The organism is Exiguobacterium artemiae 255-15, assembly GCF_000019905.1.
In the GTDB taxonomy this organism is placed as follows: domain Bacteria; phylum Bacillota; class Bacilli; order Exiguobacteriales; family Exiguobacteriaceae; genus Exiguobacterium_A; species Exiguobacterium_A artemiae.
The window spans coordinates 611,373-669,043 of the sequence record NC_010556.1 but is presented as its reverse complement, the minus strand read 5'-3'; the positions used below and the strand labels follow the sequence as shown (position 1 = coordinate 669,043).

The window sequence follows — 57,671 nt, the reverse complement described above, 5'->3', positions numbered from 1 at the left end:
TATGCAAGTGTTCCTGCATAATCCGTAATGTTGTGATCGGACATCCGTTGCTTTAGATTCAAGGCTAATCCTTTAGGATCACGTGTATGCGCCATCGTCATCTCTCCTTCATAAAAAAGAGGCAGTCTAGGACCACCTCATTGTCTTACTATACTTTTCCCTGTTTATTTCAACTAAAACCTCAATTATCCTTGAGCTCGATATTATAGAAACGATCCGTCATCTTAGTCAATTCCTGCACAAGCGATGTCGGACGAATCGGTAAATCGGTTAACGCTTCGCGTTTGATCCACAACGGTGTATACCCGGACGACTCATCTTCGAATTCTTCTCCGGTTCCCGTCCCGAATACACCACCCGTTATTTTTGCCCAGTAATACGGATTTTCCAAGCCGTTAAAGTGAACGTTCGCAGCAACACCTTCAAGTTCTACGTCCACACCAAGCTCTTCATGGGCTTCCCGAATCGCCGTTTCTTCCAGTGTCGCTCCGGCTTCCCGTCCACCGCCGGGGAATACATAATACGTCTCACCCGGTTTATCCCGACGAATCAAGGCAACTTCATCTGCTTCATTAATTAAAATAATCGCACTTCTTTGAATCGGCATTGATTCTCCTCCTCACAAGCTGAGGACTCAACGAAGGGTCTCAAGCATTTCCGGAATCAGTCCGTTTTCCGTCGATGCAATGACTTGTGCGGCAACTTTCATTCCAAGCTGTAGTGCCTCTTCTGCCCGCTTCGATTCCGTCAATTCGGAAAGAACAGCGGAAAAGAATGAATCTCCTGCACCTGTTGAGTCGACTACTTTCACTTTTTTTGTTCCGACATGACCGGAAGTCGCCGTCCGGCGATCGACATAAACAGCACCTAACTCACTCATCGTGACCACGGTGAAAGGGGCTCCTTTTTTCGCCAGTTCGTTCGCTACATGGATTGCGTCTTCTACCGTCACAATCGATAAATCCGATAAAATTTCAGCTTCTTCACGGCTGCAGATGAATCCTGTGAATCCTTGCAACAGATGACGGTTGCGTTCAATGACACTCAAATGTCCACAGACACCATAAAGCGGCAACTCCATTTTGCGGCAGATGTGAATCAATCGTTCAAGCACTGTAACCGATAAATCCAAATCGATTGCGACTGCGTCCACTCCGTCCAGCGCATAGACAGATTGGCGAAGAATGGCTTCTTCAAGGAGTTTGGCGTCCGGTTGTTTGGAAATCGACGTCTGCAAATCTCCTTCATTGTCCATCACTGCAAGCCACATTCCCATTCCATGATCTTCGAGCATCTCTACATGATCGACGTTGGCGCCGTAAGATTTTAACTCTTCAAGTACCCCGACACCAATTTGATCGTTCGTAACCGTCGAGATAAAACGAACATCATTTCCGAGAACAGCTAGATTTTGTGCTACGTTTCGTCCTGTACCACCGTTCGAGAAGGTGATATCCCCGACGTTTTTGGCATCCTTATGCAAAGGCGCAAACGAAGTTCCTTTTATGTCGACGAATACTTTTCCGATTACCGCAATTTTATTCATTCCTGTTCCACCTCTAAAAAAATTTCATGAACCCGAAGGATTTTATACGCGTTCTAGGCACATTGCTTCCATTATAGTAAAATTTCAAAACTGTTACAACCAATCAAACCATTGACTATACCAACAAAAAAATCCCGACGAAGACAGTTTTATCCGTCCATCATTCGGGATTCCGTTCATAAAAACAGTTTTCCGGTCACAAGTTGGCAATCGTCAAACTGATCGCAAGCAATAATCCGAAAATCGTATTGACCTTTCCGGTCTGAGCCATACCCGGCATCAATTCCTGCGGTGGCAGATCACGCCAGAATAATTTTACGGCTTTGATCATCAGCGGAATGCTCAAAAGAGCAAGCAATGCCCACCAGGTGACGTTAAAGGCCAGTACGGCAATCAAAAGTGAGATGATTGCAGCGGCAAAAAAGGCAATCAGGACATAAACGGCTTTTTGATGCCCGACTAAACAGGCGATTGTCTTTCGGCCGTTGACTTTATCATTGTCGAGATCCCGTATGTTATTTGCGAGCAAAATCGAGCCGATTAAAATCGATACCGGAATCGAAATGGCGATCGCTTCCGTCGGAACATACCCGATCTGCAAATAAGCTGAAATCGCGATGATGACATAGCCCATGAAGAAACCGGCGACGATTTCCCCGAATGGTGTGTAGGCGATCGGTAACGGTCCACCCGTATAGATGTAACCAACGAACATCGACACGATGCCGATTAGTAGTAACCACCATGTTGTTTCAAGGCACAAATAGATACCAAGCAAGGCCGAAATACCATACAACGAGAAGGCAAACGCCAAAATCGTTCCCGGTTTAAAACCGTCACGGACAATCGATCCGCCGATGCCCACCGAGTCTTCCGTATCAAGCCCGCGCTTGTAGTCGTAATATTCATTAAATAAGTTCGTCGCAATCTGAATCAGCATCGATGCGATCAACATGGCAAAAAACAGATCCATCCGTAACGATTCGATCCGCGGTGCCACAATGGCCGTTCCTACGACGACAGGTACAAAACTTGCCGTCAGCGTATGTGGTCGTGTCATTCGCCAGTATACAGCGATTGATTTATTCATATAATAAACCCCTTTCCTGTCTAAGTGTATCGGGTTTCGTTTTTTACTGTCAATGCTCAATCCAAGATAGCTTATTCCTTCTTTTTTTCACATAAAAAGTTTACACTGAGAATAAGTGAAACGTATCACAGTATCTTTAGACTAGGGGGCAATGAGCGGTATGGCCTACGCTCAACATGAGCTTAAACAATGTATTGAACGTGCTGTTGGTCATGCGAATGCATATCAACGGTCTATCCTCGCCGCGTATTCTTGGAATGTCGAGGCGCAGGATGTTAGCGCGCTGTCATTCGGGACGGAAGAACGCTTTTATTTTACGACACCTGATCGATCGATGCGCGCCATCGGTTTTGGTATTACGCAACAATTAAAAACAGCAGGACAGGACCGGTTTTTACAGATGCAGTCCATGTGGTCAAATTTGAATCGGGATCATGTCGGCACCGATTTATTTGCCTTTTGCGGCTTCTCTTTTTCGGAACTGAAACACACTGAATTTCGTTGGTCTTCTTTTGGGGAAGCTTCAATGACCATTCCGAAGTATCTTTATCTGGAACAAGATGGTCGTACGACGGTAACGGTTTTTGCGTTCGTTGAACCGCAATCTAACGCAGAAAAAATCCTCAATCAGTTGGCTGTCGAATATGCAGAACTGCATACTCCAAAATCCGACCGGTTCGTGACCCGGATTCGACTGACGCGTGACGGAAATGATGCTTTCGAAGCTTCTTTCCATCAAGCGACACAACTCTTAAAAACATCACTCAAAAAAATCGTCTTGGCCCGTGAAGTCGTCTACGAGCTTGATCAACCGATCGACTTGGCCGGACTTGTTCAGGAACTCGAATCATCGCAGCCAGGCAGCTATATCTTCTTCTTTCAACCGACGGCAGACGAAGCTTTCCTTGGTGCGACACCGGAACGATTGATTTTAAAATCCGGTCTTGAACTTAAGACAGCTGCCGTCGCCGGATCTGCTCCTCGACATGCCATCGAGACGACAGATACCGCACTCGGACAGTCGCTGTTACAGGACGACAAAAACCGTCATGAACATGCGATTGTCGTTGATTCAATCGAACAGACACTCCAAGGACTCTCGACGACGATCGACAAACCGGATGAACCGATGTTGCTGAAGAATCGTCACATCCAGCATCTGTACACTCCGATCAACGCTACGCTGTCACCTGAAGTCAGTCTCTTTCAGCTGATTGAAAAACTTCACCCTACACCTGCTCTCGGTGGAGAACCAAAAGAGGAAGCCGTCGCCGCCATCCGCGAAATTGAAACGTTCGAGCGTGGCTGGTACGGTTCTCCCGTCGGTTGGATGGACGGACAGGAAAACGGTGAGTTCATCGTCGCCATCCGCTCCGGTCTGTTTACCGATCGCTCGGCTGTTCTTTATGCCGGTTGTGGACTCGTCGAAGGATCCGTTCTTCACAGTGAACTCGAAGAAACCGAAACGAAACTATCACCGATGCTGCAGGCTCTGTCGCATCTCTGTACGATAGAAAAGGATGATATTTATGTTGAGTAAATGGACGCACGCATTAATCGATAATTTAGTGAAAAGCGGTGTCCGGGATTTCGTCATCAGTCCCGGATCCCGTTCGACACCACTTGCCATCGCTGCCTTTCTTCACCCTTTTAGCCGTACCCACGTCCTCATCGACGAACGGTCGGCTAGTTTTTTTGCCCTTGGTTTGACACGGACGGAGGATGTCTTGCGTCCGGTCGCCCTGATTTGTACGAGTGGAACAGCAGCTACGAATTATTATTCGGCCGTGACGGAAGCCAATATTTTCGAGCTGCCTTTGATCGTATTGACGGCGGATCGCCCCCACGAGTTGCGTGGTGTCGGCGCACCCCAAGCAATCGATCAAGTCGCTCTCTACGGAAAACAGGTCCGCCATGCCTTTGATTTGCCGTTACCGGAAGAGACTGCTCTTCCTTACGTCCAGCACGCGGCGGAACGAGCCGTTCTTCTCGCGCTTTCAGAGCCCGCCGGTCCGGTTCATATCAATATTCCGCTTCGGGAACCATTAATTCCCGAACTGGATCTCTTACAAACGGGTCAGCCTGTCGGACAACTGAATCAACCACAGGCGGAAAATCCTACCGAAAAACTCATTGAAATTTTATCAATCTCGCGTCTTTTGATTGTCATCGGACCTCAAATTTCTCTTGCCGATACACAAATCATTCTGGACTATGCAAACCGTGCACGAATTCCTGTTTTGGCCGATCCGTTGAGTCAAGGCCGCCGTTCTTCCAACGATACGGTTTTCGGCTATTACGATACGTGGTTAAAGGCAACAGCGATTCACGATAAAATCCACCCGGAACACATTTTACGATTCGGTGCGATGCCGATCTCAAAACCGTATCTGCTTTGGTCAAAAGGAATTCCGACGACAGTTCTCGGCCATCCCGGAAACTGGCGCGATCCCCAGTTGCAGGCTCATTTTTTAAGCGGTCATCCGAGCCAACTGAAAACCGCTCCTGTGACCGTGCATGAAACCTCTTATCTCGAGACCCTGCAACGGGCAGAGAACACCGTACAGACTGTTTTTTCTTCTCTGGATGCCAATCAGCTGACGGAATATAATGTCGTCCGGGCATTAAATGATTTAACAGACGGCAGTCTGTTTGTTTCGAACAGTATGCCGATTCGGGACTTGGATACCTTTTTACCGATGGGGACACCGCTTCGTATTCTTGCCAACCGGGGTGCCAATGGCATTGACGGCATTCTTTCAAGTGCTCTCGGCGCGACCTATGAAGCCGAAAACCGTTATCTGCTTGTCGGTGACCTGGCGTTCTTGCATGATATCAACGGATTGCTGATGGCGCAGACCGTTCCGATTACGATTCTGTTAGTGAATAACACGGGTGGCGGGATTTTCAGTTTTCTGCCGCAACAAAATCTCGATCCGGCGTTGTTCGAACCTTTATTCGGAACAGCACAAGACGTTGATTTCAGTCATCTTGCTGCCGGTTACGGTGTCGAGTATGAACGGATTTCCTCGATTACGCATCTTCATTCGACCCTGCAACAACAAGCGACTGCGACACGGGTCTTGGAAATCGTCACCGATCGTCCGGAGAATGTCCGCCTGCACCGTTTGATTTGGGAGCAGACAAACGAGGCACTGCAGGAGACGTTCCGATGAAACTGCGGCATCAGGAATACCATGTCGAGATCAGCGGAAGCGGTCCGCCGCTTTTGCTGTTGCACGGTTTCACCGGTAGCAGTGCCACATGGGATCTGTTCGGAAGCCGGTTGCAGTCAGACTATACCGTTTACCGGATTGATTTGCTCGGCCACGGCCGTACCGCATCCGCATCTTATCAACGTATGCGCTTGACGGAACAAGTAAAAGATTTAAAAAGTTTGCTTGCGACCCGTGAGGAAGACTGGTCCGTTCTCGGTTATTCGATGGGCGGACGAATCGCGCTTCTGCTTGCTGCGACATCGAAACAGGTAAAGCAGACGATTGCTGTCAGCACGACTCCTGGTCTCCGGTCGGCACATGAGCGACGATTACGCCGTCAAGCCGACCGTCGTCTCGCTGATCGTTTACTGACAGATGGTTTAGCCGATTTCATCGATTATTGGGAGTCGCTCCCGCTGTTTGCAAGCCAACGTCATCTGCCGGTTGAAGTACAAGAATCGATTCGCCGTGGACGCCTTGCCCAATCACCGGAGGGGCTGGCCGCTTCTTTGATCGCTCAAGGAACCGGCAATATGGCTCCGGTCTGGCATTTACTTGACACCTCCTCGATTGATTGGATTGTCGGAAACGACGATGATAAATTTAAAAAAATTGCCATCGAAGCCGCTCCATCGGAAAAAATTCATTTAATTGAAGGTGCATCACATGCCCCACATATCGACCAACCGGAAAAGTTTGTTACAATAGTAGAGAAACTACTCTTAATTAATCAAATGGGGGAATTGAAATGAGATACGTTCCAGAATGGGCAGCTGCCCGTAGCTACGAAGACATCAAGTATGAAAAATGGAATGGGATTGCTAAAATTACAATCAACCGTCCAGAAGTACGGAATGCTTTCCGTCCGAAGACGGTTCACGAATTGATCGATGCTTTTTCACGTGCACGTGACGATCAAAACGTCGGTGTCATCGTCTTAACCGGTGAAGGCGATCTTGCTTTCTGTTCAGGCGGCGACCAAAAAGTTCGCGGACATGGTGGTTATGTCGGTGAGGATGAAATCCCGCGTTTAAATGTCCTTGATTTACAACGTCTGATCCGTGTTATTCCGAAACCGGTCATCGCTATGGTAGCAGGCTATGCAATCGGTGGCGGACATGTTCTTCACCTCGTCTGTGATTTGACGATCGCAGCAGACAATGCCAAATTTGGACAAACTGGTCCTAAAGTTGGTTCGTTTGATGCTGGTTATGGTTCTGGTTACCTCGCTCGCGTCGTTGGTCATAAGAAAGCACGTGAGATCTGGTACCTTTGCCGTCAATACGATGCCCAACAAGCACTTGATATGGGTCTCGTCAATACGGTCGTTCCACTGGCTGATTTGGAGCAAGAAACAATCCAATGGTGTTCTGAAATCCTTCAGCATTCACCAACAGCACTTCGTTTCTTAAAAGCTGCGTTTAATGCCGATTCAGACGGCCTTGCAGGTATTCAACAACTTGCAGGTGACGCCACGTTACTGTATTACACGACAGAGGAAGCAAAAGAAGGCCGTGACGCGTTTAAAGAAAAACGTGATCCTGATTTCGGACAGTTCCCACGATTCCCATAATACAAAAAAGGTTCAATGTCGAAAGACGTTTGAACCTTTTTCTTATCATCATTCAGAAAGGAAGTGACAATCCGTGTATCCTTGGATTTACACGCGTGCCAAAGAACAGCCGGACGATCTTGCCCTCATCACGGACAACGAGCGTCTGACCTGGTCTGCCCTTTATACAAAAGCGCATGAACTCGCCAGTTCCTGGGCTCCCCTGCTGTCACGCGGTGACCGCATCGCTTTATACGGTCCTTCAAGCAGCAGCTACATCATTGCTGTCCATGCGGCTCAATTGCTTGAATTGACGATTGTTCCGATCAATATTCGTCTGAGCCAAGCGGAAGTCCATATGCAACTCCAACAAGCCGATATCCGATTCGTCATCTCAGATCGTCCGATCGATGCGCCGGTTAAACGGCTGCCGTTTCATGTCGTGAAGCCGGCACCTGATGTTCTCGTCCGGCATATGCCAAAACATTATATTCAGTCGATGTTATTTACAAGCGGTACGACCGGGCGGCCAAAAGCAGTCGAACAGACAATGCTCAATCATTTTTCAAGTGCCATGAATGCGGCCCGCCATACCGGTTCCTATCCGGATGACCGGTTCCTAGTCGTCACGCCGTTATTTCATATGAGCGGTCTCGCCGTCGTTTACCGCTCCGTCATCTATGGTGTTCCGCTTATTCTTGAGCCTCATTTTTCACCGAACAAGACCATTACATGGATCCAGACAGAACACATCACACATATTTCTCTCGTTTCCGTCATGTTGGATCGGTTGCTCGAAGCCGGATTACGACGGTTTGATTTACGCGTTGTTTTGACGGGCGGAGGGCCTGTCCCGTTACCGATTCTGACACGGGCGTTAGACCGCGGCATTCCCGTCATGCAAACATACGGTATGACCGAAACCGCTTCACAAGTGGCGACACTCCTGCCGGAAGAAGCGATCCGGAAAATCGGTTCTGCCGGTAAAGCCATCGCTCCGACGGAAATCCGGATCAATCGGTATCAGGAAATTGAAGTCAAGGGACCGACTGTCATGAACGGATATTTCGCTAATCCGGAAGCGACAGCCGCCGCTTTTACTGCTGACGGTTATTTGAAGACCGGTGATCTCGGACGGATCGATGCCGACGGTTACCTGTATGTATTAGATCGAAGAAGCGACTTGATCATTTCCGGTGGTGAAAATATTTATCCGGCAGAAGTCGAAGCCGCCTTATTATCAATCTCCGGGATCACGGAAGCCGGTGTCGTTGGACGGTTTGATCCGGTCTGGGGGCAGGTACCGGTTGCCTTCATCGTCAGTACACTGTCAGAAACTGATGTCCGGCAAGAAATGGAACGCTTACTGGCCAAATATAAATGTCCCGTCAGCTACTTTTACCGTGATACATTACCGCGCAATGCAAACGGTAAACTGATTCGGCGCCAGCTCAAGGAGTCGCTATGACGACCATTACCCTGCGCAGTGCGGAGCTGTTTGATGTCTATCTGACGTTTCGCCAGCCGATGCAGACCGCCATCTCTATCTTGTCGAAACGACGGACGACCATTTTACGGCTGACCGATCAGGAAGGACGCATCGGCTACGGGGAAGGCGTCGCTTTCGAGACACCTTGGTACACGGCGGAAACGCAGGATTCTCTTCGTGCCTTGTCCCCGCTCCTGTACCGTTTGCTTGCTGCAGCACCTTTATCCTCACCCGCTGCCGTTGCTGCACGCTTTCAGCCGATTAAAGGAAACCAGATGGCAAAAGCCATGTTCGACGGGGCTGTTCATGAATTATTTGCCCAAGCGGAGCAGACCTCTCTTGCCGCTTACCTCGGTGGTGACGAAAACCGGTCGATTCCGTGCGGAAAAGCACTCGGTCGCTCCTCAGCCGAGCAAACGGTGGAAGCAGTAGGTCAAGCATTAAACGATGGATTCGAACGGATTAAGTTGAAACTCGCTCCGACGGATACTGCGGTTTTGGAACAGGTTCGCAAATCTTTTCCGGGTGCTCCGTTAATGTTTGATGCCAACGGAAGTTTTCAGGTAGCTGATTTACCGCTCCTTCAAGAGTGGGATACATTTTCGATGCTGATGATGGAACAGCCGTTTCCCGCTGACGACTGGTTAAGTCATCAGCATGCCGCCTCCTTACTGAAGACACCGCTTTGTCTCGATGAATCCATCCAGACGACACAGGATGCTTTACTGATGCGAACATTGCAGGCGGGTCAAATCATCAATATCAAGCCGGCTCGTCTCGGCGGTCTGACAGCAGCGCTCGATGTGCGAAGCATTTCGCCATCGTACTGGTTAGGCGGCATGTTCGAGAGCGGGATTGGACGGCGCCAAACGTTGGCATTCGCCACCTTACCGGGACTTGCTTATCCGATTGATATGTCTGGAACCGATCAGTATTTCATTGAAGATTTACTCGAACAGGACTATATCGTCGAAAACGGGTCTATCCGATATGCTGAACATTCGGTTTCCCAGGAACGGCTCGAACGATTGGCCGTTTCAACAAAAAAACTTTAAAAATAGGAGTATCAAATGAACTGCTCCCCGTCAAGTAGACAGGATAAATAATAAAAATCTCTTAAACGGCTTGAGCTCTGTATTCTAATGGAGCCAAGCCGTTTAATCGTTGTTGGTACCGTTCTTCATTGTAGAAGTGAATATACTTCTGAATCGCAAGCTGGAGTTCGTCGAACTCCGCAAACTTATGTAGGTAATAACTTTCGCATTTCAAGGCGCCCCAAAATGATTCCATCGGACCGTTATCAATACATTTACCAACCCAAGACATACTTTGTGTAATGCCTGCCACGCGTGTCATGTGTCGAAACGCATGTGAAGTATATTGAAACCCTCGATCACTATGAAGCAAGGGACGACTTCCGGATGCGCCCTGCAGGGCGAGTTCGAATGTATCAAACACGAGCTGATTATTGTTAGAGTGCCCTAGAACGAAGGCACGGATGGAGCCGTCATATAGGTCCAAGATGGCGCTCAAATACGCCTTCTGAGAGGCACCGTACTTCAATTCCGTGACATCCGTCACCCATTTTTGATTCGGTCCTGCCGCGTTGAAATCACGGTTCAGAATGTTTTCGGCAATCTGTTGAGGACGATCACGAATGTACAAAGGACGTTTCCGGCGTATGACACAATGAATACTCGCGATGTGCATCAGGCGCCGGACACGCTTCGCATTAACGTTTCTTCCGAAACGACGTTTCAAGTTCAATTTCATTCGTCGATAGCCATATATTCCTTTCACCGAAAGGTGGATCTGGTTCATCTCTTCGATGATTTTCATGTTCTCAGCCTCATGTGTTTTCGGTATACCTATACGACGCAACCACTTGTAGTAGGCAGCACGCGAGACATCCGCTAGATGACATAGGGCGATGATCGGATAACCGAATTGCTCTACCGATGATTGAATGGCTTCATATTTATCTTGAAGACGAATTTGACTTAACGTGACCTCCTCTCGATCTCCTCTAACTTTTTTAGGAAATCGTTCTCCATGCGTAGTCGTTCATTTTCTTTCTCTAGTCGTTTCAGTTCCAACGCAAAACGCTCTGTATCCGTCAATTCTGCTACCGGCTTCTGACGTCCGCGACGATCCATCAGTGCGTCCATTCCGTCCTTCTCGAACTTCCTTACCCAGCTATAGATTTGTTGATAGGAGACCCGATGGGTCTTCATGATGTTTTGATAGTCTTTCCCATTTTGTATACAGTCCATAACTGCCTGGACACGCTCTTCAAACGTAGTGGTTCTACCTTTAATCATAATGGATCGCTCCTTCAATGGTTTCCCTTGAGTATTATGACTAGTATACTTCCGAATCCATCTTGCAAGTACGCTTAAACTCGAAATATTAAACTGTACTGTAGCGCTAGTGAGCGATTCCTCTTGAGTCAGAACTGCGCGTACAGCCTCCATTTTTAGTTCTTCTGGATAACCTGTCCATTCTGTTCGATCACGGAGTGACGAGGAGCCGTATGTACGATATTTTGCTCTCCATCTATTCAAGGTCGTGACTGAAAGCTCGAAGAGCGAGGCAATCGATTTTATCGAGTCCATTCTATCCTCACACATCCTAATGATCCGTAATTTTTTATCCGGCGAAAACTTAGATTTAGACATAGAAATAGCTCCCTTCAAAAAGTGGACAGTTTTTGTTATTTCAACTGTCTACTTTTTGGGGAGCATATCAAAAGGGACTTGATACTCCTGTTTATTTTCAGCAGTTCATAAATTTAGACTCAATCGACTTTCGTTAAAATCTCATATCCGTCTTTTAAGACGATGACGCTATGTTCAAATTGCGAAACGAGACTTTTATTTGGTGTATATAAGGTCCAGCCGTCTTTCTCGTCTTCCATACAGAATTCGTCGCCGGTCGAGATAAATGTTTCGACGGCAATGACTTGTCCTTCTTTCAACAAATCATTTTCCTCACGGCTGAAGTAGTTCGAAATCGATTCCGGCTCGCCGTGTAATGTCTTTCCGAGACCGTGTCCCGCCAAGTTCCGGATGACGGTAAAGCCGCTTTTCCGTGTCTCGGCATAAATCGCTTTCCCAATCTGATTGACCTTCGTTCCGGCCTTTACTTTCTCCAATCCTTTTTCAAGGGCAGACAACGAAACTTCGACCAACCGAACATCTTCCGGACGACGGGCTTGTCCTGCGATAACCGTTTTGCCGGTATCGGAGTAATAACCGTTCTTTACGGCTGAGACATCAACATTAACAATATCTCCCTCTTTGATGACGTACGCTCCCGGAATACCATGTGCCGCCACTTCATTTACACTGATACAAGTTGCTCCCGGAAAGTCATACATGACGATCGGTGCCGATTCCGCCTCGTGTTCTTTCAGAATCCGTGCCCCGATCTCATCTAATTCCTTCGTTGTAATCCCCGGTTTGACGGCATCTGCCATCTCATCGCGTGCAATGGCGACAATCCGGCCGATTTCACGTAATGCATCGTAATCATAATCCAACATCATTCATTTCCTCCTCATTCACTCAATCGTTCTTGATATAAATAGTCTGCTGAAATATCAGCAAATAAGAACATCCCATTATTCAGCGGCATACTGAAAGTCCGTGTCTGCTCCCCGGAACTGAAGTCGACGTACCGGTCCGATAAATAGCCGGTATGCCGTCGTTCCATCGCTACTGTCGTACGGATGAAATACGGTCGGAAACTCCAATTGTATCCTTGGTAAAACGAATAACGTTTCCATTCGCCGCTTTTTTTACTGATATTTGATGACTGCTGGAACCCGTTGGCATCCGTAATATAGAATCGAATGAATTCCGGCTCCATCTTTTTCGCTAACATTAACAACCAGCTGTCGAGGTCTTCCTCCGGCCTGACGGACTGGCAATATTCGTTGAATCGAACGGTCCAGTCCTGTTCGAGCTGAAACAGCCGGTTCATTTGTTCCCGGTCATATTTATAAAACATCGGAACCTCATGCAGCAAAATGTCCATTCCCGGGCAAGTCGTCACCCAGTCCGGCGTCGTTTCACCGAGCAGGTTCCCCATGTAATAACGTCCGCCGTGCTGCCAGGCATAACGCAACTGACCAAGGTGGCTGATATTTTTGTACAGCAGCGGAGCACCCAGCTGATCGCAGAGATGTTCCATCGTCTGCAATAAATGCGGGTAACTGGCCGAGACCGTTTTTTTCTCAATCATCGATGCCAAATCGACAATCAGCATGTCCGGTGACATCGAAAATACCCGTTCGAGACTCGTTGCTTCCGCCCGATCGAGCGCTACCTTCAAACCGGAATTTTGATAATAGGCGACAATCCGGCCGAGGCGGTCAAAATCATCGACCTGAACATCTGTTAATGTCACGTATAACCGGTCTTCCGGGAAATCAATCTGCGCATCACGCAGAATACTTAAAAAATCTTCGCCGCCGTTCTCAAATAACCAGGCCGGGCGACAGCGGACCAGAACAAACGAATGGGCATCCGTCGGTACTTTTTGAAAGGCATGTCGAATGACATGACTCATCACTTCGAGTTGGTATTCGATTGGTACATCATCTTCTTGAAAAAACGGTTTTAACGGTTCTCCCCGGAAATGGGATTGAATTTCATACCCTTCTACTTTAAAAGGCGCCGCTCCGACAATCGGCTGAAACCAAGCTTCAATTTGTTCGGGATGAACAATGACATCTAAGGCATCCATTCTTCTGCCCCCCTTTTCTCTTGTTCCATCTTATCAAAAAAAGAACCCCTCTGTAATCAGAGAGGTCCTGTCTTTAAAATAAGGTCGTATCTTTTCTGACTGCGATGTACAAATAGACACCAAATGTCGCCGTTAAATAGATGATACTCAGCACGCCGTATTGAATACCGGTTGCCCCACCTTTTCCAATCGCCAAGACAAGAAAGATAATCCCGCCAAACAGAAGGGTTGCTAAAGGAATATAACGGAAGTGCCCTTTCGTCGTCCGCTCACTGATCTGTTTTGTCGCGACGACTAGCACAATGAGACAAATAAATGCCAAAGCGTAGATAATATACACAAAATTCCGCCCTCTCTATATCGTTCATTGCTCATTTTAGCACGAGATTTCATAAAAAAGAACCGACTTGTCTGTGACAAATCGGTTCAAACTTCTTACTTTTCAAAACGTGGTTTACGTCCACCACGGTTGCGATCACTTTCACTGCGGTTACGGCCAGCGTATCCACCTTCACGGCGATCTGATGACGCTGATGAAGAACTACGGTTTCCTTCAGAAGGACGACCGCCTTCACGGCGCTCCCCACCACGTGGGTTGCTGCCACGGTATCCGCCACCACGGTTAGAAGAAGAACCAGAACCTGATCCACCTTTGTTGCCGTAAGGACGACGGTTACCACCGCCACCGTTGCTGCCAAAACGTTTAACACGGATTGGTTCGATTGACGAAATTTGAACTGGCGTTGCATCCGGCTCTTTCGTTAATCCTTTAAGCGCTGCTGCGATTAATTCAACCGCTTCATACTCTTCAAGAAGTTCTTGAGCGAGTGTTGTATACTCTTGTGAGTTTTTCGCTTCTACACGTTTGATCAACTCTTGTGCAGCAAGTTTCAAGTTGCCTTCCAAGATTTCGTCAAGCGTCGGTGCATGACGACGTGACATTTTTTTGTTTGTTACACGTTCGATTGTTTTGATTTGACCAAACTCACGTGGTGTAACGAATGTGATTGCTGATCCTGTTTTACCAGCACGACCTGTACGACCGATACGGTGAACATAGCTCTCCGGATCTTGCGGGACGTCGAAGTTGTAGACGTGTGTAACGCCTGAAATATCAAGTCCACGTGCCGCTACGTCAGTTGCAACAAGGATATCGATTGTTCCTTTTTTGAAGCGACGGATGACTTGGTCACGTTTTGCTTGTGTTAAGTCACCGTGTAAGCCGTCAGCTGTATAACCACGTTGGATTAGACCTTCTGTCATCTCATCGACACGTTTTTTCGTACGACCGAAGATGATCGAGAGTTCCGGAGAATCCGTATCAATCAAGCGGCAAAGGACGTCGAATTTTTGGCTTTCTTTTAATTCGATGAATGATTGGTCGATGTTTTCGACAGTCATTTCTTTTGCTTTTACTTTGATGTGAGTCGGAGTCGTCATGAAACGATCTGCGATTTTACGAATCTGCGGCGGCATTGTCGCAGAGAATAAAAGTGTTTGGCGAGTTGGCGGAAGTGTACCCAAGATTTTTTCGATATCTTCCACGAAGCCCATGTTCAACATTTCATCTGCCTCATCCAAGATAACTGTTTGGACGTGGTCAAGGTTTAATGTTTTACGGTTCATGTGGTCCATTAGACGACCAGGTGTAGCGACGACGATTTGTGGGTTCTTACGAAGCGCACGAATCTGACGGTCGATTTGCTGACCACCGTATACTGGCAATGCATGAACACGTTTTACTTCACCAATGCGGTTAAGTTCTTCTGCTACTTGAATCGCAAGCTCACGAGTCGGTGCAAGGATCAATGCTTGGATATAACGTGATTTTGCGTCAAGACGCTCAATCGTTGGAATACCGAATGCAGCTGTTTTCCCTGTTCCTGTTTGTGCTTGACCGATTAAGTCAACGCCGCTAAGACCGACTGGAATTGTTTCTGCTTGGATTGGAGTTGCTTCTTCAAAGCCCATTTTTAGGACACCTTTGATAAGTGCCTCACTAAGATTTAATTCACGAAATGTTGTCAATGCTAAATACTCTCCTTTGTCATATGAAAAGCGTCTGCCACTAAACAGACGCTACCGTAACGAATACAATCGACTACCTATTATAGCAGAACCTCTTCCTTAAAGATAGGGGCTATTTCTGCGTATAATAATGTTTAGGGAAGTCACCATCATAATCGTTGCCATAAGGGCGAGGGAAAGGCATGATGCCCGGACCGTACAACGCTTGAATTCGCGCCGTTTGCCCCCACTAGTGATGGGGTTTTATTTGGAAATGGTCGCCGGTAAGTACCAGCCGCAACCACCAAAATGATGAATTCCTAACTATTTATTCGAAACGTAGGCTTAAGTTGGTTAACTTATTTCGTTAACCGAATACCCGTTTCATGTTTTTCTATTTTTTTGTCTTTCAACAATCGACCTAAAGCACGTTTGAAGGCAGCCTTACTTAGGCCAAATACCTCATCAATCGTCTCAGGAGGTGTCTTATCACCATACGACATATGACCACCATGTTCAAGCAGGTGATTCATGATCAAATCCGCATCGATGTCGATTGCCTCGTGAGCACGTGGTCTTGCTGAAAGTAATACTGTACCATCTGGCTTCACATTTGTCACCCGTAATTTCATAACTTCTCCAAGTCGCGGCCACCGTTCCATCTCTTGTTCATGGAGAAAACCAATCGTCTGTTCATTGACCCAGACGTTGACGCCGGGATCCCGCTGAGCAAAGACAAGTCCTTCGACATCCATGTTATTCCACTCTTCCGGTGCCGGTTTTGCCCGTAAGTTAAAATACGCATAGGGAGCCGGATCTCCGAGTAAACGAAGTTTTTGGTCATGTTTGAGACGAATGTAGAGTTGATCTCCTTCTTCCGGCCAAAATGTCCGGCGTTGCGGCAAATCATCAAGAGATACTAACACGTCTTTTTGAATACCGATGTTTGCAAATACGCCTGTATTGTAACGCGTACCGTTAATCGTCGTTTTGACGTAGTCTTCAAACGATGCTTCCGGAATCGTCATCGAAGAAGCGAGACGCCCTTCGTTGTCCTGATAAAGAAAGACTTCCACTTCTTCGTCAAGTTCGAGCTTTTTTGTTTGTTCATTATTATGAAGTAAGATGTCCTCTTCCCCGTTGCTTAAGAAAACACCAAACTCTGCTTCTCGTTCTACTTTTAATGTGACAACCTGTCCTGCGCGTAATGCCATGAGTGGTCATCTCCCTTCTGTTGTTTCCATCTGTTCCTGCGTATCACCTATCATACTATACTCTTTTTCCTCCCCTCTCCGACATGAAGCAAAAGTGACCAAATATGACATTTTTGTGAACGGTTCTGATTTGAGTGATTTTTTTGAAAAAAAGATATATGATAAAACAATTAGGAAAAAGAAGGTTTAGTTTAGTTAAATATGGGGGAAAAACATGTTTCATAACATTCAATCGCGTTCTTTCGCAAGACGCTTCACAAAAACATTGGTATTTGCTTTTTTTGCATTCCTCGCAACGATCGGAATCGTTTTTGCAGAAGGTTCGAACAGTACAGACCTGTCTCCGAAGACACCTGCACTTCAACATATTGACACTCCATAAAATCTACACTAAGCGTGTGGATTTTTTTATTTTTCCCGAAGTTTTACAGGACGATACAGGAAATCACGGTTTCGTCACGAATTCTTTAGAAGATGTATATCATCTAAATAAGGAGGGCGTGTCATGTGGTTTTATCTTTTCACGACGTTTACAGGTCTCATCAGTACATATTTGAGTTATACGACCGGCTATTATACAGATTCAATCGGTGTATTCGTTTTTACACTCGCCATCTGCTTATCGCTCTCTTCCTTCAGACAGCTCCTTCGGACATCTCACCAGTCCTATCATGAATATGTGCAGCATCGCCGAGTCAAAAAGCAGTATGAACGGATGAAAAAACGGGAACAGTCGTATCAATTGTCTTACGATCAACGTGAATCCATTCCACCACTTGCATTATCGGCGACAGAACAGCATGATAAATAAAGAACCGCTTTAACTTCGTATGATTAGGAGGAACTGAGTCATTATGAATGAAATTCCCTTATCCAACGGTTGGACCCTTCGTTACTCGCCTGTCATCGACCTGTGGTTAAAAGAAGACGGCGTCCTGCTTGTCGATCACGAAGATAAGGTCCGACTGACATTGATCCTTGACGAGGAGTCGATGGAAATCAAACAGATTGATAATACTAACGCTTCTTTCTCGATTGACCCAACGACCCGTCGTTTGACGTTTGAACTTGGAGAAACCGAAGAAGAGTCGGAACCTCGTTATTGGGAATAATGACGAAGACTGGGTGCGATACCCGGTCTTTTTTTGTACAATAATCATTGAAAGCAAAAAAAGGAGTCTGATGCCACTATGTTACGCACAATCATCTGGTTCATTCATTTTGGACTGGTTCTACCCCTTACATTACCGTTTCTTCCAGGGGCAAAACGTCGAACGCACGCTGCACGCTACGCCTATACACAAAAAGTGGCTCATGCCTGGGCAAACTCATTACTCCGGCTTGCCGGAGTCAAGGTCCGGATGACGGGTCAGGAACACATCCCGGCCGATCAACCAGTCGTCTTCATCGCTAATCATCAAGGTAATTTTGATGTTCCGATCCTCCTCGGAAAAATCGACAAACCAAAAGCCTTCATCTCAAAAATTGAAGTGAACAAGATTCCCATTGTGAATGTCTGGATGAATCTGATGGGATGTGTCATGATTGACCGCAAAGATCGCCGACAGTCTCTCAAAGCTATCCGGGCCGGAATCGACACGATTAAAGATGGTCAATCGATGATTATTTTTCCCGAAGGCACACGTTCTAAAGGAGGACCTGTCGCCGAGTTTAAGGCAGGCAGTTTTACACTGGCTACATCGAGCGGAGCATTAGTCGTTCCGATTGCGATTTCAGGAAGCTATCGTGTCATGGAGGAAACCGGACGCATTCGACCGGCGACCGTCGATGTGACGATTTTAAAACCGATCGACCCGACATCCATGTCGCAAAAAGAACTGGTCGTTCTGGTCGAACAACAAATCAAGGAAATTGTAGAAGGAGTCTGACATGTTACTTAAAGTCGATCAACTAAAAAAAGAATTCGCCGATAAAATCGTATTCGAGGATGTCACCTTTTCCGTGAGTCCCGGTGACCGGATCGGAATCATCGGTGTCAACGGTACCGGAAAATCAACGTTGCTTCATATCTTAGCTGGACAAGAAACACCGGACGCCGGTGAGCTTCAACATCCAAATGACTACCGGATCCGCCTGCTTTCGCAGTCAACGGATTATCCGGAAGATCAAACAGTCATGCAGGTTTTGTTATCCGGCAATACCCCCACCATCAATGCGCTTCGTCATTATGAAGTTGCACGGTTGGCTCTTGAGCAAGATCCGGCAAATGAAACGTTACTGACACGGTTCATCAGCGCACAAACAGAAATCGATGCCGCGAACGCCTGGGATACTGAGTCCCGTCTCAAAATGATTTTAAATAAACTCGGCATCACGAATCTTGAAGCTACGATCGGTTCCTTGTCAGGCGGACAACGAAAACGGGTCGGACTGGCTGAAGCGTTGCTCGACGAAGCCGATCTCTTACTCCTCGATGAGCCGACCAACGAACTTGACGCCGAGACGATCACTTGGCTTGAATCGCAAATTAAGGAATATCGCGGGGCGATCTTACTGATCACCCACGATCGTTACTTCTTGAACCGTGTCACGAATCATATGATGGAAATCGCGAATGGAACAGCTTACTTCTATGTTGGCAATTATGAATCATTCCTCGAGAAACGGGCGGAGCGCCGGGAACGGACAGCCTCGATGGAAGAAAAACGACAAAACATCCTTCGGCGGGAACTCGCCTGGCTGCGTCGCGGGGCGAAAGCACGGACGACCAAACAAAAGGCACGTATTCAACGGGTGGATGCTCTGCAAGAACTGTCTTACGAAGAAGACGAAGCAGCGCTCGAAGTTCAGGTCGGCTCCACCCGACTCGGGAAAAAAGTCATCGAAGCGGTGGATGTCAGTCAGCAATTTGGCGACCGGACGTTGTTCAATGATTTCAGCTGGTTATTTGGCCGGAAGGAACGATACGGAATCGTCGGACGAAACGGGAGTGGAAAATCCACTTTGTTATCAATTCTTGCCAAACGCCTGGAACCGACGAGCGGTGAAGTTATTCACGGCGAAACAGTAAAAGTCGGCTTTTACGGTCAATTCGCAGAATTCAGTCACCCTAACCGCCGGGTCATTGAAGAAGTCGAACGGATCGCCCAAGTCATCACGACCCTGGACGGTCAGGAAATCACGGCAAGTCAGATGCTTGAACAATTTTTGTTTAAACCGGAAGCACAATATAAACCAATCGGTAAATTATCCGGTGGTGAAAAACGACGGTTGAAACTGCTCACGATTTTGATGGATGAACCAAACGTTCTTTTCCTTGACGAGCCGACCAACGATTTGGATACGGAAACGTTATCCGTGTTGGAAGATTATTTGGACTCGTTCCCGGGAACCGTCATCACAGTCAGTCACGACCGCTATTTCCTTGACCGTGTCGTCAACCGGTTATTAGCATTTGAAAACGGTGAAATCGTATCGTACTACGGTCAATACACCGATTATTTAGAGCAACGGGAACTCCCTTCCGTCATCGAGGCACCTATCGTAAAAGACGTGCCGACCGTCGAAGCACCGCCTGCCGAGACACCCAAAAAACTAAGTTATCAGGAACAGCTCGACTGGAAGACGATTGAATCTCAAATCGAGGAAGCGGAACTTCAGGCGGAATCTCTTGAGCAACAACTGGCTTCTTCCGGAAGTGATTTAGGTCAGGTCAACGATCTTTATCAGCAAATCGAACAAGCGAAAGCAAAAATCGATCAGTTGATGGAATACTGGACTTATTTATCCGAAAAAGTCGAGGCATACGAAAACTATAAAAACTAATTTTTTTCTTATTGAATCGTATCCATTCGTCAATACGACGGACGGATACGATTTTTTTTGATTCACATGAACCGGACAAAAGCAGTGTATGATAAAAAAAGGACAACACACTTCAAGTGAGGAGGCAGTTTCATGCAACGATCACCCTATTTCATAAAATGGTTTCCACCGTTGCTGATCATTTCTACGCTACTCGTAGTGATTTCCTCTGCAAACGAATCGATTCCCAACCTTGTCGTCGAACAAATTCTGCAGTATCTGTCGATGATCTTGATTACCTTTTTCATTTTGGTCGCCTATAAAAAAGAACAGTTTCTCATCGTTCCCAGACGGAATTTCTGGTTGCTTGCGCTTGGTTCTTTATGTCTATCCGTTATGGGATCCGTCTTAGAAACGATTCATTTGTTCAGTCCGCCCGAAAGTTTTTCCGGACTCTACAGCCTCGCTTTATTTTCCTTGTCTCATTATTTATTTTTGTATGCTATTTTTTACCGGATTGCTTCTAAAAAGAGTTTCGGTCAGCATTTTTTGGCTTTTATGGATGCCATTATTTTAGTCATCTTTCTTGCTTTAGTTGCGTTTCATATTCTGAATGAACTGGTCGATCCCGCTGTCAATCCGTTCCCTTATTCGCTTGTCGTCATCATCAATACATCACTCGGTCTGTTCGTGTTCTTTTACTTTTTCTTTATCCAGGACACCCACTGGGTATCCCGGACGACACTATTTTTACTGTTCTTATCGATTTTCATTCGAGGTCTGTATGAAATATCGTCCGTTTATTTTCCGGCATTTACGATGCAGTATCTGGTTTTCTCGCCCATCCTTATCCGTTTGGCTCAGAGCGCAGCGATCCTTTGGCATATTGACCATATCGCTGAAGGGGTTAATAAGTCGCCGATCGTCCAACGTGCTTGGCTCCCGCTGTTATCTTTACCATTATTCCTTCACTATTTCCTGGATGAGGACGGACAAAAACAGGATGTCTTTATCATCTTATTTTTATTGATTGTTCGCCAGATTCTTATCACGCGCCAACATACATCGATCGTTCGTCAACTCGATACCCGAAATGAACAATTGGCGATACGGGTGGATCGACGAACTGAACAAATCAAAGCCAGTGAACAACAAGTCATTCCGCTGTTCATGGGACATCCTGATCCAATCGTTCGCTTTAATCAGAATCAGGAACCGACTTATGCGAATCAGGCTGCTCAACGGATTTTTGGCCTTTCAGACATGACGATTGATTATGTGACGGACGAACTGCACCATGTTCAAACTGCCTTGAAGATAGGGACGAATCATTATCAAAATGAAGCGAATCAACAATTCGAATTAATTCCGATCCCGATTCAGATTGGCGATACTGCCTTTGGTCATTTCTTGATCCTCCATGACGTAACAGAGCGGATGGCACGTCAACAGCAAATCGAATACCATGCCTATCATGACGGTTTAACCCACATCGGCAATCGCCGATCGTTGGAAAAAACGTTTCATGAAAAAACAGTTACCTTGAATTATCTCGCCCTGATTGATCTAGACGGCTTCAAACAAATTAATGACACGTACGGTCATGAAGCCGGGGACTTTATTCTGATAGAAGTCGCACGACGTCTTGCCGGAGAATTATCCGCTGACGAATCGGTTTACCGGCTCGGTGGAGACGAATTTGCTCTGCTGACCTCGGCGAAAGATGAAGTTTCCTTAAGAAGACGCTGTAAGATTTTCTTGAATCAGTTGTCGAAACCGTACCAGTATCACGGACAACGGTTACGTGTTTCTGCCAGTGTCGGTGTCGCACGCCACGATTTGGAATCCGATTTAGAACAATGGCTCAAACAGGCGGATTTAGCCATGTATCGTGTGAAGCATCAAGACAAAAACGGGATTGGTGTGTATCGTTCCGAAATGGAATAATGATTTCCACTCAAAAAAACCGGCCCTTCCGAATGAGTACGGAAAAGCCGATTTTTTTGTTATTCCGGGCGTGGGGCGATGTTTCCTTCTTCAATATCGAGCAATAAATCAATTAACTCGGCACAGAATTCAGGATATTGGCGTAACAAGGCATCTTCTCCTACCTCATCCACGAAATCTGCCAAAAGAATCCGGACTTCCGGCACTAATGCTTTGGCGACTTTCATGTAAGCAATCGCAAAACGCCATTTCCCCGAGATATAAAGAAGTTTACCGACCAGTAAATCCCCCGGTTCGACTTCAATTTCTCCTAAATCCGTCTGATAGGTCTGCTTTGACATGATGTCGACGACCCGGTCTTCCTCAACAAGAAACAGAGAAGGCACCGGATCCGCCAACCCTCTTAAAGCACGGTATAAACTCGGTGACATGTCTTCCTTGACCTGTTCTAAAAAACGGCCGTGCGGTGTTTTGCCTTGTTCGTCCGTTTCATAGAAAATGGCCCAATCGACGAATAGATCACGGAATAGTTCAGCGTCCTTTAAATACCATCGTCCTTCCGTTGCAATCTCTTCGATGAATGCGACCCAATCCGTACTTCTGGCCGTTGCGGCTTCCTGGTACATCTTTTTTAATGCCGTATTCATCTCCGCTTCCGATACGGTCGTTGGAAAAGGAATGATCTTTCGCTCGCTTTTCATCGTGTCGGTCCTTTCCGGTGTGGGTTCGCCGGGCGTTTAATGGTTTTTGGTTCAGTTTCTTCCCGTTTCGGAATCACTTCCCCACGGTAAATCTCCATTTCTTCTAGTTCCACACCCATTTGTTTAGTCAATGTCTTCAGGTGTTTCAAATCGTGATCCGTCACAAGAGCAAGGACCATACCGGATGCGTTCCCGCGTCCTGTCCGTCCTGAACGGTGAACGAAATCATCGAAGGATTCGGGTAAATCATAATGAACGACATGCGTGACCGCTTCGATGTCGAGTCCACGGGCTGCAAGCCCCGTCGTGACAAGTAACGGGAACTCTCCACGTTTGTACGAACGAAGCGTCTCCATCCGTTCACGTTTTCCTTTTTCGGCGTCAAGAATGCGGTACTTTAAGGAAAATTTACTCAGTTCACCGTTTAACGGTCCGAGGAATGAACGGTTGTTGATGAACGTCAACACTTTCGCTCCCTGCATGTTGGCCAGGCGGCGCAAGTATTCCGGTTTGAGGCGGCGTGACATCTCGATATAACCGAACTTCACTTGCGTACTCATGACACGCTCTACTTTAATCCGTTCCGGCTCGTTCGCAAATAACGTTTTGCCCCATTCAGCTGTTCGTTCCGGCAACGTCGCCGAGATGAACGCCAGCTGACGATCACGTAATGCACTATTGGCAATCCGTGTTGCCGAAGCGCTCATTCCGCTCTCATAGATTTGATCGGCTTCATCCAAAACAATCAGTTTCACTTTATGCATCTTCATTTTTTTAGAATCAATCAGTTCAACGAGGCGGCCCGGTGTTCCGACGATGATTTGCGGTTTTTTCTTCAATCGTTCGTGCTGGCGTTTGAGTTCGACACCACCGATGAAGGCTCCGGATTTAATACCGCTTCCTTGTGAAAACAGTTGAATGACTTGATGAATCTGCATGACCAGTTCACGTGTCGGTGCGGTAATCACGACTTGGATGTGCGGCTCATTTTCATCAATCAATTCCAGCGCCGGGATGACATAAGCCAATGTTTTCCCGGTTCCGGTCGGTGCTTCGACCAACACATCTTTTCGTTCGCGTAATAATGGAATGGCCTGTTCTTGAACCGGCATCATTTTTTCGAAGCGGGCGCGTTCCCATGCTTCTGTAATAAAAGGTTTCATAAAGTCCATAACGTGTATTCTCCTACTCTCTTCTGCATCAGTCTGTGACATATTCAAATTGATCGTTCGTTTCGTCACGCGTCCCGCGCAACGTTTGCGTATATTCGTTTCCGGCGTCGATCAGCCGGATGTGATAGACCACTTCCTGGTCACTCTTTATTTCTTCCGTCAAAATATCGAACCCTTGAATGACCCGGTCTTGAAGTTCATCCGCCAGTTTCGGAAACTGACTGAGTACCGGGTAATCGGACCGGACATCACTCGGACGACGGATCAGCTTCGCCAAGTATTTTTCGTTGTATCCGATGAAGTCTTCAAAATCAAAGTCATCTTCAAAACGAATCCAAAAGCCGTCTTCCTCAAACTCCGTAATCATACCCGTTCGCGGCGTTCCCTCAGTTGATACCTTTAACGTCACCCAATCACCTGCTCTATAATCGGCACGGTCTTCCAACATTGAAAAATCCATTTTATGCACCTCCACGGTCTATATTCCCTTTTTCATTGTCAACGATACGTCATAAAAATACAAGATAACCCGGTGTGACTTTTATCACGATTCAAACTGTCTTGTTCAGAACAGGATGAAAATAGTGATACAGATTTGAAAAAACGGCTGAATTTCGACGTTTTCCTGTTTTTCGACCCTCTTCCGACTACTGGTACACATTTGAATAATTCCTTCTATACCAACGTTTTTGAAGTCTCTTACGCTTTCACCGGGATGTAAAACTCTTCCCGCTTTATGTTTGTTACACTATTCACATAAGGGATGTATCTTGCACTGTTCACCTTACAACCAAAGGAGTGTTCATGATGTTACTTGAAAAAACGCCAGCATGGCAACAATTCGAAACAGGCGCGTGGAACAATCAGATTGACGTGGCTGATTTCATTCGCCGCAACCGGACAGAGTACCGGGGAGACGATCAGTTTCTCGCCGGTCCTACCGTTGCTACGGAAACACTGTGGCAACAAATCATGAATTTAACAAGTGAAGAACGTTTACGCGGCGGGGTCTATGCCGTCGATGCCTCGACACCTTCAACGATTCTGTCACACGGTCCGGGGTATCTCAACCGCGAGCTCGAACAAATCGTCGGTCTGCAAACCGACGAACCGTTCAAACGGTCGATTCACCCGAACGGCGGCATCCGGATGGTCAATGATGCCTTAGAAGCTTATGGTTTTCAAGCGGACCCGCTCGTCACCAAAACGTTCAGTGAATACCGGAAAACACATAATCAAGGTGTATTTGATGCCTATACTCCTGAAATGCGTGCCGCCCGTAAAGCCGGGATCATCACCGGTCTTCCGGATGCATATGGACGCGGGCGGATCATCGGTGACTACCGACGGGTTGCCCTGTACGGTACCTCCTTCCTGATTGCACAGCGAAAACAGGATTTACAGGACCGTGGCGGCTTCTTATCGGAATCGATGATTCGCGACCGCGAAGAGATGAACGAACAAATCCGGGCGCTGCAGGAACTGACCGAACTCGGACAACGGTATGACTGTGATTTATCCCGTCCGGCCGAAACCGCACAGGAAGCGTTCCAGTGGGTGTATCTGGCTTATCTCGCTGCCATTAAAGAGCAAAACGGCGCCGCAATGTCACTCGGTCGCGTCTCGACATTCCTTGACATCTACATTGAACGGGATTTACAGACCGGTCGTTTGACGGAACAAACGGCACAGGAACTCGTCGATCATTTTGTCATGAAACTGCGCATCGTCAAATTCCTCCGGACCCCGGATTATAATGATCTATTCTCCGGCGATCCGACCTGGGTCACGGAATCGATCGGCGGAATGAGTGAAGACGGCCGCTCCAACGTCACCAAAAGTTCGTTCCGCTTCCTGCAGACACTCGTCAATCTCGGTCCGGCTCCCGAACCGAATCTGACGGTGCTTTGGTCGACAAAACTGCCGCGCGGATTTAAAGAATTCTGTGCCAAGATGTCGATTCTCTCCAGTTCGATTCAGTACGAGAACGATGATTTGATGCTGCCGGTTTATGGCGATGATTACGGCATCGCGTGTTGTGTTTCCGCCATGAAAATCGGGAAACAGATGCAATTTTTCGGCGCACGGGCGAACCTCGCAAAAGCATTACTCTACACGTTAAACGGCGGTATGGATGAAAAACTCAAAATACAGGTCGCTCCAAAGACCGACTTGATTCTCGATGACGTCCTGGATTATGAGACGGTCATGGCTGCTTACGACCGCCAGCTCGACTGGTTGGCGGAACTTTATGTCAATACACTGAATGTTATTCACTTCATGCATGATAAATACAGTTACGAACGTCTCGAAATGGCATTACACGATCCGGAAATCTTACGGACGATGGCTTGCGGTATTGCCGGTCTGTCTGTCGTCGCTGACAGCCTGTCCGCGATCCGTTACGCTACCGTCTCCCCGATCCGCGATGCGGACGGAATTGCGGTTGATTTTAAAATCGAGGGCGACTTCCCGAAATTCGGCAATAACGATGAACGAGTCGATCAGATGGCCGTTGATCTCGTCAAACTGTTCATGGAAAAAATCCGGAAACATCCGACGTATCGTGATGCTTTACCGACTCAATCTGTCCTGACGATTACTTCGAACGTCGTCTACGGCAAAAAAACCGGTAACACACCGGACGGACGACGGGCCGGTGAACCGTTCGCACCAGGCGCTAATCCGATGCACGGGCGCGATACGAAAGGGGCTGTCGCCGCGTTGACATCCGTCGGCAAATTACCATATGAACATGCACTCGACGGCATCTCTTATACGTTCTCGATTGTCCCGAAAGCCCTCGGGAAAGACGAACCGACACGAATCCGCAACACTGTCGGACTGCTCGACGGCTATATGGGCGGAACTACTTCAAAAGGACATCACTTAAACGTCAACGTCTTTGACCGGGAAACGTTGCTTGACGCGATGGAACATCCGGAACTTTATCCCCAGTTGACCATCCGGGTTTCCGGTTACGCCGTCAACTTCATCAAATTGACCCGCGAACAACAAATCGACGTCATCAACCGGACATTCCACGGTGCACTTTAACTGAAAGAAAGGACTGAAATGGCTATGACACACGGAACGATTCATTCTGTTGAATCCTGCGGCACGGTCGACGGACCGGGTATTCGCTTCATCGTCTTCACACAAGGCTGTCCTTTACGTTGCCAATACTGCCACAATGCGGATACGTGGGAATTCGGGTGTGGTCGTTCCGTCTCGGCAACGGAAATCATTGAAGAAGCGGAAAGTTACCGATCATTTTTCGAAGCAACAGGCGGTGGTATCACATTTTCCGGTGGAGAACCCCTTGCCCAACCGGAATTTTTGGAAGCGGCACTTCGGGAAGCAAAACAAAAAGGCATGCATACCGTCATCGATACAGCCGGTTCGGTCGTTCCTAAAAATATCGACCGGATTCTTGATTACACGGATCTCGTGTTACTCGACATTAAGCATATCGATGATGCGACCTGCCGGATTCTGACGGGGCGCAGTAATGCCAATACACTTGCCTTTGCCAAACGCTTGGCAGAACGGAACATTCCCGTCTGGATCCGTCACGTTCTCGTGCCCGGTTTGACGATGACGGAGACGTTCCTGCGCCAGACCGGCGAATTCATCCGGACACTCGGTAATGTCGAACGGATCGAAGTACTCCCTTATCACCAGCTTGGCGTTTACAAATGGGAAGCACTCGGTCTCGACTATCCATTGGCGGATGTTCTGCCACCGAATCCGGAAGAAGCCGCTGCGGCTCAAGAATTGCTCGATTCTTACTTGTCTTGCTGACGACAAGTTGCTACATTGAACACATAGTCTATGAACAGGAGGTACAATACCGAAATGAAGCATTTACTCGCTACTGTCTAATGATGAAAGAATTCATCACTTTCGCAATGAGTTGCGGATGACTGACGCTACGAGTCTGCTCATTTTCGGTATTTCCGTCATGCGGGATATACCTTCTTTGATTTGCACTCCTGCACACCATCCGCTCGCTTTCGGATGGTGTGTTTTCATTTCATCACAATTTGAAATGAACCCCAAAGGAGCTGAACCTATGCCTGCTGAAATCTTATCCATTCATGATGTCCGCTTTGATCTTCCAGAGCAGACGCTGTTTCAACACATTTCATTTTCGATCCGTCCCGGTGAACATGTTGCTTTAGTCGGTGCCAATGGTGTCGGTAAAACGACACTCTTCCAGCTGATTTTAAAACAGCTTCAACCGACGGAGGGAAACATCTTCCGCGGCTACACGACGATCGGTCACGTCGCCCAGCATCTCACCTCAAGTGCACCTGCCATCCGGCTCGTCGAACAAGCCGACCGACTCCGGTATCAGGCGCGGGAAGCGGCGCTGCATGCCTCTTCACTTGAAATCTACCAAACGGCACTCGATCTCGATGCGTTTTCTCTTGAGGCGGATGCGGCACGGGCTTTAAAAGAAGTCCAGTTACCTGAACATGTCTGGCTTCATTCGTTTGACACACTCAGCGGCGGTGAACAGACCCGGATTCAGCTGGCCTGTCTGTTGGTCAAGCAACCCGATTTCATTCTGCTCGATGAACCGACCAATCATTTGGATTCGGAGACGCTTGATTGGTTGATCAACTGGATCAATCAGACAGCGATCACTATTTTGTATGTCTCGCATGAGCGGGCTTTCATCGATGCAACAGCCGATGCTGTCATCGAACTGACACCGCATCAAGCGACACGCTACAAAGGTAATTATCAAGCATATCGTCAGCAAAAAGAACAGGAACGCCTGACCCAGGAACGCGAGTATGAAAAGCAGGAAAAAACACGGAAGGAACTCAAACGGATGATCACCCAGTATCAAAACTGGCATCAACAGGCTGTTGCTCACGCCAGCGAACGGGATCCTTACGCCAAGAAAAAAGCAGCGAAACAAGCCAAGAAATTTAAGGCAAAAGAAAAACAACTCGAACAGACAATCGATCACCGGGTCGCCAAACCGGAACATCCAGCCTCCGTTCATGTGGCATTCGAAGCAGCATCCTTTGCCGCCAAACAACTGTTTACATTAGACAAAGTCGCTTTTTCGTATGACGGTCGGACGCTATTTAAAAAACTGACCTTTTCCATGCAACAAGGCGACCGGATTGCTGTCATCGGCCGGAACGGATCCGGCAAGACGACCCTGCTCCGGCTGATTCAAGGGGAGCTCGATCCGATGGAAGGAACAATCACGCGCCATCCCGCGCTGACAGTCGGCTACTTTTCACAGGCTCTTTCCAATTTACCGGTTTCCGGTTCCCTGCTCGATGCGTTACTACAGGAGACGACGATTTCCGAAACCGATGCCCGGACGCTGCTTGCGTGTTTTCTGTTTCGCCGGGATCAGGTGTATAAACCGATTGCTGAAGCCAGCATGGGAGAGCGATGCCGGATTGCTTTCTTACGACTTTACTTTTCCGGTGCCCGTTTGTTGATTTTGGATGAACCGACCAACTATCTTGATTTGACGACCCGTGAACAAATTGAAGCCGCCCTTGACGTCTTTCCGGGTGAACTGTTATTTGTTTCGCATGATCGTTATTTTAATAATCGTCTTTCGAACCGGACTATTACTTTAGATGGGGATGCGAGCGTTCATCCGATCGGTACGAAACCATTGCGGGAACAGCAGCCCAGTGACATTCAAGCCATTCAACACGATTTAAAGCGTCTTGATGATTTGACGGGAACAATTTATTTTGATTAACAGCTGATTCAATGAAACGAACGACGCCTCTCTGATTTATCAGAAAGGCGTCGTTCGTTTCATTACTACATTCCATCATCGCTTTTGATATTTTAATTTCGTCCGTGCCTGTGCCTGTTTGTGAATCTTCTTCCACTTTTCTTTTTCCTCCGCCTGAAGAACTGCGTTTTGCTTTCGTTCTGCATAGGCAACTTCGTGCTTCAGTTTCAGGAAGCTGCCCCACCGTTCATGTGACAGCGTGCCTTCTGTCAGCGCCGCTTGGACGGCACAGCCCGGTTCTTCGCCATGCTGACAATCCCGGAAACGGCAGGATTCCGCCAGCTCCTCGATATCCGAGAAGGTGGACGTCAATCCGTCCGTTCCGTCCCATAGTCCAAGTTCCCGCATCCCCGGTGTATCAACGAGTAACAATCCGCTCGACAACCGTTTCAGCTCCCGGTGTGTCGTCGTATGCCGGCCCCGTTCATCATCTTCGCGGACACCGCCCGTTTCCATCAACTGTTCTTCCGCCAACGCATTGACGAGCGTTGACTTCCCGACACCGGATGATCCGACGAGAACAATCGTCTCGTTTGGTCGCAATGCTTCACGTAAATCATCTAATCCTTCTCCGGTCAGCGAGTCGACAGCAAAATACGGTGTCCCAAAGGCAACTGCCTCCACCTCGGACAGGAATTCGTCAGCGGACGCTGTCAGACTCTTTTTCGTTAAGACGATCACGGGTGTGGCGCCTGCTTCCCATGCGACCGTCAAATAGCGTTCCAGGCGACGAACGTTAAAATCGTGCCCGAATGCCATGACGAGTAATGCAATATCGACATTCGCGCAAATCACCTGTTCCTCGGTTTCCGTTCCGGCTGCTTTTCTGGAAAATTGCGTACTCCGCGGCAAAACACGTTCGATTCGTCCCTTACCGGCTTCTCGTCCGCTCTGAATCACCCAGTCCCCGACGGCCGGCAGTTCAGCTTTCGTTAACGCTTCAAACCGCAGCTTTCCGGATAATTCACTTAGCGTTTCCCCGTCAGTCGTCATCACACGGTACTGTTTTTGAAAGACTGCCGTTACACGGCCTAACTGTTCATTTGTTCCGGTCTCATACGCCGGTACTTTACCCCATTCGTTCAAATGGTTTCCTCCTCTGATTTAAGGGAGGGAAACCCCTCCCTGTGTTCCGATATGGTTTTCTTTCATGTGGCTGATTGCATACATAAAAACACCACTCCTCTCGTTTCTTATCGCCGTATTTTACCATATCTCATTTTACCGACCTAGCAGAATCGTTAAGGTCAGACTTCCCTACTCCGCCTCAAGTCGGAGACGATTCCGGTCCGAAGGGCGTCGTGCCTCTTCTCTTCTTCCCTTAAGATAAGAATATCAAGAAAAAGGAGGCTTCATCATGAAGCAATCAAAAGGGAAACAGGTCTTGATGGCACTTGCCGGTCTCGCCCTTCTCGCTGTCGTCATCGGTACATTACCGCATATGATCGGACTCGGGCTCGGTGCACTGCTCGCTTTTTATGCCATCAGTAAGTTTATCCAAACCTCAAATGTTTTTGCGAAAATCGGATTTGGACTGCTCGCAGCAATCGGCATCGGTTTTGCCTTATCGAACATTTGGGCCGTTTTAGGAATCGCCGCCGCACTGGCACTTTACATCGGATACATGCGTATGAAAATGCAACGGGTCGATTTAAACCAACTGTTCGCCCGTCGTCGCAAGACCTCATCGGCACACTTTGAAGCTGACTGGAAAGATCTCGATAAAAACCGTTACTGAGTCATTCCGTGTTATTTAAACATATTACGTAGATTCAACATCCAAGGAGGAATTTTTGATGAAAAATGTATTTGATCAATTAAACGAATTTGCGAATCAGATGATGACAGAAGTCAAGAAAGCAGCGGATCAAGGGGAAGCACCCGCTAAAAAGCTCGTCCGTCACATCCGGACAACCGAATCAGATTTAAAAGAAATCGACCGTTTACTCGAACGTCAACGGACATTACTCGCCGAATTAACACAAAAGCAGGATGAAGCGAAGGAACTTGCGGACAAACGTTTTGCACAGGTCGAAATCGCCAAAGAAGCAGGCGAACAGGAACTGGCAGAACGGGCTGCCATCGAGTCGAAACATTACGGGGAACAATTCCGTTTCTTTGAAGAACTGATCGTTGAAACGAAACGTGAATTGAATCAGCTCGAACGGGAAGCACTGGAATTGAAACTGAAGCTTGAAGACTTGCAAAACAAACGGTATGAATGGATGATGCGGGAAAACGTATCAAATTTAAAATCAAAGATGAACCAGGTGCTAGAACGCGAACCAAATGCTACTATTAAACAAGAACAACATCCATTCACAACAGAAGAACCTGAATCGAATGAAGAGGAAGCTCCGATCGCAGAAGATGATATCGATGCGCGGATCGCCGATCTCGAACGTCGATTCCAAAAATAAGTATTTGGACGAAGGAGGCATTCTTGCCTCCCTTTGTCATGTCAGGAAGGAGATTGCCCGTGCGACGATTAAGTACAAAACAACTAGTCGGCTACGTGTCGATCCTGTTTGCTCTCGGACTATTCTATGATTTGATGACAGGCGCGGGGAATGTATTATTCGGGGTTCTCTTCCCCTTCCTCCTGTACTATGTCGGTATTCATTTCCGAAAAAGAAATCATGAAAAACTGGCCATCCTGTTTTATATCGTCGGTACAATCATCTTAGCCGGTGTCGTTCTTAGTTCAGCAGCAATCGGCTTCGTCATCGCCGGCATCCTGCTGTATCTCGGAATCATTCTCGTGACACGCCATTCTGTCCGGGAATTCTTTTTCTCAAAAATTTCCCCGAGTCTTTATGAAGAGGAAGGGATCAAGATCCAGCCGGCCTATTCGTTTGCGACCCAACAAGAACTTCCGTATGTCTTAAAGGATTTAAGCGAACAGTTCATCGTCCGTGATCTTGAAATCGACTTGACGCATGCGTATGTTCCGGAAGGTGAGACGCTGATCGTCGTCAGCGGTGTCGTCGGCGATGTCCGGATTTTATTGCCTTCCGGTTATGACTACACGCTCGACACATCGATCGGTTTCGGGAGTGTCAAAACCGATGTCCGTCGTATTCCTACTTTCTTCAACCGCCGGATCCAATACCGGGCCCCCGAATATGACGAGGCTGTCCGGAAAGTCCGGATTCATGTCATGCTCGGCATCGGGAATGTGGAGGTGACCTCGATATGAAACGCGATCAATTTCCGCTTGGTGTCATCGCACTTCAGGTGATGACCGGTTTTTTGACGGCCGTGATGACGACGTTATTATTTTTAAGTACACGCCAAGTCAATTGGCATGTACTTTTCGTCCGTCAACAAGACTTTCCTGTTTTCCTGCTGGTCATCGGCTTATCGCTTCTGCTGCCCCTGGCAGTTGGCAGTATCCATTATTTCTTTTTACGGCGTGATTTCAAGAGAGTCACTACGGCCATTATTGAACTGGAGCAGGGAAAAGAAGTGACGATTGTCAACGGTCCCTATTTCCATACGCTGACACGTCTGTCACGCATCGGGAAACGAATTGATGAACAGGTTGAAACCGTTCAAAAAATCAGTACCCGTCCGCAACATATCGAACAAGTCCGTGTTCAGGCCATTACAGAAGAACGCAAGCGCCTTGCCCGTGATTTACACGATTCCGTCTCCCAGCAACTGTATGCCATCTCGATGATGACGACTGCAGCCAAACAGACGATTCTGACGCAACCGGAAACAGCAGCCAAACAAATCGATTTGGTCGAAACGATGGCCCAGACGGCACAGTCAGAAATGCGTTCTTTATTGTTGCAGCTGCGCCCGGTAGAACTGGAAGGGATGACCCTTCAGCAAGGTCTGACTCAATTGCTGGAAGAATTATCGAGAAAGCAGTCAACCGAACTCAGCTGGAAGCTTGAAGTCATTGAACTGCCCCGCCCGATTGAAAACGAATTGTTCCGGATTGTTCAAGAAGGTTTGACCAACGCGTTGCGCCATGCAAAAGCGTCACATATGGACATCGAGTTGCGTCAATTTAATGATACGGTCATCTTAAGCATGAATGATGACGGTGTCGGCTTCGTCGTCGACGAGAAAAAACTGGCTTCTTACGGCATCAACTCAATGCGGGAACGAACGGCTGAGATGGGCGGAACAATCCGCCTTGTCAGTGTTCCGGGACAAGGAACACAAATTGAAGTAAAATTAAGAAAAGATCGGATGGTGCAAGTATGATACGAGTGTTATTAGTCGATGATCACGAAATGGTCCGTGCGGGTGTTTCTGCCTTTTTGTCCACTCAACCGGATATCGAGGTCGTCGCAGAAGCATCGGATGGACAAGCAGGTGCCGAGCTTGCGCTGAAACATCGTCCGGATGTCGTTTTAATGGATTTAGTTATGGAACCGGTGGACGGGGTCGAAGGAACACGGTTGATTCGAAAAGAATGGCCGGAAGCCAAGATCTTAGTCGTCACAAGCTTCTTGGATGATGAAAAAGTCTATCCGGTCATCGAAGCCGGTGCCATGAGTTACGTCTTAAAAACAGCAAGTGCCTTTGAAATTGCGGAAGCGATCCGTAAAACAGCAGACGGTCAATCCGTCATGGCGGCTCAGGTCACCGGCAAGATGATGGAACGATTACGGAAACCGACCAGTCATCTGCATGATGATTTGACGGAACGCGAACAGGAAGTCTTGCAACTGATGGCACGCGGCATGGCGAACCAGGAAATTGCCGATGAGCTGTTCATCTCTTTGAAGACCGTCAAAACCCACGTGTCGAACATCCTGTCGAAGCTCGACGTCGTCGACCGGACGCAAGCTGTCGTTTATGCCTTTAAACACAATATCGTCAAGTGATCTTTAATATTTTTTATACTTAACAGTGCTCTTATACTCGATAAAAATGACCGGGTTCCTCCTGTATCACAAGAGGAACCCGGTCATTTGTTGTTTTTAGTTGGGTCACCAGAGTTTCCAGCCCGGCGCACCCGGCGGCGCATTTTCAATCATATGCCAAATCGGAACCGTATAGGCAAACGCAATTAACGCAAACGTCACGAAAATCCAAAGTTTCCAATTCTCGAAGAACAGCGGCGTCTGCATTGCCGCTTCTTCTGTTTCAGCGACAGGAAACTCTTCTGTCCCTTTCGGTGCCCGGAAAGCGAGCTGGAACATCGCAAATAAGAACAGCAGAATCGACAGGAATAAAATCGTTCCGCCGATCGCCATCGCCACATGATAAGGAATCCAGTCGGCGACAAGAGAATCCTTAAAGTAAGCCGCAGGACCGGTCCGTCTCGGGTTACCGAGTAGTCCTGAGATGTGCATCGCTGTCGACATAAACAGCATACCAATCGTCCATAACATCGTTTGAACCAGTCCGATCCGATTGATTTGTTTCGTCAACGTCCGTCCTCTGAGCAACGGCACCAGCCAGTAGGCCGTTCCAAAAAACGTCAGTGCAACGGCCGCTCCGACTGTGATATGAAAATGTCCTGTCACCCACAGTGTGTTATGGACGACGATGTTTAATTGATGGGACGCATTGATGACCCCGCCGGCTCCGGCCGGAATGAAAAATAACATCCCGATGAACGGCGCTAAAAAGCGAACGTCCCGATACGGCATTTTCTTGATCCACCCGAATAATCCGCTTGCACCCTGTCGGCGCCCCGCCAGTTCAAACGTCGCAAACATCGAGAATGCTGTCATGAGTGACGGAATGATGACCAAAAATGTGAGAACAACCTGAATGTATTTCCAAAAGGCCGAGATACCCGGCTCCAGCAATTGATGATGAAATCCTACCGGGAAAGAAAACAATAAGAATAGTAAAAAGGACATCCGGGCCAAGGCATCAGAAAAAACCTTTCCGCCGACGATTTTCGGAATGACGGTATACCAGACGATATACGCTGGCAGCAGCCAAAAATACACTAGCGGATGCCCGAAGTACCAAAAGAGTGTCCGGGACAACTCAATTCCGACTTTGTCTGTCCAACCGAGTGACAACGGTAACAGCTGAAATAGAATCGTTGCAGCGACACCGAGTGTCGCAACCACCCACAATAACACTGTCATGATACTCATGTAGGCCTGCAGCGGCGGATGGACACCTTTATGCTCCCGTTTATAATCCGCGTACATCCGGAACATCGCACCTGAAGAGATCCACGTCCCGACAACGAAGATGACGAGTCCGATATAGAACACCGGGTGTGCTTTTAACGGTGCATAAAAGGTATATAAAACCGAAGCTTCTCCTGCAAGGACCATCCATGTGACAAGGACAACACCCAGCATCATGAACCAAAAGCCGACCCAACCGAGACGTCTTGGGAATTCCTCAAAACGACCAAACGATTGTCCTAAAAAGGAAAATAATAATCCGAAAATAAATAAGGTCGTAAACACAATCGCCAGCATTAATCCGTGAGCAGTCAACAATTCGTAATAACCGATGCCTGCAATTTCCGGGATGACACCTGTCCGGACGAGGGTTTGCAACAACCCGCACAATCCACCGATCAGCAACGCCACCAGCGAAAAGCTGACATGGGCAAAGGCCAGTTTAGCTTCCTTCAATCCAATGGCTGTAGCGGGAAGACCACGCTCCATCTCAAACTCCTTTAACTTCTTGGAAATGGCATTCATTTACTCCACCACCTTAATTTTTGTTGACATCATATGATGACCGCTTCCGCAATATTCATTACAGACAATCAAATAGTCTCCGGCTTTTTTAAAGGTGTATTCAATCGAATTGATATGACCGGGTACGACCATCATATTGACGTTCGTCTTGACGATTTCAAAGCCGTGAACGACATCTTTTGATGTCACGAGAAAATCCACTGTCGCTCCTTTTTTGATGACCATGTCCTGCGGAGTAAACTGAAATGCTTGTGATACCATGACCGCTTCATAGCGGTTGTCGTCAATTTTTTTTAAGCCCGGTTTATCAAATGGTTTGGTCTGATCCACTTGAGTCGGATCAATCAACGTAGCATCGGACGGTGGTTGATTGCCGGAGGCGAAAGCAGAAATACCGATGATGACTAAAAAAACGGCTAACATCACACAGCCAAACACCAACCAAATTTTCTCCAAACGATGAATGTGCATTGTCTTTCCTCCTTATCTCGAACTAAATAATAGAAAAATCGATCCCCACATCCCGATGATGACTGAAGCAACAATAAAGACGGCGACGATCGTTCCTGATAAATTCGGCTCTGGTTTACTGCTCATAATGTCCGGCTCCCTTCTCATTTCAACTTGATGTCTTGTCTTTATTCTAGAAAAGACAGATCCATCTAGAACGTGATAAATGTCACACCATTTGTGACGATTTCGCGCTTTCTCTTCTAAAAACACACATAAAGTTCACATATTAGTGCAGAAACGAAAAAGGAATCGACTCAAACAGGAATCACCCGTTCTTTTCCGCTCTATCCTGTAAGAGTCGCGTCAAAAGAGTGATTCCTGTGTAAACGAAAAAAGGCGGCAGAATTGTCATCTGCCACCCTTTTTGTCGGAGAGACTGACTCAGTCCCTCTGTTCATTTATTAAATCCGACACACCCCTACCGGGCATCCTTCACAATGACACAAATCTCTTAAATAGTTCGCATCATGGACGATGATTTTGGTTGTCGTCGATGAAATGACCTTGTCTTTTTTCCACTGGGAAAACATACGATTGACCGTTTCACGTGGTGCCCCGATCAACTGACCGAGTTCGCTGTCGGACGGTCGTTTGGATATGACGTAATCTTCCCCGACTTGTTTCCCATGCATGGCAATCAAACGAAGTAAGGTCGAAGCCAGTGCCCCTTGTTTCCCAAACAATAACAAGTCACGCAATTTCGTTTCGGACTGCTTCCGCATCAAGGCTTGCCAGCGCATGATTTCCAAGGCAAACACACCATCCTGCTTCATCAATTCCTCAAGCTTACTTTTCGAAATGACACCCAGTATACTGTCTTCCATCGTTTCAATGCTATAAGAACTGGGAAATGCTTCACCGACATCAAACTCACCGAACAAATCTCCTTTAAAGTATAAAAACATCATTAAAGGACTGCCTTTTTTCGTCAGTTTCGATAGTTTGACACCACCCTGCTTCACGTAAAACAACTTATCGTTTAACTCACCTTCCCAACAAACGATGGAATCCTTTTTAAACGTCACCTCTGTCATGAAGTCTTCCAGTATCATTCGTGTTTCTGCCGATAAGACAAACGTATTGGCTTCAGTCGTTCCGCAAGCAAGCATTTCGCATTCTCCTTTCCTGATTCCTTCTGTCCTTAGTATAAAACATCACAGTTCAAAAAAACGTTTTTTCAAAAGATTGTCAAACATTGTTCACTTTTTCACAAAAAAAGATAGATAAAAAAATGACCTCTGTTTGTTTAAAAACGGAGGTCATTTTTAGCTTCAGCGTACTTTTCGATAATAATGATCGACAATCCGGCGCGTTGCTTGACCAGGTTGTTCCGTATACCAGATCGTTTTGAATTGTTCCATCGCCATTCGACTTTCCTGCAATGATACATCCGAATTAATCCAGTTCAACATGATCTCAAACTGATCGGTGCAAGTGACCGGTAACGGATCCGGATAGGAATCGATGATACCGGGAATTTGCCGATACGTGTCGATGTCCGGTGTATACAGAACGGTCGGAACACCGAGCAGACAACTTTCAAAAGGAATCGAGGAATAATCGGTTACCAATACGTCGGTAATTAGTAAGTAATCATTGATTGAATATTCATCTGTCACGAAATGGACATGCGCTTTTTGATGCGTGAACATGGAACGGACCGTCGGATGTAATTTGACGAGAATCGTCCATCCTTGATCAGTCAATTGTTCGAGTTGACGAACCGTCTGTCCTTCCATCCCATTATATTCCCGGTAAGTCGGTGCATATAATAGAATACGCCGCTTCGGTTTGACATAGATGTCGGAAAGTTGTTTTTTTACGGTCTGATGTTGCTCGTTAAACCAATAATCCGTCCGGGGAACACCCAATGTTTTAAAAACTGTCCGGTGAAGATCGTGCGGTGCCATGAATTGTTTCGCACATGCTTCTCCAGGTACGATGAAATCCCCATAACGTTGATACACCCGTTTGAAACGTCGCAGGACATGTTTCGGCACCATCAAACTCCTCGATGACGTCAGTCCGAATTTTTTTAGCGTTCCTGCAGCATGCCATAACTGAATCCGTTTTGTCCCCTGACGGATCGGAGCGACACTGTATTCACCGATATAGTTATCGATGAATAGGTGTTTCGATGTCGCGAGAAGATAAGCCAGTCGAATAAAACGCAGTCTGCGGTAAGGCAAAGCATATTCTGCCGACCAGGCTTCCGGATTTTTCACAAATTTTTTATCATACACCAGATACCTTTTCTCTTTCGGGAATTCCGTGAGGAGCGCATCATTAATCGGTTTCACGTTATCACCGTAAGTGACCCAAAAGAGCGTTACCGGTCTCAGAGGTAACAAGCAGAAGATTCGATAGAAAATCCGAAAAAGCAGCAAATAGATTTGCACGATACTCTCCCTCACGTTACTCCCCCCTTTCCATGAAGAAAGACCGCACGCGAGGTGTGGTCTTTTTTCATCAACCTTTTCCTAACTCCGTTTTAATCTGGCTTGTCGAAATGCCTTCCGTCCGGCTAAGGTAAACGACTTCACAATATTCTTTCAAGAAGTCGAATTCGCCGGCCCAGTCGTCACCCATGACGAATGTATCGATTTGGTGCTCTTGTACATCCGTGATTTTTTGATCCCAGTTATTTTCGGCAATGACTTCGTCCACGTAGCGAATCGATTCCAAAATCAATTTGCGGTTTTCGAAACTGTGATATGACTCTTTGTGTTTTAAGCGATTGAACTCGTCCGTAGAAATCGCAACTACTAAATAATCGCCCATTTCCTTTGCCCGTTTGAGGATGTTGATATGTCCCCAGTGCAGTAAATCAAATGTGCCGTACGTGATGACTTTTTTCATGATGATTCTCCTTTATGCTGATTGCTGACAGGTTGTAACAGACGTTGATAGGCTTGTACAGACGCGGTTCCGTCATCCCACTGGCAAAATTTCTTTTCAAATGCGTCAAATGCCGGACCGTATCGATCGCTCCATTCGTGCAACCGGTCAATCTCTTCAAATAGCCGTGATTGCTGTAAAACAAGCGGACCCGGGGCTTCCTGCTCAAAGTCAAAATAAAATCCGCGCAGTTGATCCCGGTAGTGTTCTAAGTCATACGTGTAAAAAATCATTGGTCGTTTCAGATGGGCATAGTCAAACATGACGGATGAATAATCCGTGACCATGGCATCTGCCGCAATGTACAGTTCTGAAATATCCGGATAATCCGAAGCATTACGGACAGAAGGATAACCCGCCGTATCGACTTGATCCGCTACCAAATAATGCATCCGGATCAATAACGTATATTCAGTACCAAATTGTTTCTCAAACTGCTCCAGCGAAAACGGCAGCTTAAAGGAATAAGACCCTTTCGCCACGTACTCATTGTCTCGCCATGTCGGCGCATACAAAATGATTTTCTTCGTCCGGTCGATGTTGTAACGGGAATAGACCCGTTCGCGTATTTCCGGATGCCGTTTCGTCTCGTAAAACAAATCATTCCGCGGATAACCGATTTCGAGCAATTCACCGGAAAAATCAAATGCCCGTCGAAAAATCCGACTCGAATAAGCATTCGGTGAAATCAACAGATCCCATTTGGATGCTTCACGTGCAAAGTCCCGCTTGTAGCGTTCGGTCGTCGTATCGGCCATCTGTACATCATCCATGTCGAGCGCCAGTTTTTTAAGCGGCGTCCCGTGCCACGTTTGTAAGTAGATGGTCCCTTTACGTTTGAACAACCAGGAAGGAAGCCTGCTGTTCGAAACCCAGACCCGCGACGTGGCGAGCAGATAAATCCAACGAATCGTCATCCGATTAACGGTCCGAACACTTGGATCATCGAAGACACGGTGTCGATCTTTACTGAAGATCAATTCATATTCCGGATGGTCTTTTTTCAGCGCTTCGTAGATCGAACGTGGATTGTCACTGTATTGTTTCCCTAAAAAGCTTTCAAACAGGAAACGATTTGGATGAACCGGTAAACACGCAAATACCCGCATCACGAGATGCAATCCCGTTTCGACCAGCTTCGTTCTCTTAATCATCCACTGACGTAATTGACGTTTCAAAACTTATACCCCTTAATTTAACAAAAAATTTACTTTTATAGAATTTCATATAAATCAAACCTCAACCATCATAACAAAAAGCGCATCCATTTGGAATCAGTATTTGAACGCATATAACGGAATGGTAAATCAAACTTCGTCGTATTGTGCACCAGCCCTTTTCGATGGCTGAACGTTTCGAAACTGTATTTGCCGTGATATCCGCCGATTCCACTGGCACCGACACCGCCAAACGGTAAATTATGCTGTGCGACATGCATGAGTGTATCGTTCACGCATCCGCCGCCAAAGGAAATCCGGTTCAAGACACGTTCCTTCACGAATTCATTTTCTGTAAACAGATAAAGGGCCAACGGTTTGTCACGATCCGTGACAAAGGTGATGACATCTTCGATTTCGTCATATACGAGCACCGGTAAAATCGGACCAAAGATTTCTTCCTGCATCAATTTCGAATCAAGAGGAACGTTCGTCATAACGGTCGGAGCCATTTTTCTTGTTTCCGGATCGACTTGTCCGCCGAATTCGATGTTTCCTTGCTCGAGATATCCTGTCAATCGTTCCAAGTGACCGTCCGAAACGATTTTGACATAGGACCCCACGCCGACTCCATTGCCATACTGGGAGAACGCCTCTTCTTCAATCAAACGAAGAAATGTTTCCTGGACGTCCCGATGAACAAAAACATAGTCCGGAGCGATACATGTTTGCCCGGCATTTAACCATTTTCCCCAGGCAATCCGTTTGGCCGCGAGTCTTAAATCTGCATCCTTGTGGATAATCGTCGGAGACTTGCCGCCCAGTTCAAGCGTGACCGGCGTCAAATGTTTGGCAGCTGCTTGATGAACGATTTTACCGACACGAGTCGAGCCGGTAAAGAAGATATAATCAAACTTCTCTTCCAACACAGCTGTACTTACTTCCGCGTCGCCTTCGATCACGACACCAAAACGCTCATGAAACGCCGTCTCAAACACTTCCCGCAACACACGCGAGACGTTTGGTGTCAATTCCGAAGGTTTTAGAACAACGGTATTCCCAGCTGCAATCGCACCTACGACAGGGGCAAGGGCCAGTTGGAAAGGGTAATTCCAAGGTGCGATGACGAGCACGTTTCCGTAAGGCTCAAAACGGATTTCGCTTTTTGATCCGAAATGCAACAACGGCGTTTTGACTCGCCGTGGTTTTGCAAGACGGCGCAATTGTTTTTCCATCCGATTGATTTCGCCGTAGACAAAACCGATTTCTGTCGTAAACGCGTCTTGACGTCCTTTATTCAAGTCGACTTTCAAGGCATCGTAAATGGCTTCTTCATGTGTTTCAATTGCTTGTTTCAAGAACGTCAACATACTTAAACGAAAAGCAATGCTTCGTGTCGCGCCTGTCTTAAAGAAACCCCGTTGTACTTCAATCTGGCGTGCTACATCCAATCCCGTTGTCGTCAATCCCATCCTTAAATCCCCCTTGTGAGCTCATTCATTTCTACCTTCTCATTCTACCATAGCTGTCAGGGCAAATAAAAAAAAGCGGAGAGTCTTTTCTCCGCCTTTCGTTTACAGTTGGATTGCTGTTTCAAGTGCGACTTTCATCATGTCGTTAAACGTCGTTTGACGTTCTTCTGCTGTTGTCTCTTCACCCGTCAACAAGTGATCGGAAATCGTCAAGATCGTCAAGGCGTTGACTTTATGTTTGGCCGCAAGTGTGTAGAGGCCTGCCGCTTCCATCTCGATTGCGAGGCAACCGAAGTCCGCCCATTTTTTGAAATGGTGGAAATCATCTTGATAAAATTGATCTGTCGTAAAGATTTGACCCACTTTTGCGTCGATTCCGTGCTCTTTCGCTGTCATATACGCTTTGTGCAATAAGTCAAACGATGCTGTCGGCGCGTAATCGAGTCCGTTGAAGCGGACGCGGTTTTGTGCCATATCGTGTGATGCACTCATGGCGATGACGACGTCGCGAACTTTGACGTCCGGTGTAATTCCGCCGGCAGTACCGACACGAATCAGGTTTTTTGCGCCGTATGATTGAACGAGTTCATTGGCGTAAATCGACATCGAAGGAACGCCCATACCAGTTCCTTGGACCGAAACTTTTTTACCTTTATACGTTCCTGTAAATCCATACATTCCGCGGACTTCGTTATAAAGAACGACATCCTCTAAAAATGTATCGGCAATATATTTTGCACGAAGTGGATCTCCTGGAAGTAATACGGTTTCTGCAATCTGACCTTCTGCTGCGTTAATGTGTACGCTCATGTACGATTCCTCCTCTAAATAGTGACTAAACCGACAACAACTCTCGGAACTCATTCGGAGTCATTCCGAATTGCTTTTTAAAGACTTTCCGAAAATATTTATCATCATGGTATCCGACTTCAAGCGCAATCTCGTAAATCCGGGCATCCGTCTCACCCAGCAATTCTTTTGCCCGATTTAAACGGATGGTTTGAATATAATCCGATAGATTAACGGAAAAACGCTGTTTGAATCGTCTTGAAATGTATTCTCGACTTAGATAAAAGCGTTCACTCATGAGTTGAAGCGTTAGTTCTTCCGCATAATGTGTCGAAATGTATTTTGCAATTTGATCAATCGCTTCGCCTTGTTCTTGAACAGGACCGATCAATTCCATCGCGCGCCCGAGAGCATCATTCAAAATATCAGGATCAATCGGCTTAAGTAAGTAATCAAACGATTGGTGCAAAATCGCCCGACGCATATACGTATAATCATCATACCCTGTCAATACAATCGTGACGACCTTTGGATGATGATTTTTTGTCCATTCGAGTAAACTTAGTCCGTCGAGTCCGGGCATTTCGACATCCGTCAACATCAAATCGATTTTTTCCTGTTCCAAGAAACGTTTGGCAGTGACCCCGTCATCCGCTTCAAAGATATTACCAATCTGCCAGGTATCCCATTCTCCAAGCAATTTCACCGCGTCGCGCACATGTTTTTCGTCGTCTACGATCAATACATTCATCATAGTTCCTCCTGTTCAACGGGAATTCGAATGACGATTCTAAAACCACCTTCAGCCGGAGACTGCAGGATCATGCTGGCTTCTTCTCCATAAAAGATTAATAGACGTTCGTAGATGTTGTGAAGACCGATCCCGGACGTTTGACGGTCTTCCGGTCGGCGGTGCATCCGCATCGTTTGATCAATACTTTCTAGTTTTGCTGCTTCCATGACTGAACCGCTGTTTTCGACTTGAATGATGAGTTGGTCACCATCGCTTCTGACTTTATAGGCGAGGTAATTTTCCGTCGCATCTGCCTGTTGATTAAACGCATGCTTAAAATAATTTTCAGCAAAGGGTTGTAAAATCATTTTCGGGATCTCAATCGAATTCATGTGCCACGGCACATCGACGATATAACGGAACCGATCCGGAAAACGTTGCTGCTGAAGACGCATGTAGGATTGAAGATGATCGACTTCCTGCTTCAGCGTGACAATCGTCTGTTCATTATTCATGGAATAACGCATCATCTGCGACAATCCTGTAATCGAACGATATGCGATTTTCCGGTCACCCTGTAATGTAGTCGTTCCGATCGATTGCAAGGCATTAAACAAGAAATGAGGATTTAATTGAGATTGTAAAGCCCGCAATTCGTTTGTCCGGTTTTCAAGTGCCAGACGGTATTCCCGTTTGATCAGCCGGTCGATTCGTTGAATCATCCGCTGGAATTGCCGATTCAGCAACCCAATCTCATCGTTGGTCGTCGCAACGAATTGTGCCGATAAATCACCCTGTTCGACACGCCAAACGTTTGCTGTCAGCTGTTTGATCGGCTTCGTGATTTTAAGGGCTGCAAGACTGGCCGCGATAATCATCAAGACTAACGAGCCGATTCCGATCAAAATTAAAATCAGCGCTGTTTCATTGGCACCTTTGACGACCGATGCATATGGGGTCGTCTTGATCAGTGTAATGGGAACTCCTTGTGTTGTCGTTTTGGCATACACGATAAAGGAGTCTCCGACGCGCATGCTCCCACTCTTGCCCGTCAATCGGTCATTCGTGACCGGAAGTTCTTTGCCTGTTTTCGCAATCAGTTGGTTTCCATTCAACAACCAAAGCGATTCACCGGGAAAATTTTCGAACAGCTTCAATTGTTGTTCAAAGACACTCGTCGGAATGTCGACTGAAAGAAAACCGAGCGGTTCATCCGTTTCCACCCGATTGATCCGGTAACGGAAGCTGACGATTTCTTTCTCATCCAAAATCATCGTATGTGTATTATAGGCGGCAATCTGATGTGCCGGATCAATCAGCCATCCGTTTTTTTGTTTCATCAAACGAAAATAATCGGTCTCCTGCAGCCAATCAAACTTTCCCCGGCTTGATGTTTTCATGTTATAGACCGAGTACTCCGAATTTCCTTTTAAGATGACAAAATGAAGCTGCTCAATGTCTTGTCTTGATAAAAAAAGTCCGAGCAACGCCCGTGAAATCACACCTTCCGATTCACTGAGCTCGGCATCTGCGCCGACGTTCATAATATTGAGTAAGGAGCGATTGGCATACAAACTTGTCGGCAACCGTCTTACATCTTCCATATAATGACTGATTTGGTTGCTTCCTCTTTTCAAACCGCTCAAGCTCGAACGTTCCGCCTGCTCGATGTTCTGGTGGCGCACATAGAGATAAGAAGCTGATGTAGCAAGCGTCGTCGGAATCAGAATTGCTAAGACGACAAGTCGGATCAAACGTGTTCGGATGCTCTTCATCGCCGTCTCCTCCATCCTTTTTCTTCTAATAAGTAGTATAGCATAGCTGTATCCGCTTACATGTATGTCTTTTATTTGTTTATACCCGTTGTCATTTACTCCAATTTAGATTAACCGAAAAACAATACTTGATTCCGAATGAATATTGATATAACATCGTTAATGTTCGTTTTTAACAAACTTTTGAGATTAAGGTGGTCTTTGACTCATGTTTAAACTTTCAGCACACGATACAACGGTCAAACGTGAAATTCAAGCTGGTTTTATTACGTTCATCACGATGGCCTATATTCTTTTCGTCAACCCGACTATTTTATCGGAAGCAGGCATTCCGCAGGATCAAGCTTTCTCGGCAACGATCGTCGCTACTTTGATCGGGACATTGTTGATGGGCTTTTATGCCAACCTGCCGATTGCGGTGGCACCGGGAATGGGCTTAAACGCTTATTTCACTTATACGCTCGTCATCGGCGAAAAAATTCCTTACCAAACAGCTTTATCCGTCGTTTTTGTCGCCGGAATCATCTTCCTTTTGTTATCCTTGTCTCCTTTACGGACGAAATTAATCGAAGTCATTCCAACTACGATTAAGTTAGCTATCACCGGAGGAATCGGTTTATTCATTGCTTCCCTCGGTTTAAAGATGTCCGGTATTCTTGTGGCCGATCCGGCTACCTTGATTACAATCGGCTCTTTGACGTCACCGGAAGCCCTGATTACGCTGGTCGGATTACTCGTAGCCGCCATTCTGACGGTGAAACGTGTTCCGGGTGGTCTATTGTATGCGATGGTCCTGTCCGGAGTACTCGCTTTCTTAACAGGTGAATTGACGTTCTCAAAAACCTTGATTGCTTTGCCGACTTTACCGGAAGGAATTCTTGTCGCGAATCCGCTCTCTGCGGTTCAAGACGTCATTCAATATGGTCTATTCAGTGGTGTCCTTTCGTTTGTCCTCGTCACGATGTTTGATACGACCGGAACAATGGTCGCAGTCGGCGAACAGGCCGGACTGATCGAAGAAGACGGTTCTCTTAAGAACAGCGAACGTGCTCTGTTGTCTGATTCAACGGCAATGATTGTCGGATCGATGTTTGGAACCAGTCCAACGACGGCTTACGTCGAATCTGCTTCCGGTGTCGCAGCCGGTGGACGAACCGGATTGACATCCGTCACGGTCGGCATCTTATTTGCGCTCTCGGCAGTGTTCGGTCCAATCGTTCAATCGATTTCAAGTGTTCCTGCTATTACAGCACCTGCATTACTCCTGGTCGGTGCCTTGATGCTTCAAAATATTAAACAAATCCAGTGGGAAGATTTCAGCGAAGCCTTTACAGCGTTCATGATCATCATCATCATGCCGCTGTCCGGCAGTATCGCAACAGGGATCGCCTTCGGATTCATCATCTATCCGATTATGAAAGCTGTCCAAAAGCAACGCGTTCACTTTTTGATTTATCTGTTCGCTGTTCTCTTCTTCATTCAATTGTTTTTCTTACATTAAATAATAAAAAAACGTGTTGATTCCATTTATTGGAAACAACACGTTTTTTATTATTTCTTCATTTTTTGCCAAGTCTTCGTAAAGTCTTGTAACATCTCTTCTGATGTTTTTTGTTTTCCTACGTATGCCTGCATGATGGCACCAAATTCGTTGACAGCACCGTCCGGATATTTAAACCAGTTCCATGAGATGGTTTTATCTTCTTTAGAGTACTTGATGATATCGTCAGCAAGTGGTCCAAGATCGGCTGCTTCGATTGATTTGAACGCCGGGATAAACTTGAATTTGTTGACCATATAATCTTTTCCTGTATCAGATGTCGCCATCCACTCGAGGAACTTTTTACCTTCTTCTTTATTTTTCGAGTTTTTGTTGACGACCCAGTTATTCGGTACGCCGACCGGAAGTCGATCCATTTTTTCTTTGTCATCATTGATCGGCATCGGAATGAAGCCCATCTCGATATCCGGATTGACATCCGTAATCAATTGTTGCGCCCAGTTTCCTTGTTGGATCATTGCTGTTTTTCCTTCAGCAAACTGTGAAACTTGTGTATTGTAATCTGTCGTCAACGGATTTTTGTTTCCGTACTCGATCGTTAAATCAAACAGATTCATGAACTCTTTAAATTGTTTATTGTCTTCGAACTTCCCTTTGCCGGAATTCAGATCGGCGATGAACTGATCCGGATCATCCTGTTGGGCCATCGGGATATTCATCAAGTGATTTCCAAGAATCCACCACTCGCCGTATCCGATCGAGAATGGTGTCACGCCGTCCGCTTTCAGCTTCTTGGACGCTTCTGTTAATTCTGTTAACGTTTTCGGCAACTCTGTAATACCGGCTTTCTTGAAGATTTCTTTGTTGTAAATGAAACCGTAACCTTCCAAGTTCATCGGCATACCATACAGTTTCCCGTCAATTGTCATCGGTTCTTTTGATAGGTCTGTTAAATCACTGACCCACTTTTCATCCGAAAGATCTTCCAGCTTATCTTGCCATGTTTTCGCTTCTGTAAATCCACCGTTGTTGAAAACATCCGGTTCGTTACCCGAAGCAAACTGAGATTTCAAGGCGGCGCCATAATCCGATCCGCCGCCGACTGTTTGAACGACGACTTTTACGCCCGTTTCTTTTTCATACGCCTTTGCCATCTTTTCCATGTCTTTTGCGATTTCAGCTTTAAATTGGAATACGTTGAGGGTCTTCCCGTCCTTAGAAGAGCCACTGTCCTTTGAGTCATCACTATTGAGTGTTCCACCGCCACCACATGCTGCAAGTGCTACGACCATTGCGGTCGTCATAACTGGTAGTGCTGCCCATTTACGTTTACGCATTCGGATACCTCCCTGATTTTCGAGTTGATACTCGTGCTACGCTTTTACAATAAATGAAAACGCTTGCAATAAAAACGGATAATTTTGTCCGGTGCGGTGGAAAATATTGAACAATCGTTATCCGACAAAAAAACTCGGGATTAGTGTATGATGAAAGTAGTTATGATATTCCATGAAGGAGTCTGATGCAATGTCCCTACAGTTCACGATTTTATTAATTGGCTTATTGTTGTTTACAGCAGTCTGGACGACGAAATTGTCGAGTCGTCTCAATATTCCGGCTCTCCTGATTTTCATTGCCCTTGGCATGATTGCCGGCAGTGACATTACCGGATTCATCCGGTTTGATGATGCCGAGCTGGCACAGTTACTCGGTACGGTGGCGCTGATCATCATCTTATTCGAGGGAGGTCTTCAAACGGCTTGGAAAGAAGTTAAGACCGAACTCTCACCCTCTCTGTCACTTGCCACGTTTGGTGTCTTCATTGCGACGACAATCGTTGCCGTGGCGTCCCACTACATTCTCGGCTTCAGCTGGGCTAATGCTTTTCTCCTTGGTGCCATTGTCGGATCAACGGATGCTGCCGCGATTTTTTCAGTACTCAGCGGGCAATCCGTCCGGCGAAAAGTCGGTTCAACGTTAGAACTCGAATCCGGGACCAATGATCCGATGGCTGTTTTTTTGACAGTCTTCTTCCTGGAATTCGTGACGAATCCAAAAGAGGCTTCACTCGTTTCCGGCTTAACTTCGTTAGTCTGGGAAATGGTGATCGGTCTACTGCTCGGTCTGTTCATCGGCTGGATTGCTTCGACACTACTTAACCGGATTGATCTCAGTTCCTCGAGCTTTTATCCGATTCTTTTAATGTCGTTCGCCTTTCTTTCGTTCGGTATTGCCGATACGATTCATGCCAGTGGTTTCTTAGCCGTCTATGTGACCGCCATCTACATCAGCAATCATGAATTGGTTTACCGTCAGACGCTTGTCCGTTTTACGATGAGTATGGCGCACTTGGCCCAAATCGGGATGTTTATCGTGCTCGGATTACTCGTCTTCCCGAAGCAGTTGCTTGATCCGCAGGTGATTCTATCCTCGATTGCCCTTGCATTGATTTTAATCTTCATCGCCCGCCCGGTGTCGGTCTGGCTCAGTCTGCTTCCCTTTAAATATTCTTGGCAGGAAAAAGTGTTTGTTTCCTTCGCCGGTTTAAAAGGAGCAGTTCCGATCATTCTTGCGACGTATCCGCTTGTCGCCGGCATCGACAACGCCGGAATGATTTTTAATATCGTCTTTTTCACCGTTCTGTTATCGACGTTAATTCAAGGGAGCATGCTGACGTTCCTCGCCGATCGCCTTCATTTGAACGACACGGGTTCTTCCGCCATTCAAACGGTTATCGAGTTCATGTCGATTGGGAAACCGAATGCGGAAATCATCGAATTGACGATTCCGAATTCCCATCCATTCGTCGGGAAAGCCATCATGGATATTGATCTTCCGCAGGAATTTTTAATCACGGCAATCATCCGGGACGACCAAATCGTGACACCTCGTGGAGACACGCTTTTTGAAGGTCGGGATCAGTTGCTTCTATTAACTCCGAAACACCGGATTAAAACGCTCAAACGATTTTTATTCCCTAAAACTCCATGAAAAAAGGGCTGACTTAAATAGTCAGTCCCTTTTTGTATTCTTAACGCTTCGATTTCAAGCGGCGATACATGATGTAGCCGATGATTCCAACGACAATGATGCCGAGAATCCACCATAATTCCTGTTCAAGCCCCTTCAGCATGGACTCTGCCCGTTCCACCCCAAACTTCTCTCCCAGCCAAACATAAAAAAACGAAACCGGGAACAAACCAATGCTCGAGGCGAGGACGTATCGTTTGAACGACAAGTTAAACAGACCACACGGAATCGAGACGACCGAACGGACGACCGGGAAGAAACGACCGAACAAGGCAGACCATGAACCGTATTTCGATACGATTCGTTCTCCCTGAATGATTTCCCGTTCCTTGATCATCAACCATTTTCCGTAGCGAACCAAAATCGGACGTCCGGCGTAACGACCGAGAAAGTAAAATAGCGTCGCGCCCATCAGACTGCCGATGAAACCGATTAGGACAGCTGCCGTCCAACTGATCGTTCCGTTTGAAACATACAGACCGAGTAACGGCAAACCGACTTCAGCCGGAATTAATTCCGTCCCGAGTCCAAGAATCATAATTCCTAAAAACAGCCAGAGATTCGACTCTCCGGCTGAGAATAACCATTCCAGCATCCAACCACTCCTCTAAATCAGCCTCGTGCAGGACGAAGAAGATAATAAATGATGACGACGAGCGTCGTCCAGACTCCTGTAAAAATCCCGATGATTCCGACGATAAAGAAGCCCAGTGCCATCATTGATCCTGTACGCTTGTAATCACGCCACATCGTCCGCAATCCTTTGATGTTAAACCAAAGGAACGCGACGAACAGCAAGGCAAACACTAATCCTGTAATGAGTATCGCTGACATGTCTTCACCTCTCTCTTATTAGTTCATATGCCCATTATAACGTGTTTTCACACGTCTTTCCTCAGTCTGAGGTCGGATGAACTTATTTTGACACATAGAAAAACCGTACTGCCATCCATAAAGTCATGGTCAGCAGTACGGTTTGTCATTATATCTATCAGTACATCACTCGTTCTTACAGCAGGTGCACACCTTGCTCACGGTACGACGCGCGTGTTTCTTCCGACCAGACCGACGCCTGAACTTCACCGATGTGACGTTTCTTCAAGAGGAACATCGCCATCCGGGATTGTCCGATTCCGCCGCCGATTGTCAGTGGAAGTGTTTCTGCCAGTACCCCTTGATGGAACGGGAAATCGAGTTTCGCATGCTCGCCTGTCGTCTCGATTTGTGCGAGTAACGTTTCACGGTCGACACGAATGCCCATCGATGAAAGTTCAAATGCACCGATTTCCGGATGATGGACTAGAATATCGCCGTTGAGTGTCCAGTCATCGTAGTCAGCCGCTCGGCCGTCATGTTTTTCTCCGGACGCTAAGGCTCCACCGATTTGCATCAAGAAGACAGCCCCGTATTCTTTAGTCACTTCCGTCTCACGCTCTTTCGTCGAAAGCGTCGGGTACGCATCTTCCAGTTCCTGTGTCGTCATGAAATGGATCGTTTCCGGTAAGATCGCTTCAATCGCGAGCTGTTCTTCGACTTCACGTTCCACTTGACGAATCGATGCGTAAATCGCTTGCACCGTTTTCTGCAAGTAGTCGATTGTCCGCTCTTCTTTTGAAATCACACGTTCCCAGTCCCACTGATCGACATGGATCGAATGCGTTTCATCCAATACTTCGTCGCGGCGGATGGCATGCATCAATGTGTACAAGCCTTCGCCTTTTGCGAATCCGTATGTGTGGAGTGCCTGGCGTTTCCACTTCGCAAGCGATTGAACGATTTCGAGTTCTGCCTGATGATCAATCGCATCAAAGCGGATGACGCGTTCAGTTCCGTTCAGGTGATCGTTGACTCCGAGTGTGCTTTCGACGAATAACGGTGCTTCGACGCGTGTCAATCCGAGTTGGGCTGAGAATTGCTCCTCAAAGCGTTTTTTTACAAGTGTGATAGCTTCCTGTGTCTGTTTCATCGATACGAGTGTTGTCATGGTAATCTTCCTCCTCAATTGTGTGTTTGAAAAAGAAGCCATAAAAAAGAGCCCTTCTCTCCCAAGAATATGGGACGAAAGACTCGGTTCCGCGGTACCACCCATGTTAACAGCTCAGCTGCTCACTCAAAAGACTGATGATCAATTATCATCTCAATCTTCGGCCATATGATAACGGACAGGCAACTCCGGCTACGCCTACTGACTTCAGTGTTCGGGTAGCGACTCCGGGATGTTCTTCGCAACTTGTTTCCGACTGGGCTCTCACCGCCCCCAGCTCGCTAATCCGGTTTTACAAGATGTTACTCTTCCCTTCAACGTCGTTGTTACAATTGAATTGAGAACATCGTACACCATCCGGCAAGTATTTGAAAAGCCTTTTTTTCAAAAAAAAAATAAAATAATCTGACTAATCAGATTAACCAATCAAAACAAAAACGTTCCCGCAGAAGCGAGAACGCGCTTACATATCACTTGATGGAACCACTCGTAATTCCTTGAATAATTTGCTTTTGCATGGCGAAGAAGAACAGTAACAACGGAATGATCCCAAGAATCAGTCCGGCTAACGCCAAATCCCATTGCTTTGTATATTGGCCGAAGAAATAGAATGTCGCAAGCGGAATCGTCCGCAGTTCGACATCACGTAACATCAGCGATGGTAACAAGAAATCATTCCAAATCCATAGTGTGTTCAGGATGACAATCGTTACCGTGATCGGTTTAAGCAACGGGAAGACGATCCGCCAAAAGACACCCCACTGCGAACAACCGTCGATAATGGCTGCCTCTTCAATCTCTTCCGGAATCGATTTCATGAATCCATGATACAAGAAAATCGATAGACCGGAACCAAAGCCGAGATACATTAAAATCAGACCCCAATAACTGTTTTGCAGTCCGAGATCCCCTGACAGTTTGGACAATGGAATCATAATCGACTGGAATGGAATGATCATCGCGGCGACAAACAGGAAAAAGATAATCGTCGACAGACGGCTTTTGGTCCGAACGAGTTTCCAGGCGGCCATCGAACAGAAAATCACGATGACGGCGTTGGCACCGACCGTGATGATGACGGAGTTCAGGAACACTTTCCCGAAATTCATCGCTTCCCAGGCATTCGTATAGTTTTCCGTAATCCATTCTTTCGGAAGACCCGATGTATTCGTAAAGATATCCCCTTGCGTCTTAAACGAGTTCGAAATGACATAATAAAACGGAATCATATACAACAAACCCATCAACAAAGCGGCAATCTCCACGGTTCCGAGTCGTACGGAATAACGGCCGCGCTTTTTCGGTGCCGGTTGCTCCGGCTTGAGCTCCGGTTTCGGTAAAGGTTGTGCGGTACTCATGCTTCCACCTCCCGTTTTTTCGTCAAGTACACTTGGGTGACGGTAATCGCGGCAACGACCACAAAGAAAATGATGGCTTTGGCGGAACCGAGACCCAGATTATTGTTTGTGAATGACTCTTTATAGATGTTCAGCGCCAGCATTTCCGTTGATTTAAACGGACCGCCGTTCGTGAGCGATAAGTTCGTATCAAATAGTTTGAAGGACCAGGAAATCGTCAGGAACAGACAGATCGTGACCGACGGCATGATCAGCGGAATCGTAATGTTCCGTAACGTCGACAGGCGGTTGGCTCCGTCAATTTTGGCTGCTTCGATCAGTTCCTGCGGGACATTTTGCAAGGCCGCAATATAGATGACCATGATATATCCCCCACCTTGCCAAATCGAAACGATGACAATACCCCAGAAACCGGTTCGAGCGTCACCAAGCCAAGGAAGTTCGAATAAACTCCAACCTGTCAGTTCTCCAATCGAAGCAAATCCTTTAACGTAAATGAACTGCCAGACGAATCCGAGAATCAATCCGCCGATTAAGTTCGGCATGAAGAAAATCGTCCGTAAGAAATTTCGAGTCCGAATATTTTGCGTGAGTAAAAACGCTAAGATAAATCCAACCAGATTCGTTAAAACCACGGCTACGACGGTGTATTTCGTCGTCAGCCAGAAGGACTGTTGGAACTGTTCGTCCACCGTGAACAGCCGGACATAGTTGTCAAACCCAATCCAATTTAACTCACCGGTAATTCCGTTCCAATCCGTGAATGAATACATGACACCATTAAAAAAAGGTACGAGAACGATTACTGCGAACACCAAAAAGACGGGTCCGACAAACATCCAAAATTCAAGTCCGCGCTTTACTTTTTTCTTATTGCTTACTGCCATTGCTCATCCCTCCTCTATCCCTAGACTACGCAACTTTCCATAAAATGAAAACGCAACCATTTGACCCATTGGGTGGAATATATTGAACGATTATTTGGCGTGTCCGTTTCAGATAAGCTACTATTAAGGAAATATAGAGAAACTCATCTTGAGAGGAAGATTACGCCATGGAAAAAACGATTCGTTCTGATTTAGAAATTGCCCAGCAAACCATCCTACGCCCCATCTCCGAAATCGCCGAACATATCGGATTAAATGACGCGGATTATGACACGTACGGAAAATACAAAGCAAAGTTGACAGACGGACTGGTGAAACGATTGGCGACGAAAGCAGATGGAAAACTGATTCTTGTCACGGCAATCAATCCGACGGCTGCCGGAGAAGGAAAATCGACAGTCACGGTCGGACTGGGTCAAGCGTTACACCGACTCAATCATAAGACGATGATTTGCTTGCGCGAACCGTCACTCGGACCAACGATGGGATTAAAAGGCGGAGCATGCGGCGGCGGATACAGCCAGGTCTTGCCGATGGAAGAAATCAACCTTCATTTTACAGGTGATATGCACGCCATCACTTCAGCCCACAACACAATCAGTGCCCTGCTCGATAATCATCTTCATCAAGGCAACGACTTACGGATTGATCCGCGTCGCATCACGTGGAAACGTGTCCTTGATCTGAATGACCGCGCCTTGCGACAAATCACGATTGGACTCGGCGGACCGGCCCACGGCGTTCCGCGTCAGGACGGGTTTGATATCACGGTCGCTTCGGAAATCATGGCTGTTCTCTGCTTAGCGGATTCCATCACGGATTTAGAGAAACGCATCAGCCGAATTGTCGTTGCCTATTCGTACGACCAACAGCCGGTGACAGTCAAGGATATCAAAGCTTCCGGTGCTGCGACATTACTCTTAAAAGAAGCCTTCCGTCCTAATCTTGTCCAGACGGTCGAAGGCACACCGGCTCTAATCCATGGTGGTCCGTTCGCAAATATTGCCCACGGCTGTAACTCGCTGATTGCGACACGTACTGCCTTGAAGCTGAGTGATTATGTCGTTACGGAAGCCGGCTTTGGCGCCGACCTCGGTGCGGAAAAGTTCTTTAACATCAAATCAAGGATTGGTCATTTACATCCGGACGCCGTTGTTGTCGTCGCGACCGTCCGTGCATTGAAAATGCATGGCGGGGTGGCAAAAGATCAATTGGCGGAAGAAAATTTAGCTGCTTTAGTCGAAGGGCTGGCATTGCTCGAGAAACACGTCGAGACAATGGATCTGTTCGGTGTCCCGGCCGTCGTCGCCTTGAATCGTTTCGCAACCGATACCGATACGGAACGCGAGACAGTGCTTGAATGGTGCCGTGAACGGAACATCCGTGTAGCGGAAAGCGAAGTCTTCAGCCAAGGGGGAGCCGGCGGAGAAGCTTTGGCTGAACAGGTCTTTGAGGCTTTGGAGGAAGAGAGTCAGTTTACTCCGCTTTATCCGGCCGAACTGCCGCTGACACAAAAAATCGAACGGATTGCCAAACGAGTGTATGGTGCAGCAGATGTGCATTTCGAAGAAAAGGCATTACGTGAGCTTGAGCGTTGCACCGAACAGGGACTCGGCCATCTGCCGATCTGCATGGCAAAGACTCCCTTCTCGTTGACGGATGATCCAAGCAAGTACGGACGTGTCGAAGGATTTACGATTACTGTCCGTGAAATCAAACCATCCATCGGTGCGGGATTCATCGTCGCCTTGACCGGGAATGTATTAACCATGCCGGGTTTACCGAAAATACCGGCTGCCAATAAGATGGGAATTTCTGAAGACGGAACGATATACGGACTTTCTTAATCAGGGAAGGATGATAGATGTGACAATCGACCATACACACTGGGTTGCATCAGACGGCTATACGACGACGATGCATCTGTTAGAAGCTACTGCTCCGAAAGGGGTCGTCATTGTTTTCCACGGCATGATGGAACATGGCGCGCGCTATCAAGAGTTTGCTGAATTTCTTTATGCCCACCATTATCACACGATCATCCCGGATTTACGTTGTTTCGGTGCACGTGCGCAGCAACTGGAGTCACTGGGGCATTTGGAGCCGAATCATGGTTTTGCGCAACTGATACAGGATGCTGAAGAACTGGTTTACGATATCAAGGACCGTTATCCGGATTTGCCGATTTTCGTATTCGGTCACAGTTTCGGGTCGCTTATTTCAAGACGCCTCGGTCAGACACTTGGTCATGAGCTGGCAGGTATCATTGCAAGCGGTCCTCCGACGGACAGCGGTTTACTTGGAACCGTCAGTCAAAAAATTGTCGGACGTCTCATCGAACAAACTTCTTCTCAGCATCCTGCTGAAGGAATCAGTAAGCTGATTTTCGGACGGTATAACTTACGTTTCTTCCCGGCACTCTCTTCGAATGCCTGGTTATCCTCCGATCCTCAATCGGTCTTACGTTATGATGAAGATCCGTTATCGGGGCAAACCGTCACACTCGGCTTTTTTAACGAATTACTGTCGGCAACCAAATCCGTCAACTCATTGGCTTATCTGTATCAACATCCGCGTCATTTACCGTTGCTGCTGATAGCCGGCGAAGATGACCCGGTCGCTTTCGACGGCAAAGGAATCCACGCCCTGTTTGATGCCTATAACCGGGTTCGTGTCGAAGGGGTGCAACTCACGG

General features: G+C 46.9%; 54 protein-coding genes and 1 other annotated feature (2 of these 55 cut by a window edge). Of the genes, 24 read left to right on the top strand and 30 right to left on the bottom strand.

Going from position 1 to position 57,671, the window contains the following annotated elements; all coding sequences use genetic code 11:
- The 4 genes from EXIG_RS03405 to EXIG_RS03390 form a co-directional block, all read right to left on the bottom strand.
- Positions 1-95 carry the 5' portion of a YihY/virulence factor BrkB family protein gene (locus EXIG_RS03405; protein ID WP_012369537.1) on the bottom strand. Its footprint begins 814 nt before the window's first position, so only the first 95 of its 909 coding nucleotides appear in the window; the start codon lies at positions 93-95; its stop codon lies beyond the left edge, outside the window.
- 86 nt (positions 96-181) lie between these two features.
- The gene (locus EXIG_RS03400; protein ID WP_012369536.1) at positions 182-607 is read right to left on the bottom strand and encodes an NUDIX hydrolase; all 426 of its coding nucleotides are present in this window, start codon (positions 605-607) and stop codon (positions 182-184) included.
- Positions 608-634: 27 nt separating this feature from the next.
- On the bottom strand, positions 635-1,546 hold the full coding sequence (locus EXIG_RS03395) for a guanosine-inosine kinase (RefSeq protein WP_012369535.1): 912 nt from the start codon (positions 1,544-1,546) through the stop codon (positions 635-637).
- Between the two features lie 196 nt (positions 1,547-1,742).
- Complete coding sequence (locus EXIG_RS03390; RefSeq protein ID WP_012369534.1) at positions 1,743-2,636, bottom strand: 1,4-dihydroxy-2-naphthoate polyprenyltransferase; 894 nt, start codon at positions 2,634-2,636, stop codon at positions 1,743-1,745.
- Positions 2,637-2,796: 160 nt separating this feature from the next.
- On the opposite strand from EXIG_RS03390, the gene EXIG_RS03385 reads away from it, so the two are divergent.
- The 6 genes from EXIG_RS03385 to menC all read left to right on the top strand — a co-directional run bounded on the left by EXIG_RS03385 (position 2,797) and on the right by menC (position 9,950).
- Positions 2,797-4,176 (top strand): isochorismate synthase, encoded by a 1,380-nt coding sequence (locus EXIG_RS03385; protein ID WP_012369533.1) that lies wholly within the window; start codon positions 2,797-2,799, stop codon positions 4,174-4,176.
- The gene (gene menD / locus EXIG_RS03380) at positions 4,166-5,812 is read left to right on the top strand and encodes a 2-succinyl-5-enolpyruvyl-6-hydroxy-3-cyclohexene-1-carboxylic-acid synthase (protein WP_012369532.1); all 1,647 of its coding nucleotides are present in this window, start codon (positions 4,166-4,168) and stop codon (positions 5,810-5,812) included. Before EXIG_RS03385 ends, menD begins: the two co-directional genes overlap by 11 nt.
- Complete coding sequence (gene menH / locus EXIG_RS03375; RefSeq protein WP_012369531.1) at positions 5,809-6,606, top strand: 2-succinyl-6-hydroxy-2,4-cyclohexadiene-1-carboxylate synthase; 798 nt, start codon at positions 5,809-5,811, stop codon at positions 6,604-6,606. Before menD ends, menH begins: the two co-directional genes overlap by 4 nt.
- Complete coding sequence (gene menB / locus EXIG_RS03370; protein ID WP_012369530.1) at positions 6,603-7,427, top strand: 1,4-dihydroxy-2-naphthoyl-CoA synthase; 825 nt, start codon at positions 6,603-6,605, stop codon at positions 7,425-7,427. Before menH ends, menB begins: the two co-directional genes overlap by 4 nt.
- Positions 7,428-7,500: 73 nt before the next feature.
- On the top strand, positions 7,501-8,874 hold the full coding sequence (menE, locus tag EXIG_RS03365) for an o-succinylbenzoate--CoA ligase (protein WP_012369529.1): 1,374 nt from the start codon (positions 7,501-7,503) through the stop codon (positions 8,872-8,874).
- Entirely contained in the window at positions 8,871-9,950 is a 1,080-nt protein-coding gene (gene menC, locus EXIG_RS03360) for an o-succinylbenzoate synthase (protein WP_012369528.1), read from the top strand. The genes menE and menC overlap by 4 nt, the downstream gene beginning before the upstream one ends.
- Before the next feature lie 61 nt (positions 9,951-10,011).
- Here menC and EXIG_RS15685 read toward each other — a convergent pair.
- The 6 genes from EXIG_RS15685 to EXIG_RS03325 all read right to left on the bottom strand — a co-directional run bounded on the left by EXIG_RS15685 (position 10,012) and on the right by EXIG_RS03325 (position 16,865).
- Positions 10,012-11,573 (bottom strand): IS3 family transposase gene (locus EXIG_RS15685; RefSeq protein ID WP_234944567.1). Its coding sequence is split into 2 segments (ribosomal slippage): positions 10,012-10,943 and positions 10,943-11,573, totalling 1,563 coding nucleotides; the frame shifts between segments, so codons are not numbered across the junction.
- A 119-nt stretch (positions 11,574-11,692) separates the two neighbouring features.
- A complete protein-coding gene (map, locus tag EXIG_RS03345) occupies positions 11,693-12,439 on the bottom strand; it encodes a type I methionyl aminopeptidase (protein ID WP_200859030.1) in 747 nt (248 codons plus the stop codon).
- 14 nt (positions 12,440-12,453) lie between these two features.
- Complete coding sequence (locus EXIG_RS03340) at positions 12,454-13,644, bottom strand: EAL-associated domain-containing protein (RefSeq protein ID WP_012369525.1); 1,191 nt, start codon at positions 13,642-13,644, stop codon at positions 12,454-12,456.
- Between the two features lie 73 nt (positions 13,645-13,717).
- The gene (locus tag EXIG_RS03335; protein ID WP_012369524.1) at positions 13,718-13,984 is read right to left on the bottom strand and encodes a hypothetical protein; all 267 of its coding nucleotides are present in this window, start codon (positions 13,982-13,984) and stop codon (positions 13,718-13,720) included.
- 95 nt (positions 13,985-14,079) lie between these two features.
- Positions 14,080-15,672, bottom strand: a complete 1,593-nt coding sequence (cshA, locus tag EXIG_RS03330) for a degradosome RNA helicase CshA (RefSeq protein WP_012369523.1) — start codon at positions 15,670-15,672, stop codon at positions 14,080-14,082.
- Positions 15,673-16,010: 338 nt separating this feature from the next.
- Entirely contained in the window at positions 16,011-16,865 is an 855-nt protein-coding gene (locus EXIG_RS03325) for a S1-like domain-containing RNA-binding protein (RefSeq protein WP_012369522.1), read from the bottom strand.
- A 214-nt stretch (positions 16,866-17,079) separates the two neighbouring features.
- Here EXIG_RS03325 and EXIG_RS15870 point away from each other — a divergent pair, with 214 nt between their 5' ends.
- The 6 genes from EXIG_RS15870 (at position 17,080) to EXIG_RS03300 (ending at position 22,577) form a co-directional block, all read left to right on the top strand.
- Complete coding sequence (locus EXIG_RS15870; RefSeq protein WP_012369521.1) at positions 17,080-17,247, top strand: hypothetical protein; 168 nt, start codon at positions 17,080-17,082, stop codon at positions 17,245-17,247.
- A 123-nt stretch (positions 17,248-17,370) separates the two neighbouring features.
- Complete coding sequence (locus EXIG_RS03320) at positions 17,371-17,676, top strand: hypothetical protein (protein WP_012369520.1); 306 nt, start codon at positions 17,371-17,373, stop codon at positions 17,674-17,676.
- 43 nt (positions 17,677-17,719) lie between these two features.
- The gene (locus EXIG_RS03315) at positions 17,720-17,977 is read left to right on the top strand and encodes a hypothetical protein (protein ID WP_012369519.1); all 258 of its coding nucleotides are present in this window, start codon (positions 17,720-17,722) and stop codon (positions 17,975-17,977) included.
- 78 nt (positions 17,978-18,055) lie between these two features.
- Positions 18,056-18,754 carry a lysophospholipid acyltransferase family protein gene (locus EXIG_RS03310; RefSeq protein WP_012369518.1) on the top strand — a complete coding sequence of 233 codons (699 nt, stop codon included), beginning with the start codon at positions 18,056-18,058 and terminating at the stop codon, positions 18,752-18,754.
- 1 nt (position 18,755) lies between these two features.
- Positions 18,756-20,651 carry an ABC-F family ATP-binding cassette domain-containing protein gene (locus tag EXIG_RS03305; protein WP_012369517.1) on the top strand — a complete coding sequence of 632 codons (1,896 nt, stop codon included), beginning with the start codon at positions 18,756-18,758 and terminating at the stop codon, positions 20,649-20,651.
- Positions 20,652-20,783: 132 nt separating this feature from the next.
- Positions 20,784-22,577, top strand: a complete 1,794-nt coding sequence (locus tag EXIG_RS03300) for a GGDEF domain-containing protein (protein ID WP_012369516.1) — start codon at positions 20,784-20,786, stop codon at positions 22,575-22,577.
- A gap of 59 nt (positions 22,578-22,636) precedes the next feature.
- On the opposite strand, the gene EXIG_RS03295 is transcribed toward EXIG_RS03300, so the two are convergent.
- From EXIG_RS03295 to EXIG_RS03285, 3 genes are read right to left on the bottom strand one after another with little or no spacing between them, the layout of a single operon-like run.
- On the bottom strand, positions 22,637-23,278 hold the full coding sequence (locus EXIG_RS03295) for a hypothetical protein (protein ID WP_012369515.1): 642 nt from the start codon (positions 23,276-23,278) through the stop codon (positions 22,637-22,639).
- Positions 23,275-24,450 carry a DEAD/DEAH box helicase gene (locus tag EXIG_RS03290; RefSeq protein ID WP_012369514.1) on the bottom strand — a complete coding sequence of 392 codons (1,176 nt, stop codon included), beginning with the start codon at positions 24,448-24,450 and terminating at the stop codon, positions 23,275-23,277. Before EXIG_RS03290 ends, EXIG_RS03295 begins: the two co-directional genes overlap by 4 nt.
- 28 nt (positions 24,451-24,478) lie before the next feature.
- Positions 24,479-24,910, bottom strand: a complete 432-nt coding sequence (locus tag EXIG_RS03285; protein WP_012369513.1) for a hypothetical protein — start codon at positions 24,908-24,910, stop codon at positions 24,479-24,481.
- 347 nt (positions 24,911-25,257) lie between these two features.
- On the opposite strand from EXIG_RS03285, the gene pflB reads away from it, so the two are divergent.
- The 3 genes from pflB (at position 25,258) to abc-f (ending at position 30,196) form a co-directional block, all read left to right on the top strand.
- The gene (gene pflB / locus EXIG_RS03280) at positions 25,258-27,507 is read left to right on the top strand and encodes a formate C-acetyltransferase (protein ID WP_041261474.1); all 2,250 of its coding nucleotides are present in this window, start codon (positions 25,258-25,260) and stop codon (positions 27,505-27,507) included.
- A gap of 24 nt (positions 27,508-27,531) precedes the next feature.
- Entirely contained in the window at positions 27,532-28,254 is a 723-nt protein-coding gene (pflA, locus tag EXIG_RS03275; protein ID WP_041261815.1) for a pyruvate formate-lyase-activating protein, read from the top strand.
- 271 nt (positions 28,255-28,525) lie between these two features.
- Complete coding sequence (abc-f, locus tag EXIG_RS03270) at positions 28,526-30,196, top strand: ribosomal protection-like ABC-F family protein (RefSeq protein ID WP_012369510.1); 1,671 nt, start codon at positions 28,526-28,528, stop codon at positions 30,194-30,196.
- A 75-nt stretch (positions 30,197-30,271) separates the two neighbouring features.
- On the opposite strand, the gene rsgA is transcribed toward abc-f, so the two are convergent.
- On the bottom strand, positions 30,272-31,321 hold the full coding sequence (rsgA, locus tag EXIG_RS03265; RefSeq protein WP_012369509.1) for a ribosome small subunit-dependent GTPase A: 1,050 nt from the start codon (positions 31,319-31,321) through the stop codon (positions 30,272-30,274).
- 271 nt (positions 31,322-31,592) lie between these two features.
- Between rsgA and EXIG_RS03260 the strand changes: the two genes are divergently transcribed.
- Genes EXIG_RS03260 through EXIG_RS03240 form a run of 5 tightly spaced genes read left to right on the top strand, consistent with a single transcriptional unit; the run spans position 31,593 to position 35,082 of the window.
- The gene (locus tag EXIG_RS03260; RefSeq protein WP_012369508.1) at positions 31,593-31,973 is read left to right on the top strand and encodes a lmo0954 family membrane protein; all 381 of its coding nucleotides are present in this window, start codon (positions 31,593-31,595) and stop codon (positions 31,971-31,973) included.
- A 58-nt stretch (positions 31,974-32,031) separates the two neighbouring features.
- Positions 32,032-32,655, top strand: a complete 624-nt coding sequence (locus tag EXIG_RS03255) for a PspA/IM30 family protein (RefSeq protein WP_012369507.1) — start codon at positions 32,032-32,034, stop codon at positions 32,653-32,655.
- Between the two features lie 59 nt (positions 32,656-32,714).
- Complete coding sequence (gene liaF / locus EXIG_RS03250) at positions 32,715-33,434, top strand: cell wall-active antibiotics response protein LiaF (protein WP_012369506.1); 720 nt, start codon at positions 32,715-32,717, stop codon at positions 33,432-33,434.
- Positions 33,431-34,456 carry a sensor histidine kinase gene (locus EXIG_RS03245; protein WP_012369505.1) on the top strand — a complete coding sequence of 342 codons (1,026 nt, stop codon included), beginning with the start codon at positions 33,431-33,433 and terminating at the stop codon, positions 34,454-34,456. The genes liaF and EXIG_RS03245 overlap by 4 nt, the downstream gene beginning before the upstream one ends.
- Entirely contained in the window at positions 34,453-35,082 is a 630-nt protein-coding gene (locus EXIG_RS03240; RefSeq protein WP_012369504.1) for a response regulator transcription factor, read from the top strand. Before EXIG_RS03245 ends, EXIG_RS03240 begins: the two co-directional genes overlap by 4 nt.
- Positions 35,083-35,187: 105 nt before the next feature.
- Here the strand turns inward: EXIG_RS03240 and EXIG_RS03235 are convergent, their stop codons facing one another.
- The 10 genes from EXIG_RS03235 to EXIG_RS03190 form a co-directional block, all read right to left on the bottom strand.
- Entirely contained in the window at positions 35,188-36,879 is a 1,692-nt protein-coding gene (locus EXIG_RS03235; protein ID WP_012369503.1) for a b(o/a)3-type cytochrome-c oxidase subunit 1, read from the bottom strand.
- Positions 36,880-37,350, bottom strand: a complete 471-nt coding sequence (locus EXIG_RS03230; protein ID WP_012369502.1) for a cytochrome c oxidase subunit II — start codon at positions 37,348-37,350, stop codon at positions 36,880-36,882. It lies immediately after the preceding gene.
- A 443-nt stretch (positions 37,351-37,793) separates the two neighbouring features.
- Entirely contained in the window at positions 37,794-38,501 is a 708-nt protein-coding gene (locus EXIG_RS03225; protein WP_012369500.1) for a Crp/Fnr family transcriptional regulator, read from the bottom strand.
- Between the two features lie 162 nt (positions 38,502-38,663).
- Positions 38,664-39,791, bottom strand: a complete 1,128-nt coding sequence (locus tag EXIG_RS03220; RefSeq protein ID WP_234944604.1) for a CDP-glycerol glycerophosphotransferase family protein — start codon at positions 39,789-39,791, stop codon at positions 38,664-38,666.
- Positions 39,792-39,861: 70 nt separating this feature from the next.
- Entirely contained in the window at positions 39,862-40,251 is a 390-nt protein-coding gene (gene tagD / locus EXIG_RS03215) for a glycerol-3-phosphate cytidylyltransferase (RefSeq protein ID WP_012369498.1), read from the bottom strand.
- Positions 40,248-41,468 carry a CDP-glycerol glycerophosphotransferase family protein gene (locus EXIG_RS03210; protein WP_012369497.1) on the bottom strand — a complete coding sequence of 407 codons (1,221 nt, stop codon included), beginning with the start codon at positions 41,466-41,468 and terminating at the stop codon, positions 40,248-40,250. Before EXIG_RS03210 ends, tagD begins: the two co-directional genes overlap by 4 nt.
- A gap of 68 nt (positions 41,469-41,536) precedes the next feature.
- Positions 41,537-42,919 (bottom strand): aldehyde dehydrogenase, encoded by a 1,383-nt coding sequence (locus EXIG_RS03205; RefSeq protein ID WP_012369496.1) that lies wholly within the window; start codon positions 42,917-42,919, stop codon positions 41,537-41,539.
- Positions 42,920-43,021: 102 nt separating this feature from the next.
- Entirely contained in the window at positions 43,022-43,729 is a 708-nt protein-coding gene (gene deoD, locus EXIG_RS03200) for a purine-nucleoside phosphorylase (protein WP_012369495.1), read from the bottom strand.
- A gap of 25 nt (positions 43,730-43,754) precedes the next feature.
- Positions 43,755-44,459, bottom strand: a complete 705-nt coding sequence (locus EXIG_RS03195; protein WP_012369494.1) for a response regulator transcription factor — start codon at positions 44,457-44,459, stop codon at positions 43,755-43,757.
- Positions 44,459-46,216: a sensor histidine kinase gene (locus EXIG_RS03190; RefSeq protein ID WP_012369493.1), complete on the bottom strand. Its 1,758-nt coding sequence runs from the start codon at positions 46,214-46,216 to the stop codon at positions 44,459-44,461. Before EXIG_RS03190 ends, EXIG_RS03195 begins: the two co-directional genes overlap by 1 nt.
- A 208-nt stretch (positions 46,217-46,424) precedes the next feature.
- Between EXIG_RS03190 and EXIG_RS03185 the strand changes: the two genes are divergently transcribed.
- Positions 46,425-47,717, top strand: coding sequence for an NCS2 family permease (locus tag EXIG_RS03185; protein WP_012369492.1), 1,293 nt, complete (start codon positions 46,425-46,427; stop codon positions 47,715-47,717).
- 50 nt (positions 47,718-47,767) lie between these two features.
- Here the strand turns inward: EXIG_RS03185 and EXIG_RS03180 are convergent, their stop codons facing one another.
- A complete protein-coding gene (locus EXIG_RS03180; RefSeq protein WP_012369491.1) occupies positions 47,768-49,054 on the bottom strand; it encodes an ABC transporter substrate-binding protein in 1,287 nt (428 codons plus the stop codon).
- 190 nt (positions 49,055-49,244) lie between these two features.
- Between EXIG_RS03180 and EXIG_RS03175 the strand changes: the two genes are divergently transcribed.
- On the top strand, positions 49,245-50,708 hold the full coding sequence (locus EXIG_RS03175; RefSeq protein ID WP_012369490.1) for a potassium/proton antiporter: 1,464 nt from the start codon (positions 49,245-49,247) through the stop codon (positions 50,706-50,708).
- Positions 50,709-50,748: 40 nt separating this feature from the next.
- On the opposite strand, the gene EXIG_RS03170 is transcribed toward EXIG_RS03175, so the two are convergent.
- The 5 genes from EXIG_RS03170 to EXIG_RS03150 form a co-directional block, all read right to left on the bottom strand.
- Complete coding sequence (locus EXIG_RS03170; RefSeq protein WP_012369489.1) at positions 50,749-51,342, bottom strand: DedA family protein; 594 nt, start codon at positions 51,340-51,342, stop codon at positions 50,749-50,751.
- Positions 51,343-51,359: 17 nt separating this feature from the next.
- Entirely contained in the window at positions 51,360-51,581 is a 222-nt protein-coding gene (locus EXIG_RS03165) for a hypothetical protein (RefSeq protein ID WP_012369488.1), read from the bottom strand.
- A gap of 175 nt (positions 51,582-51,756) precedes the next feature.
- Positions 51,757-52,731, bottom strand: coding sequence for an aspartate--ammonia ligase (gene asnA, locus EXIG_RS03160; protein WP_012369487.1), 975 nt, complete (start codon positions 52,729-52,731; stop codon positions 51,757-51,759).
- 67 nt (positions 52,732-52,798) lie between these two features.
- Positions 52,799-53,058 (bottom strand) — a binding site (T-box leader).
- A gap of 143 nt (positions 53,059-53,201) precedes the next feature.
- Positions 53,202-54,089, bottom strand: coding sequence for a carbohydrate ABC transporter permease (locus tag EXIG_RS03155; RefSeq protein WP_012369486.1), 888 nt, complete (start codon positions 54,087-54,089; stop codon positions 53,202-53,204).
- On the bottom strand, positions 54,086-54,976 hold the full coding sequence (locus EXIG_RS03150) for a carbohydrate ABC transporter permease (protein WP_012369485.1): 891 nt from the start codon (positions 54,974-54,976) through the stop codon (positions 54,086-54,088). The genes EXIG_RS03155 and EXIG_RS03150 overlap by 4 nt, the downstream gene beginning before the upstream one ends.
- 167 nt (positions 54,977-55,143) lie before the next feature.
- Between EXIG_RS03150 and EXIG_RS03145 the strand changes: the two genes are divergently transcribed.
- Positions 55,144-56,823 carry a formate--tetrahydrofolate ligase gene (locus EXIG_RS03145; RefSeq protein WP_012369484.1) on the top strand — a complete coding sequence of 560 codons (1,680 nt, stop codon included), beginning with the start codon at positions 55,144-55,146 and terminating at the stop codon, positions 56,821-56,823.
- A gap of 10 nt (positions 56,824-56,833) precedes the next feature.
- Positions 56,834-57,671: the 5' portion of an alpha/beta fold hydrolase gene (locus EXIG_RS03140; RefSeq protein WP_012369483.1), read on the top strand. The gene runs 134 nt beyond the window's last position; only the first 838 of its 972 coding nucleotides appear in the window; it begins with the start codon at positions 56,834-56,836; its stop codon lies beyond the right edge, outside the window.

Bases quoted from the DNA above. Each gene is read 5' to 3' on its own strand.
- EXIG_RS03400 (WP_012369536.1), bottom strand. From the start codon at position 607: ATGCCGATTCAAAGAAGTGCGATTATTTTAATTAATGAAGCAGATGAA.
- EXIG_RS03150 (WP_012369485.1), bottom strand. From the start codon at position 54,976: ATGGCAGTAAGCAATAAGAAAAAAGTAAAGCGCGGACTTGAATTTTGG.
- EXIG_RS03315 (WP_012369519.1), top strand. From the start codon at position 17,720: ATGAATGAAATTCCCTTATCCAACGGTTGGACCCTTCGTTACTCGCCT.
- EXIG_RS03145 (WP_012369484.1), top strand. From the start codon at position 55,144: ATGGAAAAAACGATTCGTTCTGATTTAGAAATTGCCCAGCAAACCATC.
- EXIG_RS03180 (WP_012369491.1), bottom strand. From the start codon at position 49,054: ATGCGTAAACGTAAATGGGCAGCACTACCAGTTATGACGACCGCAATG.
- EXIG_RS03155 (WP_012369486.1), bottom strand. From the start codon at position 54,089: ATGAGTACCGCACAACCTTTACCGAAACCGGAGCTCAAGCCGGAGCAA.
- EXIG_RS03205 (WP_012369496.1), bottom strand. From the start codon at position 42,919: ATGGGATTGACGACAACGGGATTGGATGTAGCACGCCAGATTGAAGTA.
- EXIG_RS03395 (WP_012369535.1), bottom strand. From the start codon at position 1,546: ATGAATAAAATTGCGGTAATCGGAAAAGTATTCGTCGACATAAAAGGA.
- EXIG_RS03185 (WP_012369492.1), top strand. From the start codon at position 46,425: ATGTTTAAACTTTCAGCACACGATACAACGGTCAAACGTGAAATTCAA.
- abc-f (WP_012369510.1), top strand. From the start codon at position 28,526: ATGCCTGCTGAAATCTTATCCATTCATGATGTCCGCTTTGATCTTCCA.
- EXIG_RS03305 (WP_012369517.1), top strand. From the start codon at position 18,756: ATGTTACTTAAAGTCGATCAACTAAAAAAAGAATTCGCCGATAAAATC.
- EXIG_RS03390 (WP_012369534.1), bottom strand. From the start codon at position 2,636: ATGAATAAATCAATCGCTGTATACTGGCGAATGACACGACCACATACG.
- pflB (WP_041261474.1), top strand. From the start codon at position 25,258: ATGTTACTTGAAAAAACGCCAGCATGGCAACAATTCGAAACAGGCGCG.
- EXIG_RS03310 (WP_012369518.1), top strand. From the start codon at position 18,056: ATGTTACGCACAATCATCTGGTTCATTCATTTTGGACTGGTTCTACCC.
- EXIG_RS03325 (WP_012369522.1), bottom strand. From the start codon at position 16,865: ATGGCATTACGCGCAGGACAGGTTGTCACATTAAAAGTAGAACGAGAA.
- EXIG_RS03295 (WP_012369515.1), bottom strand. From the start codon at position 23,278: ATGAAAAGCGAGCGAAAGATCATTCCTTTTCCAACGACCGTATCGGAA.
- EXIG_RS03175 (WP_012369490.1), top strand. From the start codon at position 49,245: ATGTCCCTACAGTTCACGATTTTATTAATTGGCTTATTGTTGTTTACA.
- EXIG_RS03255 (WP_012369507.1), top strand. From the start codon at position 32,032: ATGAAAAATGTATTTGATCAATTAAACGAATTTGCGAATCAGATGATG.
- pflA (WP_041261815.1), top strand. From the start codon at position 27,532: ATGACACACGGAACGATTCATTCTGTTGAATCCTGCGGCACGGTCGAC.
- EXIG_RS03245 (WP_012369505.1), top strand. From the start codon at position 33,431: ATGAAACGCGATCAATTTCCGCTTGGTGTCATCGCACTTCAGGTGATG.
- EXIG_RS03260 (WP_012369508.1), top strand. From the start codon at position 31,593: ATGAAGCAATCAAAAGGGAAACAGGTCTTGATGGCACTTGCCGGTCTC.
- EXIG_RS03290 (WP_012369514.1), bottom strand. From the start codon at position 24,450: ATGGACTTTATGAAACCTTTTATTACAGAAGCATGGGAACGCGCCCGC.
- map (WP_200859030.1), bottom strand. From the start codon at position 12,439: ATGTTGGATTATGATTACGATGCATTACGTGAAATCGGCCGGATTGTC.
- EXIG_RS03340 (WP_012369525.1), bottom strand. From the start codon at position 13,644: ATGGATGCCTTAGATGTCATTGTTCATCCCGAACAAATTGAAGCTTGG.
- EXIG_RS03230 (WP_012369502.1), bottom strand. From the start codon at position 37,350: ATGCACATTCATCGTTTGGAGAAAATTTGGTTGGTGTTTGGCTGTGTG.
- EXIG_RS03320 (WP_012369520.1), top strand. From the start codon at position 17,371: ATGTGGTTTTATCTTTTCACGACGTTTACAGGTCTCATCAGTACATAT.
- EXIG_RS03190 (WP_012369493.1), bottom strand. From the start codon at position 46,216: ATGAAGAGCATCCGAACACGTTTGATCCGACTTGTCGTCTTAGCAATT.
- deoD (WP_012369495.1), bottom strand. From the start codon at position 43,729: ATGAGCGTACACATTAACGCAGCAGAAGGTCAGATTGCAGAAACCGTA.
- EXIG_RS03300 (WP_012369516.1), top strand. From the start codon at position 20,784: ATGCAACGATCACCCTATTTCATAAAATGGTTTCCACCGTTGCTGATC.
- EXIG_RS03225 (WP_012369500.1), bottom strand. From the start codon at position 38,501: ATGCTTGCTTGCGGAACGACTGAAGCCAATACGTTTGTCTTATCGGCA.
- menC (WP_012369528.1), top strand. From the start codon at position 8,871: ATGACGACCATTACCCTGCGCAGTGCGGAGCTGTTTGATGTCTATCTG.
- menH (WP_012369531.1), top strand. From the start codon at position 5,809: ATGAAACTGCGGCATCAGGAATACCATGTCGAGATCAGCGGAAGCGGT.
- tagD (WP_012369498.1), bottom strand. From the start codon at position 40,251: ATGAAAAAAGTCATCACGTACGGCACATTTGATTTACTGCACTGGGGA.
- menD (WP_012369532.1), top strand. From the start codon at position 4,166: ATGTTGAGTAAATGGACGCACGCATTAATCGATAATTTAGTGAAAAGC.
- EXIG_RS15870 (WP_012369521.1), top strand. From the start codon at position 17,080: ATGTTTCATAACATTCAATCGCGTTCTTTCGCAAGACGCTTCACAAAA.
- asnA (WP_012369487.1), bottom strand. From the start codon at position 52,731: ATGACAACACTCGTATCGATGAAACAGACACAGGAAGCTATCACACTT.
- EXIG_RS03195 (WP_012369494.1), bottom strand. From the start codon at position 44,459: ATGAATGTATTGATCGTAGACGACGAAAAACATGTGCGCGACGCGGTG.
- EXIG_RS03170 (WP_012369489.1), bottom strand. From the start codon at position 51,342: ATGCTGGAATGGTTATTCTCAGCCGGAGAGTCGAATCTCTGGCTGTTT.
- EXIG_RS03285 (WP_012369513.1), bottom strand. From the start codon at position 24,910: ATGGATTTTTCAATGTTGGAAGACCGTGCCGATTATAGAGCAGGTGAT.
- EXIG_RS03385 (WP_012369533.1), top strand. From the start codon at position 2,797: ATGGCCTACGCTCAACATGAGCTTAAACAATGTATTGAACGTGCTGTT.
- EXIG_RS03165 (WP_012369488.1), bottom strand. From the start codon at position 51,581: ATGTCAGCGATACTCATTACAGGATTAGTGTTTGCCTTGCTGTTCGTC.
- EXIG_RS03235 (WP_012369503.1), bottom strand. From the start codon at position 36,879: ATGAATGCCATTTCCAAGAAGTTAAAGGAGTTTGAGATGGAGCGTGGT.
- EXIG_RS03240 (WP_012369504.1), top strand. From the start codon at position 34,453: ATGATACGAGTGTTATTAGTCGATGATCACGAAATGGTCCGTGCGGGT.
- menB (WP_012369530.1), top strand. From the start codon at position 6,603: ATGAGATACGTTCCAGAATGGGCAGCTGCCCGTAGCTACGAAGACATC.